Raw genomic sequence first — 56,329 nt, 5'->3', positions numbered from 1 at the left:
CCGCCTTCGCTCGTCATGATGACGTTCATGTCGGTGTCGCAGGCGGAATCTTCGGCGTAGTTCAGATCGAGGACCGGCTGGCCTTGATACAGCCCAACCGACACGGCGGCCACATGGGCGCGGATGGGCGAGGCTGCGAGCTTGCCGTCGGCAATCAGTTTCGACACGGCATCGTGCGCAGCGACGAACGCGCCGGTGATCGAGGCGCAACGCGTGCCGCCATCGGCCTGAATGACGTCGCAATCGATCTGGATGGTGCGCGGGCCGAATTTCTCGAGATCGAACACGGCGCGCAGCGAGCGGCCGATCAGGCGTTGAATCTCTTGCGTGCGGCCGCTTTGCTTGCCGCGTGCGGCTTCGCGGTCGCTACGGGTGTGCGTGGCGCGCGGCAGCATGCCGTATTCGGCAGTGAGCCAGCCTTGACCGGAATCGCGCAGGAAGCCCGGCACCTTTTCTTCGACGCTGGCGGTGCAGATAACCTTGGTTTCGCCGCACTCGACGAGAACCGAACCTTCGGCGTAACGGGTGTACTGGCGGGTGATGCGCACGGGGCGCAGTGCGTTGTGCGCACGGCCGTCCGGGCGGGTGATTTGCGTCATGGATGAGTGTCCTGCGAGGGTGGATTGATGCGGCAATACCCGAATGGTATCGCTAAATGTGATGCGCTTGGCGCCAGCGGGTCACGCGGCCCGAGTCCGCAGGCAGGCACTAAGGATGATGCAGCGAGGCATCGGGCGTTGCACGGCGCGGCGATTCCCCAGCCCTTCGGCCGGAAAATGCGATAATCGCGTTTCATCCATGCATGCAAAACCGGTTGCTGCATCCGACCCGCTGACAAAGTGTCATGGGCATGTGGTACCGGTCACCCCGATGAAAGACAACAATATCTACAGTATGACCGGCTACGCCAGCGTCACGCGCGACATTGCGCATGCCGATGGAGCCGCAGGCGCGAGCGTGTCGGTCGAATTGCGCACGGTCAATTCGCGCTTCCTCGATCTGGCTTTCCGTATGCCGGAAGAGGCGCGCGCGTGCGAACCGACACTGCGCGAAGGCCTGACCGCCAAGCTCTCGCGCGGCAAGGTCGACATCCGCATTAACGTGCAGCGTCCCGAAAGCGGCGTGAACGGTGCGCTCAATATCGACGCCGTGCGCCAACTCGCCGACCTCGAACAACAAGTGCTCGCGCTGTTCCCCGATGCCGAACGTATGCGCACCGGCGAAATTCTGCGCTGGCCGGGCGTGCTCGGCGAAGAGTCGGTCACGGCCGAAGCCCTGCGCGATGCGGTTATCGACGCCGGACGTGCCGCCATCGGCGACCTCGTCGAAGTGCGTAAGCGCGAAGGTACCCAACTCAAGCAAAGCCTGATTGAGCGTATCGAGCGCATGGAGACGATCCTCACGGGCCTGCAACCGCTGGTGCCGGACCTGATCGCGCGTCATCAACAAAAGATCATCGACCGTCTGCACGAAGCGCTCGGCATCGTGGTTCCCGAAGGTGCCACGGCACCGAGTAAGGAAGAAATTTCGGAGCGTATTCGTCAAGAAGTGACGATGTACGGCGTGCGCATCGACGTGGCGGAAGAACTCACGCGCCTTGATGCTCACCTGAAGGAAACCCGCCACATTCTCGACAAGGGAGGCCTGGTGGGCAAACGGCTGGACTTCATGATGCAAGAGCTCAATCGCGAAGCGAATACGCTCGGCTCGAAGGCCGCCTCGAAAGAACTTGCCGATGCATCGATGGAGCTCAAGCTCTACATCGAGCAGATGCGCGAGCAAGTGCAGAATCTGGAGTAAGTCGCATGTCCCCGCAATCGCCCAACCCGCAAACCGTCTTGCATGCCGAGTATCCCGGCAACTTGTTCATGGTGGTCGCCCCCTCGGGCGCGGGTAAATCCACGCTCGTCAACGCGCTGCTCGCGCAAGACGACGAGATTCGCCTGTCGATCTCGAGCACCACGCGCCCGCCGCGTCCCGGTGAAGAAGACGGCGTGCAGTACCACTTTCTGACGGCGGAAGATTTCGTCGCACGTCGCAAGCAAGGGGAATTCCTCGAGAGCGCGGAAGTGCACGGCAACTACTACGGCACGTCGCGCGTGTGGATCGAAGAGCAGATGCGCGACGGTCACGACGTGTTGCTGGAAATCGACTGGCAGGGCGCGCAGCAGGTGCGCAAACGCTTTACGAATGCGGTCGGCATCTTCATCTTGCCGCCGTCGATCGCTGCGCTCGAAGAGCGTCTGAAGAAGCGCGGTCAGGACGAACCGAATGTCATCACGCGTCGCCTGTTGGCGGCGGGTGGCGAGATGGCCCATGCGCCGGAAGCCGACTTCATCATCATCAATGAAGACTTCCAACGCGCGCTGGCGGAGTTGCAATCGGTGGTCACGGCCACGCGTTTGGGCTTCACATCGCAGCGTGCGCGTCACGAATCACTGTTCATCGAACTCGGCATTCACTCGCCGCAAGACGACGAATAACCCGGCTACTGTATCGCTGCGCGCCAGTGCGCCTTCGCGTTTTACGCGAGCGTTCGCTGGCTGCGATAGAATACGCCCTATATTGAGAAGGAACCTCCTTATGGCCCGAATTACCGTTGAAGATTGCCTGAAACAAATCCCGAATCGCTTCGAGCTCGCACTCGCTGCAACCTACCGCGCCCGCCAACTGGCGCAAGGTCACACGCCGAAGCTCGAGAACAACAAGGACAAGCCGACCGTCGTCGCGCTGCGCGAAATCGCAGCGGGTCAGGTGGGCATCGAGATGCTCAAGAAAGTGCCGCTCTGATTCTCAGGAGACAGCACTGATGCGATGTGACGTTCCGGGCCGCTCGACGATGCAGGTACACGTATGAGTCACGCGAAATCACCGGCCACGTCCATCGCTGCGGATGAACCCAAAGCGGGGGAGCCCAAGCCCGAGCGCAAGAAGAAAAAGGGCGAAAGCGCCACGCGGCAGTACATCGACGCACTGCTCGAGCAGTCGTATCGGCACCTCTTCGGGCCGACCGCGACGCCCGAGCAGCCGCGTAAGCACGAAGTCGTTTCCATTGCCCGTCTGAAGGGCATGCTGGGGGAATACCTCAAGGAAAGCGAACTCGCGCAAATCAAAGAAGCCTTCCAGTTCAGCGACGAAGCCCACTTGGGCCAATATCGCCAGAGCGGACAGCCTTACATCACCCATCCCGTTGCCGTTGCCGAGATCTGTGCCGAGTGGAAGCTCGACGCACAGTCGATCATGGCTGCGCTGCTGCATGACGTGATGGAAGACCAGGGCGTGACGAAGGCCGAACTCGCTGAGCGGTTCGGTCCCAAAGTCGCCGAACTGGTCGACGGTTTGTCGAAACTCGACAAGATGGAGTTTCGCAGCCGCGAGGAAGCGCAGGCCGAGAGCTTTCGCAAGATGCTGCTCGCCATGGCGCGCGACGTGCGCGTCATCCTCGTCAAGCTCGCCGACCGGCTGCACAACATGCGCACGCTGGGCGTCACCTCGACCGAGAAGCGTCGACGTGTGGCGCGCGAAACGCTCGACATCTATGCGCCCATCGCCCACCGGCTGGGCCTAAACAATACCTATCGCGAACTTCAGGATCTGAGCTTCGCGAATTACCATCCGCGTCGTTACGCCGTGCTCGACAAGGCCGTGAAGGCCGCGCGCGGCAACCGGCGCGAGGTGGTGGGCAAGATTCTCGACGCGGTCGAGAAAGCCCTCAAGGAAGGCGGCGTGAGCGCCGACGTCTTTGGCCGTGAGAAGACGCTTTTCAGCATCTACAACAAGATGCAGGAAAAGCAGCTGTCGTTCTCGCAAGTGCTCGACGTCTATGGCTTCCGTATCGTCGTGGAATCGAATCCGCAGTGTTATCTCTCGCTCGGCGTGCTGCACGCGCTGTACAAGCCGGTGCCGGGCAAGTTCAAGGATTACATCGCGATTCCGAAGGTCAACGGCTATCAGTCGTTGCACACGACGCTCGTCGGCCCCTTCGGCACACCCATCGAATTCCAGATTCGTACCCGCCACATGCATGAAATTGCCGAGGCGGGCGTGGCGGCGCACTGGCTGTACAAGAACGGCGGCGCCGACATGAACGATGTGCAGAAGTACGCGCATCAATGGCTGCAATCGCTGCTCGACATCCAGAGCGAAACCGGCGATTCCACCGAATTCCTCGAACACGTCAAGATCGACTTGTTTCCCGATGCGGTCTACGTCTTCACGCCCAAGGCGCGCATCATGGCGCTGCCGCGCGGCGCGACGGCACTCGACTTTGCCTACACGGTGCACAGCGATCTGGGCAACCAGTGCGTCGCCGTCAAGATCAACAACGAACTGCTGCCGCTGCGCACGGAGTTGAAGAACGGCGACATCGTCGAAGTCATCACGGCACCTTATTCGAAGCCCAACCCCGCGTGGCTGGGCTTTGTGCGTACGGGCAAGGCGCGCTCGGCGATCCGTCATTACCTCAAGACGATGCGTTTCGCCGAGTCGGTGCAGCTTGGCGAACGTCTGGTCGAGCAAGCCTTGAAGGGCTACGGCCTCACGATGAGCGAGATTTCCCCGGAAATCTGGGAGAAGCTCGCGCAGTGGACCGGTAACAAAGATCGTCAGGACATCTTCGCGGACATCGGCCTCGGCCGTCGTGTCGCGGCGGTGATGGCTAAGCGCTTGGCCGTGCTCACGTCGGGCAAGGAAGGCGAGAACGACGATAGCCCGGATGATCCGGACGCCCCGCGCTCAGGCGAGGAGAACGTCGGCCCACCGGTGCTGATTACCGGCACCGAAGGCATGTCGGTGCAGTTCTCGGCGTGCTGCCGTCCGATTCCGGGCGACGCGATCATGGGCTATATCGGTATCGGTCTGGGCATGGCGATTCACACGACCGATTGCCCGGTCGCGCGCCGTATCCACCGCAAAGACCCGACACGCTGGATCGATGTGGCATGGGCACCGCTGCCGGGCCGTCTGTTCGACGTCGGCATCAAGGTGCTGGTGCATCACAACCGTGGTGTGTTCTCGCGTGTGGCGGCCGATATCACGGCGTCGGACGCCAATATCGTGCACATCGGCATGGATGAAGTGGTGCCGGACGAATCGGCCACGCTGCGTTTCCTGATTCAAGTGAGCGACCGGGTGCACCTGGCCAACGTGATGCGCCGTATCCGCGTGAATCCTGATGTGATGCGGGTGGCCCGCGAACGTCCGAGCGAGCGGCATCAGGAAGAATTGCACGCCAATCACGCGATGCGCATTACGCGCGAACGCGGCCAGTACTGACGAAAAAACGCCGACGCATGCCCAGTGACACTGCGTCGGCGTTTCGTTGAATTCCCTTTGAAATGTCAGTCTGCGGTCATTCCGACGGCGGATAGCGCACGTCCAGAATTTCGATCTGTTCGAGGCCCGCTGGCGTGCGCAACGGCACGGTGTCGCCAACCTTGGCCTTGGTGATCGCGCGCGCCATCGGCGAAATCCAGCTGACGCGGCCGCGGTCGAGGTCAACCTCGTCGATGCCGACGATCATGATGGTGTGTTCATCGCCCTTGCCGTCGGCATAGGTGACTTCCGCGCCGAAGAACACCTGATCGACGTTCTCCTGCCGACGGGTGTCGACGACTTCGGCGTTGTCCAGACGCTTTGTAAGAAAGCGAATGCGGCGGTCGATTTCGCGCAGGCGGCGCTTGCCGTAGATGTAGTCGCCATTCTCCGAGCGGTCGCCATTCGAGGCAGCCCACGACACGATCTTCACGACTTCGGGACGTTGATTGTCGATCAGGTCCAGCAACTCGTCTTTCAGCCGCTGATAGCCCGCCGGCGTTATGTAATTCTTCGCGCCCGCCGGAATGGCGGGCGCGCCAGCTTCGAGATCGTCATCGTCGTCGCCGTTGTCTTCTTTGACGAATGCTTTGTTCATGAGCCTAAGCGCACCGTCGTGGCGCGCAATAAAAAGCGTTTCGGGATCCCTGCATTATAGGAGCCTTGCGGCGTGGCATTGCGAGCGATGCGTCATGACCCGGCCCGCAATGTCCTCTACAATCGGTCATCCTTCCCCCCAACACACCCGCAGGAGCATCGTGTCATGACCGAGTCCTCCAGTCCTTTCCTCGCCGTGCTCAAGCCGCACACGAGCGATATCGGCGCTTTCACCGTGCAACGCAGCTTGCCGAGCCTGCCGTTTAAAACGGTCGGGCCGTTCATCTTCTTCGATCACATGGGGCCTGCGACGCTCGCCCCCGGGCAGGGCATGGACGTGCGCCCGCACCCGCACATCGGGCTGGCGACCGTGACGTATCTGTTCGATGGCGAAATCGAGCACCGCGACAGCCTCGGCAGCGATCAGCGCATCACCCCGGGCGCGGTGAACTGGATGACCGCCGGGCGAGGCATCGTGCACTCCGAGCGCACCCCGCCTGATGTGCGCGAGCGCGGTGGCGACGTGCACGGCATCCAGACTTGGGTGGCGCTGCCGCAAGCCGACGAGGAGACCGAGCCGTCGTTCTCGCACCATGACGCCTCGTCGTTGCCCGATATCTTTGCGCCGGGCGTGCATATGCGACTGATTCTCGGCAAAGCATTTGGTGAAACGTCGCCGGTGAAGGTGTTTTCGCCGATCTTTTACCTTGCCGTCGATATGGAGCCGTGTGCGGCGTTCGTGTTGCCACCGGAGTACGAGCAACGTGCCGTCTACACGGTACAGGGCGAAGTGACGGTGAACGGCGAGTTGCTATCGGAGCAAACCATGGGCGTTCTCGCGCCCGGTAGCGACGTGAATATCGTGGCAGGCGACAAGCCCGCGCGGTTGATGCTGTTGGGTGGGGCACCGCTCGATGGCGACCGCTTCATCTTCTGGAACTTCGTGTCGTCGAGCCGCGAGCGTATCGAGCAGGCCAAGACCGCATGGATGGCGCAGGAGATGGGCCACGTGCCCGGTGAAACGGAATGGATTCCGATTCCTGAGCGTAAGCCTGCGGCGAAGTAAGTCAGTTGCCTGTTAAAAAGCCCGCTGTCGGAGCACTCCGCAGCGGGCTTTTTCGCTCAGCGGCGATTCGCTGCGCTAACTAAGCGCTCAACACGATCACCGAGCAGCGCCGCTCTTCGAGCAGACGATGCGAGACGGCGCCGAAATTCAGTCGATCGCCGAAACGCGGCTGCACGCCCAGCACGAGCAGGTTGTGCTTGCCGTGGTGAATCTGATGCAGCACCGCATCGTCGACCTTTCCGCCTGCGAGCAAGCGCGTGCGCAGCTTTACGCCGTTGCGCTCGGCTAGTGCGTGCAGATTCTCAAGCATGGCGGCTTCAGCCGCATCGGGACGCAGCGACCGTGGCCGCCACCGCTTGTGCATCATGCCCGGCGCGGTGCGCGCGGAAACATGCAGCGCCGTGACATGGGCGTTGGCAGCGCGTGCGAGGGTGATCGCCAGTTCAGCCGCGTGGCGGGAATAGTCCGTTCCTGAGACCGGTACGAGGATATCGAGCGGCGCGTCAGGCGTGCGGGCATGGTCGCCGTGGGCCAGCACGATGGCAATGGCGCCATCGAACGCTTTGGTGAGCGGCAGCACGCCGGTTGGCAAGGGCAACGGCGGGACGTCGGAGTCGGATTCTTCGCCGTCTGCATCGAAGCCCGCGATCACGAAGCCGTAGCCCTTACCGATTTCATCTGAGATGCGCGTCGCTTCGTGGCTCGTATCGGATTGCGCAGCCTGCTGGTCCCGCGCCGCATCGGACGGATCGCTCGCAACGAAATCGCCTTCTTGCGTGGCGTCGCTCACGCGCTTGTCGTCGTGCGCTTCGCCGACGGGTTCATGTTTGGGTGCGGTTTCGGCGTTACCTTCAGCATCGTCGACCGGGCCATGTGGCAATTCTGGTGTCTTTTGCGGAGCGTCGCCGGTCCGTTCGCGAAGCACCAACCGCTCGGCTTCGCGTCGCACCGCCGTGCGCGCCTTATCGTCATCGGCCTTTGCTTCGTTGTCGTCATCGACGCCCGGTGTCCCCGGTGCACGGGGCACGGCAAGCATGGCGGCCTTCAGCGCGATTGTGTAGGCATCTTGCGAGGCCGCTTCCTCGCTGTCGTCCGAATCGGTCGCGCCGGTCGACGCATCCGACTTACGGTTGCGATTCCCGTCCGGAGAGGGCGCCAGCACCGTCGTCAACGTGCCGCGCACACCCGCCGTCAGGCCCGCAATACGTGCAGCGAAGCGGCCATTGGCGCTACCGTCCACCGCCGCCAGAATGCGCTCGACATTCGGCAGGAAATCCTTCTCCTCAGCCGCTTCTTTCTCGAGCCGGGCCTTCTCCTCGGGCGATAGCGGAATGCGCACGAGCGCGCGCCGCAGCACGGGCGGCATGATCAGCGTGGTGATCAGCGCCATGATCACCACCATCGTGAACAAGTCCTTGCTCAGCACGCCGAGCGACAGCCCGATACTCGCCACGATGATCTCGGTCGACCCGCGCGCGTTCATGCCCGTGGCAAGCGCGAGCGCTTCCGCCGACGACATGCCACCCAGTCGTCCGCCCAAGAAGCACCCGCTGAATTTGCCGATGCTGGCGATCAGAATCAGCCCGGCGACGAGACCCAACATGCGCCAGTCGAACAGAATGGTCAGATCGACGGACAAGCCCGCCACGCCAAAGAACACCGGTGCGAAGAGCGCGACGATCAGGCCGCGCAGTTGCGCTTCGATCTGCTCGGTGAGGATGGGCGATTGTCCGATCATCACGCCCGCCATGAATGCGCCGAGCGCCGTGTGCACGCCAAGCTTGTCGGTCGCGAGCGCCAGCACGAAGGTGATGACGAGAATGGCGCTCAACACCGGCATCTCGCTCGTGAAGCGGTCGTTGGTCCAGCGAATGGCCACGGCCACCGCGCGCTTACCTACCGTGAAGCACAGCACGATGAAGAGCAGGGTGCCGCCGAGACTGAACGACAGGTGGCCGAGGTCGACCGTTCCGCTCGCACCCAGCCCGGCAATGGCCGCGATGATGATCCAGCCCGTGGTGTCGTCGAGAATGGCCGCCGCGAGGATAATCTGCCCGATGTTGCGGCGCAGATAGTCGACTTCCCGAATGACCATCGCCACCACTTTGACCGACGAGATGGAGAGCGCGGTGCCGATGAACAGCGACGTTACCAGCCGCGCCTCGGGGTGAGGCAGGAGGTTGTCGGGCAGATGCCAGCCGAGGGCGAAGCCGCACGCGAACGGAATGATCATGCCGCCTGCCGACGCGAAGATCGCCATGCGCTTCATGCGTCGCACCAGACCGAGGTCGGTTTCCAGCCCAGTCGATAGCAAAAGCAGCAGCACACCTAGCTCGGATACCGCGTCGAGCATCTTTTTCTGCGCTTCGTTATCGGGAAAGATGGCGTGCTGCCAAGCGGGCAGCAAGGCACCGAAGACCGACGGGCCGAGGAGTACGCCCGCGAGCAGTTGGCCCATCACAGCGGGCTGGCGCAGGCGCTGCATGACTTCGCCGAGCAGCCTGCCGACGAGCACCAACAAGAGGAGTTGCGTGAAGAAGATCGCCGTGCCGTGGCCTGCGTGCATGTGCCTCCCAGCGTGTCATGCGACGGCGCGCAGCGCTCAATGTGGCGCTCGTTGGCGATGACGGCCGGGACGGGAACCCGGCGCGCTCGCGCGCGTCCGTATCGATATGCCCAGTTTTGCGATTACCATGCGCTATGCCTGCATCAAGCAAGTCATGCTATTTCTGCCCATTCATGCGCATTCACGCATTAGGCAAAGCGGCCGTCAGTCATAGAAGTCAGTCATAGAAAATCGCACGAACCAACGGCCACCATTCACGCAATTTACCACGCTCTATAGGTCATATGATCGACACCAACCTCGCCAGTTTCGACGACGACGTGCTGGCCGTCTCGCATCAAGTGCCCGTGCTCGCCGATTTCTGGGCCCCGTGGTGCGGCCCCTGCAATGTGCTCGGGCCGTTGCTCGAAAAGCTCGAAGCCGAGGCACAGGGGCGCCTGCGGCTCGTGAAAATCAACGCCGACGAGAATCCCCAGCTTTGTGCCGATTACGGCGTGCGCAGCCTGCCCACGGTGGTCGCGTTCGTCGATGGAGAGCCGGTCGATCAGTTTGTCGGTGCGTTGCCCGAAGGCCAGTTGCGCGCGTTTATCGAACGCATCGTGCCGAACCCCGCCGAAATGGCGCGTCAGGTGGCCCGTCAGGCCATTGCCGAAGGCAATCCGTCGGTCGCGCGCGACGCGCTGCAAGCGGCATTGGCGCTCGACCCGGCACATGACGAAATTCGACTCGATCTGGTCGATGTGCTCATCGAAATGGACGATCTCGCAGGCGCACGCACGGAACTCGCCCTGATTTCACCCCGCACGGCGGCAGGCGGCAATGCGCGCATTGCTGCGCTGGAGACGCGCTTGGCAGCGGCCGAACAGGCAAGCCACTTGCCGCCGGCCGCGCAATTGCTGCCACGTGTGCAAGCCGAGCCGGATAATCTGCAAGCGCGACTGGATCTGGCGAATCGCTATCTGGCGGATCACGCGTACGAGCAGGCGCTTGAAACGTTGTTGGGCATCGTGCAGCGTGATCGCACGTTTGGCGACGACGTTGGCCGCAAATCGATGCTCGCCGTGTTCGACGCGCTCGGCGGCACCGACCCGGCGACAGTCGCCGCTTGGCGTCGCAAACTGAGCGCTGCGCTCAATTGATTTCCCGAGTTCATCTTCATACCCATCATTAGACCGATGACTGCACCTGAACTAATTACCTTCGCGCCCGAACAAGCGGGCGAAGCCGTGTTCGATCACCCCGCCGAGGCCCGCCGCGTGAGCGGCAATCCGCAGCGCGTCACGCGCCAGTTCTATACCGACGCGCTTGGCGAATTCGATTGCGGCGAGTGGACCTGTGAGCCGGGGGCTTGGCGCATCGCATTCGGCCCGCATCGGCAGGAGTTTTTCTCGGTGATCGAAGGGCGCATTCGGATCAGCGACGATCAAGGCAACGGCTCGGAGTTCGGCCCCGGCGATGCCTGCGTGATTCCGGCGGGCTTCGAGGGCGTGTTCGAAGTCATTGAGCCCGTGCGCAAGCACTTCGTGATGCTCGATCGCAAGGTCACGGTATGACGCGACTCATCTTCTTCTGCGGCCACGCCGGCGCTGGCAAGACCACACTGGCCAAGCGCCTGATTCGCCCGCTGATCGAGCGCAGCGGCGAGGCGTTCTGTCTGCTGGACAAAGACACGCTGTATGGCGCGTTCAGCGCATCGGTGATGGGCGCGCTGACGGGCAACCCGAATGACCGCGATAGCCCGCTGTATCTGCAAACGTTGCGCGAGCCGGAGTACTACGGGCTGTTGGAGACGGCGCGCGAGAATTTGCGGCTTGGCGTGAATGTGCTGGTGGTCGGGCCGCTCTCGCGCGAGTTGCGCGAGGGGTTGCTGTTCGATCGCGGCTGGCTGGAAGTGGATGACGACGTCGGCGTGCACGTCGTCTGGGTCGATCTCGATGAAGACAGCGCGAAAGCCCGCATCGTGAGCCGTGCCAACCCCAACGATGCTTACAAACTCGCGCACTGGGACGAGTATCGCGTGCGCCGCTTTCTGCCACCTGCCGCCGCTTTCCCCGGCCTGGTGCGCTTCGACAATACGGCGCCGACGGCTGACGACGACGAACGGTTGTTGCAGACACTGCTGGCGCAGACGCGCTAACGTCGATGGCGGGACAGGCGTAGGGGGCCGAGGGGAATAGTCCGAAAAGGCTGCACAGGCCGTAGGCGCTGGCCCGGCGCATTGCTAAGGTGCGACTTTCCCCGTCCCCTTATCGAGTGCGCCGCCATGACTCTCTTCTTTCGTTTCGTGCTTGCCGCCGGGTTGGGGCTAGCCAGCTTTGCCTCCCTCAATGCATACGCGTCGGGCACCTCCGATGCAGAACCCACCCTAACGGCCGTTTCCCCAACGCTGGAGCGCATTCGACAACGCGGGCGCATCGAACTCGGTTATCGGCAGTCCGCCGTCCCTTTCTCCTTCGTTGACCACAAAGACCAGCCGACAGGGCTGGCGTGGGCGCTTTGTCAAAAAATCGTCCCGGCAATCCAGCGAGAACTCGCCATGCCGCAGTTGGAGCGCGTACCGGTGCGGGTGATCGAGCAAATGCGGGCACCGCTCGTCAAAGGGGAGGCCATCGATATCGACTGTGCGCCGTCGACGCTAACGGCCGAGCGTGCCGAACAGGTGGCGTTCAGCGTGCCGTATTACGCCGCCCATGTGCGGCTGATGGTGCGGCGTGGCAGCGGTATCGGGTCGATCGATGCCATGCGGGGTCTGCGGCTCGTGGTGGTGCAGGGCACGACGGCCGAGCGTCTGGTGCGAGCGCGTCAGGCGCAGGTTGGGTTTCAGTTGCTGATGGCCCGCGACTACGACGAAGCGTTCCATCTGTTGCGTGACCGGCGCGTGCAGGCCATGGCGTTGGACGACGTTCTGCTTCAAGGTTTGCGCACCACGACCAAGCGGCCCGACGCCTTCCGCGTGGTCGGCCCGCCCCTATCGGACGCCCCCGAGTACTACGCACTCGTCTTGCGCCGTGACGATCCCGCTTTCAAGGCGCTCGTCGATGCCGCACTCATGGACATCTTCCGAAGCGGTGAAATGGCTCGCCTGCAAGGCCGCTGGTTCCAGAACCCGACACCGCCGCATGGGGTGAATCTGCACATGCTGCCGTCGCCCGAGGTTCAGGCGCTTTGGGAGGTCGGAGCGGAGGCCGGACGGCAGGAATGATGCCCGGCATAAGCTAATGACAAAACTGGCTTTGCTCCGAATGGCAGAAATCTGTAAATTGCTATCGTGCTGTTAATGCGATAGGAATTTGCTGTGAACCGTTTCACTGAATTGAATTGGAAAGTTGCCGCCCGCCGTGTGGCCCTGAGCCTGTCGGTGGGCGTTGCCGTTTTGGGCGCTATCTCGACCGCGCCGTCGGCCCTCGCCGCACCGGCCAAGGCCGCTAAGGCAGACGCTGCCGTCGTCGCATTGCCGAAGATCCACGGCGATCTGACGGGCACGCTCAAGAAAATCCACGACACGGGGCTCATCACGCTGGGTTACCGCGAAGCCGCGATCCCGTTTGCGTACGTGAACGACAAGGGCAAGCCGGTCGGTTACACCATGGACCTGTGCTACGCCGTGGTCGATGCGGTCAAGTCGGCGCTCAATATGCCGAACCTGAAAGTGCGCGAGATGTCGATCACGCCGCAGAACCGCATTCCGCTGGTGAAGAACGGTACGGTCGATCTGGATTGCGCGCCGAACACCATCACGCCGGAACGTGCGGAACAAGTGGGCTTCAGCAATCCGTACTACGTGTCGGAAGTGCGCCTGCTGGTCAACAAGAAGGACAACATTCGCGGTCTGGACGATCTGAAGGGCCAGAATCTCGTGGCTTCGGCGGGCTCGACCGGTGAGCGTTTGGCACGCATTCAAGCGGACAAGGGCGGTTTTCGCGTGATTCCGGCGCGTGACCATGGTGAATCGATGATGACGCTCGAAACCGGCCGCGCCAAGGCGTTTGCGCTCGACGACGTGCTGCTCGCTGGCCTGCGTGCCACGGCGCGCGAACCGGGCGACTTCGACATCGTCGGCGCGCCGCTCGAAACCGAACTCAACGCGTTGATGCTGCGTCGCGACGACCCGCAATTCAAGAAGTTCGTCGATACGACGCTGGCACACGTGTTTAGCTCGGGTGAGATTCGCGACATTCAGCGCAAGTGGTTCCAGCAGCCGATTCCGCCGCGTAACGTGAATCTGAACCTCGAGCCGAGCAAGGAAGTGATCGAGGTCTGGCGCGAAGGCTCGAAAGTGACCGAGTGACGCGTCATCGGGCGCGGGCAGCGCTACTCGTTGCGCCCGCCCGAAGCCTTTAAAACCCGTACCAACGCCCGCCGATAGCGATATCGGCGGGCGTTGTCGTTTACGCGTTGTTTACACCGGCTTTACCCCTTTTGTCCCCGTCTTTACGCGCCGATCCGTATCGTTCAGAACACGGCTGGCATACGCATGCGAAGGGCATGCGAGGGCGCGTCGCGCCCGTAGTGTGCTGGCTGCCACACGATAGGGAGTTGTCATGGATTGGTTATATCTCGGCGTGATGGCGGTGTTCACCGCTGCGACCGTCGGCTTTGTCGCATTTTGCGCGTCGGTAGGGGGGCAGCAATGACAGCCATGTACTGGCTGAGCGGCGGACTCACGCTCGCGCTGCTCGCTTATCTCGTCTACGCGCTCTTCAAGCCGGAGAATCTCGCATGACACTCAACGCCTGGATTCAGCTCGGCGTCTATCTCGTCGTGCTACTGGTGCTGGCGCGCCCGCTCGGCCGTTTCATGGCCGACGTGCTCGCTGGCGAATCGCGTGTGAACCGGTGGTTTGCCCCGGTCGAGCGCGGTCTTTATCGCCTGTGTGGCATCGATCCTGAAAAGGAAATGCACTGGCGCGCTTATGCGATTGCGCTGATCGGCTTCAATGCCTTGGGCGCGTTCGCCGTCTATGCACTGCAACGCTGGCAAGTCTGGCTGCCGCTCAACCCGCAGGCCTTCGGCGCGGTCACGCCCGATTCGTCGATGAACACGGCCGTGAGCTTCGTGGCCAACACGAACTGGCAGGGCTACTCGGGCGAGTCGACGATGAGCTATCTCACGCAGATGCTCGGCCTCGCGGTGCAGAACTTCCTGTCTGCCGCGACCGGTATCGCCGTGGTGGTGGCGCTCATTCGCGGCTTCGCCCGTCATACGGCGAAGACGATCGGCAACTTCTGGGTCGATATGACCCGCATCACGCTCTACATCCTTGTGCCGCTGTCGGTGCTGTTTGCCGCCGCGTTCATGAGTCAGGGTGTGATTCAGAACTTCGACGCCTACAAAGACGTCGCGACGGTGCAAGCGACGCACTACGACAACCCGGTGCTCGGCCCGGACGGTCAGCCGAAGATGGATGCGGCGGGCAAGCCCGTGACGCAACCGGCCGTGACGTCTACGCAGACGTTGCCGATGGGGCCGGTCGCCTCGCAAGAAGCGATCAAGATGCTCGGCACCAACGGTGGCGGCTTCTTCAACGCCAACTCGGCGCACCCGTACGAGAACCCGACGCCGCTGTCGAACTTCCTGCAAATTCTGGCGATCTTCCTGATCCCGGCGGCGCTGTGCCACACATTCGGACGCATGGTCGGTGACCGCCGTCAGGGCATCGCAATTCTCGCCGCCATGACGATTGCGTTCTCGATTGCGAGCATCGCCACCGTCTCGGCGGAACAAGCGGGGAACCCAGTGCTCACGCCGATCGGCGTCGACCAGCAGGTGAGCGCGGCGCAGTCGGGCGGCAACATGGAAGGCAAGGAAACGCGCTTTGGCATCGTCGCGTCGGGCATCTTCGCGACGGTCACGACCGCTGCGTCGTGCGGTGCGGTCAACGCCATGCACGACTCGCTCACGCCGCTGGGCGGCATGGTGCCGATGTTGCTGATGCAGTTGGGCGAAGTGGTCTTCGGCGGGGTGGGGTCTGGCCTGTACGGCATGCTCGTCTTCGCGATGCTTGCGGTGTTCGTGGCGGGGCTGATGATCGGCCGCACGCCGGAGTATCTGGGCAAGAAGATCGAAGCGTTCGAGATGAAGATGGTCGCTGTCGCCGTGCTCATGACGCCGATGCTGGTGCTGCTCGGTACCGCGGTCGCGGTGCTGCTTCCGGCGGGGCAGGCGGGGGTGGCGAATCCGGCGACACACGGGTTCTCCGAAATTCTCTACGCCTTTAGCTCGGCCGCGAACAACAACGGCAGCGCCTTCGCGGGACTCTCGGCCAACACGCCGTTCTACAACAACGCGCTGGCGATTGCGATGTGGTTCGGCCGCTTCTGGGTGATTGTGCCGGTGCTGGCGATTGCTGGCGGTCTGGCCGCGAAGAAGCGCATCGCCGCCACGTCGGGCACGTTGCCCACGCACGGCCCGCTCTTCGTCGTGCTGCTGCTCGGCACCGTGCTGCTGGTGGGCGCGCTCACCTATGTGCCGGCGCTCGCCCTTGGCCCCATCGCCGAACATCTGGCGATGATCGGCGCGCAATGAATATCGAAATGAGGCATTCGAGGCACTCATGAATCAATCCGCAGGTAATACCGCTACCCGGCCGGTCGCCGAGGGTCATACATCGGCAGTGAAGTCGATGTTCGACCCCACGATCGTGAAGCCGGCCATCGTCGACTCGTTCCGCAAACTTCACCCGCTCACGCAAGCGAAGAATCCGGTGATGTTCGTGGTCTACGTCGGCAGCATTCTCACCACGGTGCTCTTCGGCATGGCCCTCGCGGGTCACGCCGAAGCTAGCGCACCGTTCATCCTCGCGATCACGCTGTGGCTGTGGTTCACAGTGTTGTTCGCGAACTTCGCCGAAGCGCTGGCCGAAGGGCGCAGCAAAGCGCAGGCCGCCTCGCTGCGTCAGGCCAAGAAGAACGTGCCTGCCAAGCAACTGCGCGCAGCGGCTCGCGACGCCGAGTGCCTGGTCATCGACAGCGCGAGCTTGCGCCGTGGCGACTTCGTGCTGGTGGAAGCGGGCGATGTCGTGCCTGCCGACGGCGAAGTGGTCGAAGGCGTGGCGTCGGTCGATGAATCGGCCATCACGGGGGAATCGGCGCCGGTGATCCGCGAGTCGGGCGGCGACTTCTCGGCGGTCACGGGCGGCACGCGTGTGTTGTCCGACTGGATCGTCATGAAAGTGACGGTCAACCCCGGCGAGGCGTTTCTCGATCGCATGATCGCGATGGTGGAAGGCGCCAAGCGTCAGAAGACGCCGAATGAGATCGCGCTGACGATTCTGCTCGTTGCGCTCACGCTGGTGCTGCTGCTCGCCACCGCTACGCTGTTGCCGTACTCGATCTATAGCGTGCTGGTGACGCAAGCGGGTCATCCGGTCACGATCACCGTGCTCGTCGCACTGCTGGTGTGCCTGATTCCGACGACCATCGGCGGCTTGCTCTCGGCCATCGGTGTGGCTGGCATGAGCCGCATGATGCAGGCCAACGTGATTGCCACGTCCGGCCGTGCCGTGGAAGCGGCTGGCGACGTCGACGTGCTGCTGCTCGACAAGACCGGCACGATCACGCTCGGTAACCGTCAGGCGTCGCAGTTCGTGCCCGCCCCGGGCGTGGACGAACGCGCACTGGCCGACGCGGCACAACTCTCGTCGCTGGCCGACGAAACGCCGGAAGGCCGCAGCATTACCGTGCTCGCCAAACAACGCTTCAACTTGCGCGAGCGCGAGATGGCCGGGCTGCACGCGGTGTTCCTCCCGTTCTCGGCGCAGACGCGCATGAGCGGGGTGGATCTGGCCGACAAACAGATTCGCAAGGGCGCAGCCGAGGCCGTCAAACGTTATGTGGAATCGGCGGGTGGCGTGTGGCCCGCGGCGCTGGCAACGTCGGTCGACGAGATTTCGCGCCGCGGCAGCACGCCGCTGGTGGTGGCCGAGCAAGACGCACAAGGCACGCGTGCGTTGGGCGTGATCGAGTTGAAGGACGTGGTCAAGGGCGGCATCAAGGAACGCTTTGCCGAACTTCGTCAGATGGGCATTACGACGCTGATGGTCACCGGCGACAACCGTCTGACGGCAGCCGCCATCGCGGCGGAAGCCGGTGTCGACGACTTCCTCGCGGAAGCCACGCCGGAAGCCAAGCTCGCGACGATTCGCAAGTATCAGGCCGAAGGCAAGCTGGTGGCCATGACGGGCGACGGCACGAACGACGCTCCGGCGCTCGCACAGGCCGACGTGGCCGTGGCGATGAACTCGGGTACGCAGGCCGCGAAAGAGGCCGGCAACATGGTCGATCTGGACTCGAACCCGACCAAGCTCATCGAGATTGTCGAGATCGGCAAGCAGATGCTGATGACGCGCGGCAGCCTCACCACGTTCTCGATTGCGAACGACGTGGCGAAGTACTTCGCGATCATTCCGGCGGCATTCGCCACCACGTATCCGCAGCTCGACCAGTTGAACGTGATGCGTCTCGCCAGCCCGTCGTCGGCCATTCTGTCGGCGGTGATTTTCAACGCGCTGATCATCGTGGTGCTGATTCCGCTGGCGCTCAAGGGCGTGAAGTATCGCCCGCTCGGCGCGGCCACGCTGTTGCGCCGCAACCTCGTGATTTACGGGCTGGGCGGCATTCTGGTGCCGTTCGTGGGCATCAAGGCGATCGACATGATCATCGCCGCGATGGGCTGGGCTTGATCGGTTAGCGCGCTCGCCTCACATTGCAGAACTCAAAGGAATAGACGTCATGAAAACCCTGTTACGCCCGATGCTGAGCCTGTTTGTCGTGCTCTCGGTGATTACGGGTCTGGTGTATCCGCTGGTCGTGACCGGCGTAGGCCGGGTCGCGTTCTCACGCGAAGCCTCGGGCAGCCTGATCTACAAAGACGGCAAAGCGGTCGGCTCGTCGCTGATCGGACAGAACTTCGACGAACCGAAGTACTTCTGGGGCCGCCTGTCGGCCACGGCACCGATGCCGGACAACGGTCTGGCATCGGGTGGCTCGAACTACGGCCCGCTCAACCCGGCGCTTGCCGACGCCGTGAAGGCGCGTATTGCCGCGCTGCGCGAAGCTGACCCGACGGCAGTGCTGCCGGTGCCCGCCGATCTGGTGACGGCGTCTGCCAGCGGTCTCGATCCCGAGATCAGCCCCGCTGCGGCGGCCTATCAGATCACTCGCGTGGCGAAGGCCCGTGGGCTGACGCCGGAGGCCGTGCAGGCACTGGTTGCGCAGAACACGCAAGGCCGCCAATGGGGCATTTTCGGAGAGCCCCGGGTGAATGTTCTGAAGCTCAACCTGGCGTTGGATGGAATGGCGCCGGGCAGCGTCTGAAAGCGCGGAACGGCTGCCGGACGGACGGGCGAATCGCTGGTCTTGTCCGGCAGCGTGCGGTAGATTGGCGGCACGCCCTTGACGCGTGCCGTTTTTGCTTTGCCGAATGCACTGCAAGTGCCCAGAATTTGGCGCATTTCTTGGCGCATCTCTCGCCGACCGGCGAGAGGGCGCGCGTCTTCTTAGTGGACTGATCCGATGGCTGGCATGGAACGCCCCGACCCCGACGAATTGCTCGACAAACTGCAACGCGACGAAGCGCGCGAGCAGCGCGGTCGGCTGAAGATTTTCTTTGGCGCGTCGGCAGGTGTCGGCAAGACCTTTGCGATGCTGCAAGCCGCGCGCAAGCTGCGCGAGGAAGGCACCGACGTCGTGGTCGGCGTGCTGGAGACGCATGGCCGCGAAGAGACGGCGAAGATGCTCGAAGGGCTGGAAGTGCTGCCGCAAAAGTCGGTGGAGTATCGCGGGCGCGTGCTGCGCGAATTCGACCTCGACGGCATGCTCGCACGCAAACCAGCGGTGGCGCTGGTCGACGAACTGGCGCACGCCAACGTGCCGGGCGAACGGCATCTGAAGCGCTGGCAGGATGTGGAAGAGTTGCTGGCCGCTGGCATCGATGTGTACACCACGCTTAACGTGCAGCATCTGGAGCGGCTTAACGATGTGGTCGGACAGATCACGGGCATTCGTGTCTGGGAGACGTTGCCCGACCGGGTGTTCGATCTGGCGGACGAAGTCAAACTCGTCGACCTGCCGCCCGACGAACTGCTTGAACGCATGCGCGAAGGCAAGGTGTACATGCCCGCGCAGGCCGAGCGGGCGGTGCGCAATTTCTTCCGCAAGGGCAATTTGATTGCGTTGCGCGAATTGGCATTGCGCCGTACCGCCGACCGCGTGGATGCGCAGATGCGCGAGTACCGTGCGGATCAATCGATCAGCCATGTTTGGCAGGCCCGCGAGCGCTTGCTTGTGGCGATCGGGCCGGGACCTGAAGGAGGGGCACTCGTGCGAGCGGCCGCGCGGCTGGCGGCGAGTCTTCGCGCCGACTGGCTGGCCGTGCACGTGGAGACCCCCGCGATACTGCGGCAATCGCAAGTGCGTCGCGAAGGTACATACGCCACGCTCAAGCTGGCGCAAGAGCTGGGGGCGGAAACGCTCACGCTGGATGGTGCCGAAGCCGCGCCGACGTTGCTCGCGTATGCGCAGATGCGCAATGTGTCGAAGATCGTCGTCGGGGCGAGCGGGGCACGGCGATGGTGGACAGCGCGCACACCGTTGCACGAAGCCTTGGTTCGGCTCGCCCGAGGCGTCGACGTGGTGCTGATCGGTCCGGCAGCGGGCGATACGTCGGCAGACAAGCGAGTGGTGCGCGGCGACTGGCGCGATTGGTTCGATACCAACGCACCGGAACTCGGGCTGGTGGGCGGGCCGTGGCGTGGCTACGCGTGGGCGGTCGGGATTTGCGGCGTGATATCGCTCGCAGCGGCAGAACTGACGACGTTCCTCGATCTCGCCAACATCGCCATGCTTTATCTGCTGGGCGTGATCATTGCCGCGATGCGACTGGGGCGTGGCCCGGGCGTGTTGGCGTCATTCCTGTCGGTGGTGGCGTTCGACTTCTTCTTTGTGCCGCCGAAGATGTCGTTGTCGGTCTCGGATACGCAGTACCTGCTCACCTTTGCCGTGATGCTGACGGTGGCGCTCGTCATCAGTCATTTGACGACGAGCTTGCGCTTTCAGGCGCGGCTGGCGACATGGCGCGAGCGGCGCACGGGGGCGGTGTATGCCATGGCGCGCGAGTTGGCGGCGGCGCTCACCACACCGCAAATCATTGAGATCGGATCGCGTCACGTGCGCGAAGTCTTTCAGGCGCGCGTGGCCTTGTTGCTGCCCGACAGTCAGGGCGGCGTGCGACAACCGGTAGAGAACGTGCAGGCGGAGACGATGCCTGCGCATATCGATACGGATGTCGCGCAGTGGGTCTACGACCGTCAGCAAGCGGCCGGGCAGGGCACTGACACACTGCCAGCGTCGGACGCCTACTACCTGCCGTTGCGTGCGCCAATGCGCACGCGCGGCGTGCTGGTGGTCGCGCCGGATAATCCCGCGACGGGCGCCATTGCGACACCGGAGCAACTTCGCCTGCTCGATACCTTTGCGGCACAAATTGCATTGGCGCTCGAGCGCGTGCATTACGTCGAGATTGCGCAAGATGCGCTCGTGACAATGGAGTCCGAGCGGCTGCGTAACTCGCTGCTGTCGGCCATTTCGCATGACTTGCGCACGCCGCTGACGTCCATCGTCGGCTTTGCAAGCATGCTTAGTCGCAATGCGGAAACGCCGGGGCCATTGCGCACGGAACTCGTCGATGCGATTCATGAAGAAGCGCAACGCATGACGGGGTTGGTGACCAACTTGCTCGATATGGCCAAGTTGCAGGCGGGCGGTGTGCAACTCAACCGGCAGTGGCAGATGCTCGAAGAGGTAGTGGGCACGTCGCTGCGGGCGTCTCGGCGTGTGTTGGCCGGGCATGAGGTCAGCACGCGCATACCGGCCGACTTGCCGTTGCTGCGCTTTGACGCCGTCTTGCTGGAGCGTCTCTTTACCAACTTGCTGGAGAACGCGGCCAAATACTCGCCGTCGGGGTCGCACATCGAGATTGCCGCGCGAACGCTCGGCGACGAAGTGGAAGTGAGCGTAAGCGACGACGGGCCGGGGCTGCCCATCGGCATGGAAGGGCGCATTTTCGAGAAGTTCATGCGCGGAGAGAAAGAGTCGGCTAAGCCGGGTATCGGCTTGGGGCTCGCGATCTGCCGAGCCATCGTGGAAGCGCACGGCGGTAGAATCGAGGCCGCCAACGTGCCCGGCGGCCATGGCGCGCGTTTCAGCTTCACGCTGCCCGTCGAGACGCCACCTGCCGAGCCGGACGTGCCTGATTTGAACGAATCGTCGGGCGAGTTGGAAGCGGGTGCCGACATGCCCACTGAATTGCCCCACACCAAAGCCACACAAAGTCATGAGTGAACCGACTATCACCATCGTGGTGATTGAAGACGAACGCCAGATCCGCCGATTTCTGCGCACATCGCTGGAAGCCGAGGGCATGGTCGTGCACGAGGCGGAGGCAGGGCGGCAGGGGATGGTCGAGGCGGCGACGCGCAAGCCCGATTTGCTGATCGTGGATCTTGGATTGCCGGATATCGATGGCGTTGAAGTGATTCGCGAGGTGCGTAGCTGGACGGACATGCCGATCATCGTGCTGTCGGCGCGCAACGAAGAATCGGAGAAGGTGGTCGCACTCGACGTCGGCGCCGACGACTATCTGACGAAGCCGTTCGGGGTGTCGGAGTTGCTGGCGCGTATTCGCGCGCAGCTGCGTCGCCATCATCGCGGCGGCAACTCCGAGACGCTGGGCGAAGCCTTTGCTTTCGGCGATATCAGCATCGATCTGGCGCGCCGGAAGGTGACGCGTGGCGGCGAAGCCGTGCACCTGACACCGATCGAGTACCGTTTGCTCGTGACGCTGGTGCGTCATGCGGGGCGTGTGCTCACGCACCGGCAACTGCTCAAAGAGGTGTGGGGGCCGTCGCACGTCGAGAGCAACCACTACCTGCGCATCTACATGGGCCACCTGCGCCAGAAGCTCGAAGCCGACCCCGCGCAGCCGAAGCACATCCTCACCGAAACCGGTGTGGGGTATCGGCTGGAGGTGGAAATCCCATGACACCGATAGGGCGTCCTTTGATGGGGCGCTCGCTTTGATAAAATCGCCGGGTTCTTTCGTTCATGTCACCGCCCAATGCGGCGACGATCCGAATTTCATTCGGTTTCCGATGGAACCCGTAGTTGCCGGGACGACCCGGTGCACGGATTCATTTTTCCCGGGGACGACCCCGATACATCCATGCATCGGAGTCTTTCATGGCCTGGATCCTTCTCGTCTTTGCGGGATTGCTTGAAGTGGCTTGGGCCGTCGGTCTGAAGTACACGCAAGGCTTCTCGCGGCTCGTGCCGTCCATTTTCACCATTGCCTCGATGGTCGGCAGCGTGTGGCTGCTGGCGCTCGCCGTTCGTACGCTGCCCTTGGGGACGGCCTACGCCATCTGGACCGGCATCGGTGCCGTCGGCGCATTCATTCTCGGGATCATCCTGTTCGGTGAATCGGCCTCGGCAGCACGAATTGCCAGCGTCACACTGATTCTGGCGGGCCTCGTGGGGCTGAAGCTCACCACGGCGTCCTGAACCGGCGCCGAACCGACGTCAAACCTGTATCAACGCCCCCCAAAATGTCACCGGTGGTGCGTTGCCGCAACGCGCGGCATAATGGCGCCGTAACGGTGTGAAGGGCGTGAAGCTGGGGCGTTGGCAAGTTGGCTGATATGCACGCCGCTTTGCGTTCCGCTTTTAGCTCCGTTACCGCGCCAACAGTCTGAGGCGCGTGATCGTGCGACGCAGCCATCTCGGCGGCAGCGAGGGTCACCATGCTGGAATCGATTGCGCTTGGCGCAGGGCTGTCCTGGGGCAGCGGCCTGCGGTTATACCTGACGGTGTTCTGCGCAGGGCTGGCGGCACGTCTCGGGTGGTTGCATCTGCCGCCGACGCTGGCGGTGCTGGCCTCCACATGGGTCATCGCCGCGGCGGGCGTGCTCGCCGCTATTGAGTTCTTCGCCGACAAGATTCCCTTTGTCGACAGCGCCTGGGACGCGGTGCATACGTTCATCCGCATTCCGGCAGGCATTGTGTTGGGCGCGGCGGCACTCGGTCAGATGGACCCTACCGTCACCGTGCTGGCCGGGCTTGCCGGTGGTGCGCTCGCGGGCACGGCACATTTGGCCAAAGCGGGGAGCCGGGCGCTCATCAACACGTCGCCGGAACCTTTCTCCAATGTGGCGGCCTCAGCCGGCGAAGATGTCTCCACGGTGGGCGGTCTCGCGCTAGCGTTCTTCCTGCCGGCGGTCTTTCTCGTGATGTTGCTGGTTTTCGTCGTATTGGCGTGGTGGTGGCTGCCGCGTGTCTGGCGTGGCTGGCGCTCACTGCTGGCCCGGGTCAAAGGATTGAGGAACGATGGGGTTCACTGAAGTTGCCCGCCAGTCGTGGCGGATGTTCTTGCGCGACTGGCGTGCAGGCGAGCTGCATCTGCTGCTCGTGGCGCTGTTGCTGGCCGTTGGCGCACTCTCCAGTGTCGGTTTTCTCTCCGACCGCATGCAGGGCGGGCTTGAGCGCGATGCGCGCCAGATGCTCGCCGCCGATCTCGTCGTTCGCAGCGACGCTCCCTTATCTCCCGAATTCTCTCGTCAGGCGCACGCCGACGGTCTCGCGACTGCTGTCGTCGCCAACTTTCCCAGCATGGCCAGCGCCATCGGCGAAACCGGTCAGGCCGGGGCGAGCCGTCTGTCGTCGCTCAAGGCGGTCAGCGACGGATATCCGCTGCGCGGACGTGTCCGAACGGCAGCCGACGCCGGGGCAAACACCCCAGACGCGCCCGCTGCCGATATTCCGGCGCCAGGCACGGTCTGGGTCGACGCCGCGCTGCTCGACGCTTTGCACGTCAAACCTGGCGACAACATTCGCGTAGGCAACCGGTCGTTGCGTATTGCCGCCGTCATCACCCGTGAAATGGATCGCGGCTACGGTTTCGGCTCGCTCGCGCCGCGCGTCATGATGCGTTTCGACGAACTCCAGTCCACCGGGCTGGTGCAATTCGGTAGCCGCATCACCTATCGGTTGCTCGTCGCGGGGTCTGATGCGCAGGTGAAGCAATTCACCACGTGGGCTCGCCCGGCCGCCGAGCAAGCGCGCGGGGTCCATCTCGAATCGTTGGAAGAAGGTCAGCCACAGGTGCGCCAGACGCTCGACCGCGCCGAGCGCTTTCTCTCGCTCGTGGCGCTGCTGGCCGCCGTGCTGGCGGCAGTCGCCGTGGGCATTGCGGCACGCCGCTACAGCGAACGACATCTCGATGCGTGCGCCGTGATGCGCTGCTTAGGCGTGTCGCGTGGTTCGTTACGCGGCATGGTGAGACTCGAATTCATCGGCCTCGGATTGATTGGCGGGGCGCTCGGTGTGGCGCTCGGCTACGCCGCCCATTGGGCGTTGTTGGCCCAATTGGGCAATGTGATTCCGGCAGGGTTGCCCGCGCCCACATGGCGACCTGCGGCTTTCGGTTTCGCCAGTGCGCTGGTGATGCTGCTGGGTTTTGCGCTGCCCCCGTTGCTGCCGCTCTCGGAAGTGGCGCCGTTGCATGTGCTGCGCCGCGATGTCGTGGGCGGTGCGCGCCGTCAGGGCTGGCTGGCGTACGGCGCGAGTGCGTTGGCATTCGCCGCGTTGTTGCTCTTCGCCGCGCGCGACCTGCGCTTGGGGGCGATGGTCGCGGGTGGCTTCGTTGTCGGCGCGATCGTGTTCGCTGCGCTGGCATGGTTGGCGATTCGCGGGCTTGCCGCGTGGGCGCGCCGTAGCGGCCCGGTCGGTGGGGCGATGGGCGGCATCGGCTGGCGCTATGCGCTGGCGGGGCTGCGTCGCCGTGGTCTGGGGAGCGCGTTGCAGATTGTCGCGCTAGGTCTGGGACTGATGGCGTTGTTGCTGCTCGCGGTCACGCGTAACGACCTCGTCGCCGGATGGCGGCAGTCGAGCCCAGCCGACGCGCCAAATCGCTTCGTGATCGATATCCAGCCGGGGCAAGACGCGCCGGTGTTGGCGCAACTGCGTGCGGCCGGTTTGCCTGACGTGCAACTCTCGCCGATGATCCGCGCGCGGCTCACGGCGATCAACGATCAGCCGGTGACGGGCGAGCGCTATACGGAAGAGCGTGCGCGGCGGCTCGCCGAGCGTGAATTCAATCTCTCGTACACGTCGGCTTTGCCGGATGGCAATCGCGTGACAGCGGGGCAGTGGTACGGCGACACGACCACGCCGCAGATTTCGATGGAAGAGGGCATTGCGAAGACGCTCGGCCTGAAGCTCGGCGACACGCTGCGTTTCGAAGTCACCGGTCAGACGATCGATGCGCCGATTACCAGCTTGCGCAAGCTCGACTGGGGATCGATGCGTGTGAACTTCTTCGTCGTGATGCCGCCAGCGGCGTTGCGCGATTTTCCGATGACGTGGATCACGTCGTTCCACCTCGACGCCCCGCAGCAGGGCGTGGCCGATGCGCTGGTGCGGCAGTTCCCGAACGTGACGGTGATCGATACCGGCGCGTTGCTGGCGCAGATTCAACTGATTCTGTCGCAGGTTATCGACGCGGTGCAGGCACTGTTCTTGTTCACGCTCGCCGCTGGAGTGCTGGTGCTTTATGCGGCGCTTGCGGGTACACGCGACGAGCGCATGCGCGAGAGCGGCATCTTGCGTGCGTTGGGGGCATCGTCGCGACAACTTCGCGATGTGCATCTGGCGGAGTTGGTGACCGTCGGGGCATTGGCGGGACTGCTGGCCGCATTCGGTGCCGGGGCACTCGGCTGGGCGCTCGCGCATTACGTGTTCGAATTCGCGCTGACGTTCAACCCGTGGCTGCCGGTGCTGGGGATCGTGGCAGGGGTGCTGTGCGCGCTGATCGGCGGGTGGAGCGGTCTGCGCGCGGTATTGCGCCAGTCGGCGCTGCGCACGCTGCGCGAAGTTTAAGACGTATCGGCGCCTAGACTGCGGTGCCGTGAGTTGGCACGGTGGTGGGTGACGCGCTCCGGCGCGGCATCCTGCCGCGTGCGAGGGTTTCGGGCCTCGGGCACAATAGCGGCCATGACGACCGAAAACTCCTCCCAATCTTCCCCAACCTCCCAAGTCGCGGACGACGATGTGCAGGACACCCCTGCGCAGCCGACCGCGTTTTCGTTACTCGGCGGCGAAGCGCGCGTACGCGAACTCGTCGACCGTTTTTACGACTTGATGGATCTCGAATCGGAATTCGCCGGTATTCGCACCTTGCATCCCGAGTCGCTCGATGGCTCGCGCGATAAGTTTTTCTGGTTCCTGTGCGGCTGGCTCGGCGGGCCGAATCACTACATCGAGCGATTCGGGCATCCGATGCTGCGCGCTCGCCATCTGCCATTCCCCATTGCGACCAGCGAGCGCGACCAGTGGCTGCGTTGCATGGCGCTCGCTATGCAAGACATTGGCGTTGAAACGTCGCTTCAGGAACGGCTCATGCAGGCGTTCTACGGGACGGCGGACTGGATGCGCAACCGGGCTGACAAACAGAACTGACAAACAGAGCTGACAAACAGAGCTGACAAGTACACGCCTCACCGTACTGGTCTGAAAGCGCCGGATTGGCCCTGGTCATCGCTGGTAAAACCGCGCGACTATGTCCAATTCCAGAAGGAGACACCATGACAACCGAAGCGCTGTTCCGACAAGACGCCTATCTGCGCCAATGCGAGGCGCGCATCACCCATATCGACGAGAACGGCATCATGCTCGATCGCACCGTGTTCTATCCGCTCGGTGGCGGGCAGGCGGGCGACGCTGGGGCATTTGTGCTCGCCGACGGTTCGCGCCTGACCATTGCCGACACGCGTAAATCGAAGCACGAAGGCGCAACCCCCGACGACGCCGTGCATGTGCCAGCCGAAGGACAGGCCGAAGCGCTGGCAGGGCTATCGGTGGGCGATGTGGTGCAAGCCGAAATCGATTGGGAACGGCGTTTTCGCCATATGCGCTTTCACACCGCATCGCATTTGATGTGCGCCGTGCTGCCGCATCCGGTCGACGGTTGCAGCATCACGCCGGAATATGCGCGGCTCGATTTCGTGACCAACGACCCGATCGAGCGCGAAGCGGTCGAGGCGGGTTTGGCGGCGCTGGTGGCGGCGGCACGGCCGGTGAATATCGACAGCATCAGCGATGAAGAAATGGCGGCGCGTCCGGAATTGGTCCGCACCATGAGCGTGAAGCCGCCGATGGGGCTCGGGCGCGTACGTCTGGTGCGTATCGAAGGGATCGATCTCCAACCCTGTGGCGGCACCCATGTGGCGAATACGGCCGAAATCGGGGCACTGCGCGTGAGCAAGATCGAGAAGAAGACGTCGCGCACGCGTCGCGTAGTGCTCGCGTTTGCGTGACTCTGGCATCATGCGGATTTCCAATCCCATGATGTGAGGCCGCATGTCGATCACCCCCCCGGCAGCCAAGCTTTCCACTACCGACGCGCCATGGCAGGCGGTACTCGATTTTTGGTTCGGCACGCCCGATAGCGAAGTGTTCGGGCTAGCCCGGCCGGAGTGGTTCCGGAAGTCGGACGCCTTCGACGACGAGATTCGTACGCGCTTCGGCGTGGCGCATGCGCAGGCACTTGCGGGGGAACGCGACGACTGGGCGCACACGCCGCTTGGGGCGTGCGCATTGATCGTGATGCTCGACCAGTTCTCGCGAAATATGTACCGAGGCACGGCAGGCGCGTTTGCTGGCGACGCGCGCGCGCTGGCGGTAGCGCGTCAGTTGGTGGCAGCGGGCGAAGATCAGCGTCTGCCGACGGCCCAACACCGGGTGTTCGTTTATCTGCCGTTCGAACACGACGAGTCGCTTGAGAGTCAGCACACGTCGCTCGAGTTGTACGAGCAACTGGCCAAGTCGCATGGCATGGTCGATAACCTCGACTACGCGCGCCGCCATGCCGTGATCATCGAACGCTTCGGGCGCTATCCGCATCGAAACGCGGCGTTGGGGCGTGTGTCGACGCCAGAAGAAGTGGCGTTTCTTAAGGAGCCGGGCTCGTCGTTTTGAGCCGTGCTTTGCGCTGCAAATGCCAGCGGATCGCAAAGAAGCCGATGCCGTAGGCCAGCACTGCGCTCACGCAGGCGCTGGTCGCGAGGCCGGTGATCAGGTGCAGGGTGGCGGCACCGAAGTCGAAATTCGTCACCTGTGCCCACATCCCTTCGCTGGCGCGCGTTGCGGCGGCCACCGTCGCTTCAATCTCTTGTGCGGGCGACCATTCCAGCATCCAACGCCCCAACCGGTGCGCTCCCAAATAAACGAACGGCACGGTCAACGGGTTCGTAATGAAGGTGCCTGCTGCCGCGATGAACAAATTGCCGCGCAAGAGGGCCGCCGCGAGCAACGCCACGAGAATTTGCCCGACGGGGAACAGAATGCCGAAGAACACCCCGCACGCGAGTCCGATCGCCACACCACGCGGTGTCGCCATCCACAAACTGCGACGTAGCAGCAAGCCGGCATGCGGGCGCAGCCAGCGAGAGCGCAAGAGTCGCATCGGGCGAAGCATCTTTAACATCATGGGCAGGTTGCTCGTCGAGGAAGGGGCCAACCCGGGCGGGCGCGGGGCAACCGATGTCTGAGTTGCGTAGCCCGTAAGAGTTCAACGACGGCGGGAGCGGTGCAGAGCCGCGCGACTTTCGCCGCGCGGCGGGGCGTGAATGCCCAGAGATTTGCTTTAAAACGTGGGGAGACGTTTAGATTTGCGTGCGCTGATCGGCCCAGCGATTGACTTGCGACGGCTTGAAGTGACGCATCGTGTCGAGCAGCGTTTCAGGCGATGCTTCGACTTGCAACTGGTCGAGTTGTGCGCCCTTCAGGAACTGCTCCGTCACCATCGACTTGAGGAACACGAGCAGCGGGTCGTAATACGCTTCGACGTTGAGCAGGCCGATCGGCTTGGCGTGATAGCCAATCTGCAACCACGTGAATACTTCGAACAGTTCTTCGCAGGTGCCGATACCGCCGGGCATGGCGATGAACGCGTCCGACAAGTCGGCCATCATCTGCTTGCGCTGGTGCATGTTTTCAACCACATGCAGCTCCGTCAGGCCGGTATGCCCGACTTCCTTCTCCATCAACGCTTTCGGGATGATGCCCACGACCTGCCCGCCATGCGCGAGCACGGCATCGGCAATGATGCCCATCAGGCCAACCTTGCCGCCGCCGTACACGAGGCGAATACCGGCTTCGGCCATACGGCGGCCCAACTCGCGTGCCGCTTCGGCGTAGGCCGGACGCACGCCCGTCGCGGCGCCGCAATAAATACAAATGGATTTGACTTCCGAGGTCATGCCTTACTGAACTCCTTTGGCTGAGGATTCATGCGCCATCCTGTCGTACAACTCACGTGAGCGGCCCTTCAGATACGGGGCCATTTGCGAGAGGATGTGATAGCTCGCCTGATGCAGGCCCGCGCCGATCTCCTCCGGATCGTTGTACTTGCGCGGATTCATCACGAATTGATACGACAACCAGTACGTCGAGAGCACCACCATGTTGGTGGTGACCACTTCAATTTGTTCCGACGTGATTTCCATTTCGCCATCGGTGACGAGCATGTCGCACATCTCGCGCGCGAAGCGCTTCTTGTGGCCGACGATCTGTTTGAAATGCGTCTCAAGCGTGCGGTTGCGCGCCAGCAAATCGTTCAGGTCGCGGTACAGGAAGCGGAAACGCCAGAGAAACTCGGACATGTATTGCAGATACGTCCAGACTTCGTCGAGCGTCGGTTTGTGATCTTCGGGCAGCCGCAGTCGCCGTTCGATTTCCTGCTCGAACTGCGCAAAGATGCTGTTGATGATGTCGTCTTTATTGCGGAAGTGGTAGTACAGATTGCCGGGGCTGATCTTCATTTCCTCGGCAATCGTGGTGGTCGTAACGTTGGGTTCGCCGATTTCGTTGAAGAGTCGAAGTGACACCTCAAGAATTCGTTCGCGGGTTCGGCGTGGCTGCTTTGCTTCCATGTCTGTCGGCCCCGGTTAGCGGCAAGCTCGGCGAAGGATTTTCTCCGCTTGCGTTTATGAAGTGAGTATCACTGGGTACGGCGCCGATTATACCCGGCAGCGGGGCACTGCCAAGCATGGGAAGGTGCGCCGTGAGCGATCTCAGAAAAACGCGGAGCGAACGAGTTCGACGATGACAGGGCCGGCCAGCGACGCCCAGGTGAGCAGACACAGACCGAGGGCAACGAGGACGGCGGCGCTGCCGAAATCCTTGGCCCGTTTAGACAGTTCGTGCCGTTCCAGCGAAATGCGGTCGATGGCGGCTTCGATGCTCGAATTGACGAGCTCGATGATCAGCACGAGCAGGATCGAGCCGATGAGCAATACGCGCTCGACGGCCGTAACCGGCAGGAAGATCGCTGCCGGCAGCAAGATGGCGGCGAGCGCCAGCTCCTGACGGAAAGCGCTCTCTTCGAAAACGGCAAACTTGAAGCCGGACAGGGAGTACTTCAGGGCGCGCCATGCGCGCATGACGCCCCGGTTGCCCTTGTACGGATTCGGTTGTTTGTCGCGTGGCGGCGGATGGTCGATGAACAAGCGTCAGGTTCCTCGCCGCAACGGGCTCGAGAGGTGGATCAGAGCGCAGGCGCGAGCGATGACGACTCGGGCGTGCGCGGATGCAGGTGCGAAACAAACTCTTCTGAGGCAGCCTGCCACGAGAAACGTTCCGCCCATGCGCGGGCACTTTCGCGAGACACCTTGAGCGCATCGAGACACGCTTCACGCAGGTCTTCACGCAGCGCGCCGGCGTCGCCCTCGGGGCACCCATGCATCACGTCGATGGGGCCGGTGACCGGGTACGCTGCCACCGGCAGGCCGCAGGCCATCGCTTCGAGCAACACCAGGCCGAATGTGTCGGTGCGGCTCGGGAAGACGAAAACGTCCGCCGATGCGTACACCTTCGCCAGCTCAGGCTGCGACAGCATGCCGAGATAGTTCACATCCGGATAGCGCGAACGAAGCTCCGCCAATTGCGGCCCTTCACCCGCGACCCATTTCGAGCCCGGCAGGTCGATCTTCAGAAATGCCTCAATGTTTTTCTCCACAGCAACGCGTCCTACGTAGAGAAAGATCGGATGGGCTGAATTTAACACATGGGCTTCTTGTGGGCGGAAGATGTCGAGGTCGACGCCGCGCGTCCACAGCACCACGTTTTTGAAGCCATTGGCCTCGAGATCGCGCTTGACCACGGGCGTGGGTGCCATCACAGCACGCGAGGGCTTGTGGAACCAGCGCAGAAAGCGATAGGTCGTCGCCAGCGGCAGTCCGAAGCGCGCCTGCACGTACTCGGGAAAGCGCGTGTGGTACGCCGTGGTGAACGGGAAATCGTTGCGTGTGGCCCATTTGCGGGCGGCCATGCCCAGCGGGCCTTCTGTGGCGATGTGAAGGGCGTCGGGCGCAAATTCCTCGATGCGGCGCTTCACCTGTCCACCCACGAAGAAGGCGAGGCGAATTTCCGGATAAGTGGGGCACGGCAGGGTGCGGAATTCCTGCGGCGTGAGCAGCTCGACGCGATGGCCGGCGGCTTCGAGTTGAGCGCGCGTGTTCTTCAGCGTGCGGACCACACCGTTGATTTGCGGATCCCAGGCGTCGGTGACGATCATGATTTTCATCGGGCGCTCCTTCGCGCACATGGCGCGAGTCAAAGACGCGCGCAGACGGCGCGCGCGGGGTCAGGGCAGGCGCCCGGCGATGCTCGGCCGGGCGCGCACTGGCGTTTCACAACGGGGTCCTGCAATGGCGGCTCAAGCAGTCTTAAGCAGGCTCAAGTCGGCTCAAGCGCTCACCGGCGTGCTCTTGACGGTGGCACGCGCACTGCGCTTCTGCGTCCAGTAGATGATGCGAAGCTCGCCTTCGGTTGTCTCGACCAGCGCCGAGAGGCTCTCGACCCAGTCGCCGTCGTTGCAGTACAGAAGGCCGTCGATCTCGCGGATTTCCGGCTTGTGGATGTGACCGCAGACCACACCGTCGCAGCCGCGGCGGCGCGCTTCGTCGGCCATCACGTTCTCGAACGCCGAGATGAAATTCACCGCGTTCTTCACCTGATGCTTCAGGTACTGCGAGAGCGACCAGTACGGGAAGCCGAAGCGTGTACGCACGCGATTGAACCAGCGGTTGAGCAGCAGCGTGAGCGTGTAGAGCGAGTCGCCGAGATAGGCGAGCCACTTCGCATGCTGGATGACGCCATCGAATAGATCGCCGTGCGTGATCCAGAGGCGCTTGCCCGTGAGCGTGGTGTGAAACGCTTCGTCGCGCACTGCGATGTCGCCGAACGCGAGGCCGCAGAATTGGCGCGCGGCTTCGTCGTGATTGCCGGGCACGTAGATGACTTGCGTGCCCTTGCGCGCACGTCGCAGCATCTTTTGCACGACATCGTTGTGCGCCTGCGGCCAGTGCCAGCCCTTGCGCAGATGCCACCCGTCGATGATGTCGCCCACGAGATAGAGGTAGTCCGACTCGTGGTGACGTAGGAAGTCGAGCAGGTAGTCCGCCTGACAGCCTTGCGTGCCGAGGTGAATATCCGAGAGCCAGATCGTGCGGTAGCGCGTGATGCCTTCAGGCGGCGGATCGAGCGGATCGGGATTGTCGGGCGGCAGGTCGATCGTGGAGGGCGGGGCGGCGGGGGGCGTAGCGGGCGGGGTGGCGGGGCGTCCCGGCGGGGCGTCGGCGAAGCGACCGGCGCGAGCCGTGGGTGGGGAGAGCGGCACAAAGGTGGGTGTCGTCGTCATAGCGGCTCGCACGTCGCGTTGAACATGCGTGCATTACGCCGTGCCTTCGTGAAGGGACGATGACAGTCATCGACGTGTCGCGAATGTGTCTTGAAGCGTGGCGGCGATGCGACAAGCGCGGGCGAGCATTACGCCCCGTGACGCAAACCTTGTGCGACGCGTTCTAGCGTTTCCAACACGAGTGCGCGCGCTCGCGGATGCGTGCCGAGCGACACATGTCCGAGCCGGTCGAGCGCAATATTGCGCGCGCCCGGTAACACCGAAGTCCGCACGGGATACACGACGTTGTCGTGATACGTGTAGATCGATGTGATGCGCGAGCGCTCGGCGTCGCTTTCGCCATTGGCCAGCGTCACCAGCCATTCGCTGCCAAGGCCCATTTGCCGTACGTTATGTCCGATGCCATGGCGCGCATGCAGTGTGCCGAAATGCGGCGAGCCGAGCGTGATCGTGTGAATCACCGGCAGCGTTGGGAATCGACGCAGGCACGCGCGCGCGGCGATGCCGCCCATGCTGTGCCCGACCAGTACCACGGGCAAGCGCGTGCGCTCGGCGAGCGCGAGTGCCGCGTTGGCGATGGTCTCGGCGTAGTCGTCGATGTCGCCGAAAATCGGCCCGAGATTGATGGCGTCGTTGTGATAACCGGCGTCTGCCAAATGGCGCGAGAAGCGCAGCCAGAAGGCGCGATTACAGCCGTAGCCGTGCAATAGCAGAACGGCGACCGGTCTAGCCGGGCCGGTCGGCGACGCCGTGGGGGCGGTACTGCGCCACGGCTGGTAGACATCGAGCAGCAGAATCGACGCGGCGCATTCATACGCCCAGATGGCGATGTTCGTGCCGCCGCTCGTGCGGCGCTCGGGGGTTGGGTCGGCGTTTGCCGCCATGGTGAAACCTGCGGCGAGGCCCACGGCGTGTGAGACCGGCAGCCATAGCAGGGTCCACAGCAGCGTTGTCCATGGGCTGTGCCATGTCGCCCATGTGGCACCGGCGACCACCAGCGAGAGCAATACCTCGGCTGCGCCGAAGATGACGTGAGGACGCGATGCGCGATAGGTGCGAACTGCCCCGGTACCCTCGGATGGGCCCGTCGATGGGGCGTCGCGTGGCGGGCTCATTTGCCGAGCACGCTCACGAGGCGCGTGCCAGCAAGCCGGTCATGAACGAACTGATGGTCGGGCATCACGCGCATGGCGACGGCCCACAGCACCATCCAGCCGGTGAGCAGCGTGACGCTGTTCCAGCCGGTCAGGCCCAGTGCCCAGTCCAGCGCCATCGCGGGGAGTACCCACAGCCACGCGAGCACGTACCGGGCGAGGGCGCGGCCAAGGCCGAGGGGTTGGCCATGGGCGTCGACCACGCGGATCTTCCAGGTCTTCATGGCGAGCGTTTGGCCGCCGTGCGTCCAGAACCACACGAAATAGGCACCCAACACGAGGAACAGCCATGCTTGCATCGCATGGCGATACATCAAGCCGCTGTGTTGCTGGGTCAGGGCGCTGAACAGATAGCCCGCGAGAAAGAGCACGCCGAAGAGCAGCAGCGATTCATAGACCATCGACAGCAGACGGCGCCGCAACGTCGGTACGGCGTAGCTGCCGTCGGGCGAGGGCATGGTGCGGCCGGTTTGCGATGCGGCGGATGGAGTTGCGGGCGAAGTATCGCGGGTCGTAGCGGAATCGGTCATCGCAGCGTGGTCTGAGGTCTTATCGTCATGCGCGCGAGACGGAAGCCAGCGCGCCTGCCCTTGGCAATGCGTCGCCCATTATGCGGAAGATTGCCGCGATGGGCCAGCCGATCGACGGACGGCGGCAGGCAGAGGTCGCTGGCGTGATAGGCGTGGGGGCTCGCAGATGGCAGACCGGCATGCCGTGTTCGTGAATTCCAATGTCAGGCCGACACGCCGCGTTCATGAATTCAAATGCAAAACGGCCGCCCGGAGGCGGCCGTCTGGCAATGCGATGGCGGCGCTACGACAGCGCCACGCGTCAATTGTGGTGATACAGATCCGAATTGAAGACGGCGTCGCCACGGTCGTTGGCCGTGTTGCCATTTCCGTTGCCGTTGGCGGCGGCAGCGCTCGCGGCGGCACTGCCGGAAGCAGCCTGTGCGGCGCCCGTCTGCCCGGCGGTAGGTGCTGCTGCGGGTGCAGAGGCACTTCCCGGCGTCGACGAGGGTGCGGGTACCGGCAACGCACCATTCTTGCCCGTCGGGCCTGCGTCTTTGCGATGGACGGCCGCGTACGGATTCTTCACGCCCGTGCGGCCGGAAGGCGGCGCGCTTACCACGTTGGGACGGTTTGCCTGCTTCTTGTCGTCGGCGGCCAGACGCTTCTTCTGGTCTTCCGTGAGTTGCTGGTACTGCTGCCAGACCTGTGCCTTGCGATCCGGCGGCAGTGTCTTGGCGTTCTGATAGCTTTCGCGGGCCAGTTGGCGCTGCTCGGGCGTCAGGCGGACCCAGTCGGCCATGCGATCGTGCAGACGTTTGCGGCCTTCCGGCGACAAGGTGTCGAAGCGCTTGGCGATCTCGACCCACTTCTCGCGCTGACGATCGCTCATGCGATTCCAGTCTTGGGCGAGCGGCGAGAGCGCTTCACGTTGTGCGGGGGTGAGCTTGGCCCAATAACCGCCAGGCGAGGGCAGTGCCGCAGTCGGTGCGCTCGCCGTAGCACCCGAGAGACTGCCGACCGGTGCATTGGCCGCAGCGCCAGAGGCGGTGGCGGAAGCGCCCGAGGCACTGGTGCCGGCGATGACCGGCGGCGCGTCGGAGACGGGCTCGGGGGCTTGCGAGCGGCGCAGCGCTGCCGTGCCGGCGAGCGCGGCCACGATTAGCGCGGCGACCAGAAAAAGTACGTTGCGTCGCGTCACAGGGCGGTCTTGGAGGGTGGGACTACTGGGCACGCTTCAGATAGGCGTTGAAACCGTGATCGGCATAAGCCGAGAGCGGCAGTTCGTCGCTGAGCACTGCGGCGTCGATATCCGCAAGGTCCTGAATGTGTTGCTGATGTTCCCAGTAGGCGATGCCCGCCAGACCGATCACCAAGGCGGCGAGCGGCCAGAGCAGCCCCAGACGCCCCAGTTTGTCGAATGCGCGGCGCGGCCCGCCGACGTCCGGCGTACCGCTCACGGCACCGACGCCCGCGAGCACCAGCGCCGGCTGCACGACGGCGACCGGTTCCGGTTTCTTGCGCGCAAGCGCTTCCTGGCGTGCAGCGGCCAACCGGGCCGCAATATTCGGCGACGGCGTATCCGCTGCTTCGTCCAGCGCCAGTCGCACGCGATGTGCGAAGCGAATTTCCCTCGTTTCCAGATCGTGACTCATAACCTGATCCCTTTTGCCTTCAACGCTGCCGCCAGCGCGTGTGTGGCGCGTGAGCAGTGCGTCTTGACGCTGCCTTCCGAGCACCCCATCGTGGCGGCGGTCTCGGCAACGTCCATGTCTTCCCAGTAACGCATGAGGAAGGCTTCCCGTTGACGCGCGGGTAGTTTCTGTATCTCTGACTCAATAATGGTGAGGATTTCCGCCCGCGAAACCTGGTCCTCACTGCTCTCGGTCTGAATGGACCCATCCTGCGAGAGTAAGGTTTCGAGCGGATCGTAATCGTCGCGATCGTCGTCGCTGGCGCCGCCAAGATTCGAGAATAGCGTCACCCAGGTGTTGCGCACCTTTTGACGCCGGAAATAATCGTGAATCGTGTTTTGGAGAATGCGCGTGAAGAGCAGCGGCAGGTCGGCCGGCGGCTTGTCGCCGTATTTCTCGGCGAGGCGGATCATCGCATCCTGAACGATATCGAGGGCGGCCTCGTCGTCACGAACGGCATAGACGGCCTGCTTGAAGGCGCGCCGTTCGATGCCCGCGAGAAAATCCGCCAGTTCCTTGTCAGATGCCATCCGGTGGGGTGCACGCAGCGTTGCCCGCTGCGCCTTTGAAATGCCGTGTAAGCGTAAAGATTACGTAAAGATCGCGTAGTCGGAGCGGATGCTACCAAAAACGCGCGCCCATGTAACCGCTTTTCACCGTGTTTGCTCGATTGCGACAGGCGGGTTTGTCTTGGCTTCCTATCGTGGAAAGATTGTGCACCAGCATGGGGCGCTTTCGCGCACGGTGTGGGAATCTTGCGAAGCGGACTTCGCAATCATGCTGCAAATGCATAAACCTGCTTGACCATTTTGCTGCAAACCGGTAACGTTGCCAGTTCGCAATATCTGTGATTGTCTCAATATCGGCACGCTTAAAAGGTGTGTCCATCATTCAGACGCGCAGCTTGAGCCCGAACCACAAGTTCGCGGGGAGAGCACCCGATCAAAATTTTTGCCGAAACTTTGAAAGGTCGACAATGAACATGCCAAGCGCGGAATTCTCCGAGGCGGAAGCTACTCGCCATCAAAACACTTCCGAAGACATGATTGGCGCCGAGATTCTCGTGCGCTCGCTTCAGGAAGAAGGGGTCGAACATCTGTGGGGTTATCCCGGCGGTTCGGTTCTCTACATCTACGACGAACTCTACAAGCAGGACAAGATCCAGCACATCCTGGTTCGCCATGAGCAAGCTGCCGTGCATGCGGCCGACGCTTATTCGCGTTCCACCGACAAAGTCGGCGTGTGCCTCGTGACGTCTGGCCCCGGCGTGACCAATGCGGTCACCGGTATCGCCACGGCGTACATGGATTCGATCCCGCTCGTGATTATTACCGGGCAGGTGCCCACGGCCGCTATCGGTCTGGACGCCTTCCAGGAATGCGACACGGTCGGTATTACCCGTCCGTGCGTCAAGCACAACTTCCTCGTGAAGGACGTGCGCGATCTCGCCGCCACCATCAAGAAAGCCTTCTACATCGCCAAGACCGGCCGTCCCGGCCCGGTGCTGATCGATATTCCGAAGGACGTGTCCAAAGCGCGCGCCCGCTTCGAATATCCGAAGTCGGTGTCGCTGCGCTCGTACAACCCGGTCACGAAGGGCCACTCGGGTCAGATCCGCAAGGCGATGAGCCTGCTGCTCTCGGCCAAGCGTCCCTATATCTATACCGGCGGCGGCATCATCTTGGCCGATGCATCGAAGGAACTGAACCAGTTCTGCGACTTGCTCGGCTATCCGGTGACCAACACGCTCATGGGCCTGGGCGGGTATCGCGCGAGCGATCCCAAGTTCCTCGGCATGCTGGGCATGCACGGCACGTACGAAGCCAACATGGCCATGCAGCACTGCGACGTGCTCATCGCCATCGGTGCACGCTTTGACGACCGCGTGATCGGTAACCCGGAACACTTCTCCTCGACCGCCCGCAAGATCATTCACGTGGATATCGACCCGTCGTCGATTTCCAAGCGCGTGAAGGTCGACATTCCGATCGTCGGCGACGTGAAGGAAGTGTTGCGCGAAATGATCGAGAACCTGCAAACGGCCGAACACGGTCCGGACACCGCGGCGCTGGCCGATTGGTGGAAGCAGATCGAGGAATGGCGTTCGCGCGATTGCCTCGCGTTCGATCGCAAGAGCGAAATCATCAAGCCGCAGCACGTGGTGGAGACGTACTGGAAGCTCACCGATGGCGAAGCCTTCGTGTGCTCGGACGTCGGTCAGCACCAGATGTGGGCAGCGCAGTATTACCGCTTCAACAAGCCGCGCCGCTGGATCAACTCCGGTGGTCTGGGCACGATGGGCTTCGGCCTGCCGGCAGCCATGGGCGTGAAGATGGCGCATCCGGATGCTGAAGTCGCCTGTATTACCGGCGAAGGCTCGATCCAGATGTGCATTCAGGAGCTCTCGACGTGCCTGCAATACCGCACGCCGATCAAGATTCTGTCGTTGAACAACCGCTATCTGGGCATGGTTCGCCAGTGGCAGCAGATCGAATACAGCAAGCGTTACTCCAGTTCGTATATGGACGCGCTGCCTGACTTCGTGAAGCTCGCCGAGGCGTACGGTCATGTGGGCATGCGCATCGAGAAGTCGTCGGACGTCGAGCCGGCACTGCGCGAGGCGCTTGCGCTCAAGGATCGTACGGTATTCATGGATTTCCAAACGGATCCCACCGAGAACGTCTGGCCGATGGTCCAGGCGGGCAAGGGCATCAGCGAGATGCTGCTTGGTTCGGAAGATCTGTAACAAGGCGCGGTGCGCCGCAGTGCAACTGGCTAACTGAGGCCGAGGCACGGGCGCGGCGAACCCACAAAATTGGACAATCCGGGATACACCATGAGGCACATTATTTCTGTTTTGCTCGAGAACGAGCCGGGCGCGCTGTCGCGCGTGGTCGGGCTGTTCTCCGCACGTGGCTACAATATCGAGACCTTGACCGTCGCGCCGACCGAAGATCGTTCGCTCTCGCGCATGACGGTGGTCACGACGGGCTCTGACGATGTCATCGAACAGATCACGAAACACCTGAACCGGCTGATCGAAGTGGTGAAGGTGGTCGATCTGACCGAAGGCGCGCATATCGAACGTGAGCTGATGCTCATCAAGGTGCGTGCGGTCGGTAAGGAGCGCGAGGAGATGAAGCGGATGTCGGATATTTTCCGCGGCCGCATCATTGACGTTACTGAAAAGACCTACACGATCGAACTCACGGGCAACTCGTCGAAACTCGACGCGTTCATCGAAGGGCTCGATCGCACGGCGATTCTCGAGACGGTGCGTACCGGCGGCTCGGGCATCGGTCGCGGTGAGCGCATCCTGAAGGTTTGAGCGGTAACGCCAACACGGTAAGCGGATTTCGATCCATTCTGATTTCAGTTAATTTTTAGCAATACGGGACAATTTCAAAATGAAAGTTTTCTACGACAAAGACGCCGACCTCTCCCTCATCAAGGGCAAGCAAGTCACGATCATCGGTTACGGCTCGCAAGGCCATGCCCACGCACAGAACCTGAAGGACAGCGGCGTGAACGTGACGGTCGGTCTGCGCAAGAACGGCGCTTCGTGGAATAAGGCGGTCAACGCCGGCCTGAACACGCAAGAAGTGGCAGAAGCCGTGAAGTCGGCTGACATCGTCATGATGCTGCTGCCGGACGAGCAAATCGGCGACGTGTACAAGAACGAAGTGCACGAAAACATCAAGCAAGGCGCTGCCCTGGCTTTCGCCCACGGCTTCAACGTTCACTACGGCTGCGTGATCCCGCGCGCTGACCTGGACGTCATCATGATCGCCCCGAAGGCCCCGGGCCACACGGTGCGCTCGACGTACTCGGCCGGTGGCGGCGTGCCGCACCTGATCGCCGTGGCGCAAGACAAGTCGGGCGCCGCTCGCGACATCGCCTTGTCGTACGCTGCTGCCAACGGCGGCGGCCGTGCCGGCATCATCGAAACGAACTTCCGTGAAGAAACGGAAACCGACCTGTTCGGCGAACAAGCCGTGCTGTGCGGCGGTACCGTCGAGCTGATCAAGGCCGGTTTCGAAACGCTGGTGGAAGCCGGCTACGCGCCGGAAATGGCTTACTTCGAGTGCCTGCACGAACTCAAGCTGATCGTCGACCTGATCTATGAAGGCGGCATCGCCAACATGAACTACTCGATCTCGAACAACGCCGAATACGGCGAGTACGTCACCGGCCCGCGCGTCGTGACCGAAGAGACGAAGAAGGCCATGAAGCAGTGCCTGACCGACATCCAGACCGGCGAATACGCCAAGTCGTTCATTCTGGAAAACAAGGCCGGCGCCCCGACCCTGATCTCGCGCCGCCGTATCACGGCCGAGCACCAGATCGAGCAAGTTGGCGGCAAGCTGCGCGCAATGATGCCGTGGATCGCCAAGAACAAGCTGGTCGACCAGTCGAAGAACTAAGCACGACGTCAGTCGCCGCAGTTCAAAGCAGTACTAGCCGTCCGCCCCGCCGTGGCTTTCGCCGCGGTTCGGCGGGCGGCTTTTTTTGTGACGCCGGCATGTCAGATGGCGAAAAAGTGTCGTCACGGCGCGCGCATTGCTACAATGCCGCCACGCCACGGTTTGGCCCGAAGCAGGCCGACCCGCTCACTCAACCGTTTTCCCAAGGACGCGAGTCAATCGCATGAATTATCCTCACCCGATCATCGCCCGCGAGGGCTGGCCCTTCCTGGGCATTGCCGTCGCCGTCGCGCTTGTCGTGCACTTTCTGGCAGGCGTGTTGTGGGCCGCGCCGTTCTGGGTGATCGCCCTGTTCGTGCTGCAATTCTTCCGCGATCCGCCGCGTCAGGTGCCGCAACAGGCAGGCGCCGTGCTCTCGCCGGCCGACGGCCGCATCGTCGCCATCGAAACCACGCAGGACCCCTATGCAGGCCGTGAAGCGCTCAAGATCAGCGTTTTCATGAACGTTTTCAATGTTCACTCGAATCGTGCCCCTGTTGACGGCACGGTGACCAAGGTGGAATATTTCCCGGGTCGTTTCTTCAACGCCGATCTCGACAAAGCATCGCTGGAGAACGAGCGCAATGCGCTGGTGATCGACGTGGGCGGTCAGATCGTCACGAGCGTGCAGGTCGCGGGCCTCATCGCGCGCCGTATTCTGTGCTACGTGAAGCCGGGCGAGACGCTCACGCGCGGTCAGCGTTATGGCTTCATCCGTTTCGGTTCGCGTGTCGACGTGTACCTGCCGCTGGGCTCGCGTCCGCGCGTGACCATCGGCGAAAAGGTGTCGGCGACCACGACGATCCTCGCCGATCTGTAATCGGCACGGCTTGACCCAAGTCAGGCCGCGCGCGGTGGCGCCAAGCAACGTTGTGCATGAAAGTTGCCAAATGTTGTGCGTCACGGTGCCGCGGTCTGCAACTGCTTTCGCTTCTTGCGTTCCAATAGCGGTGATCCGTCGCGGGCTCGGCCCGCAGCACCACGCATCGTCAAGGAGGTTCAGATGCCGGAAAACCATCGCGGCCGCTTGCGCAACAATGTCCGACACCTTTCACCGTTCGGCCGTCACAAAAACGCTTCCGCAGACCCATCGATGAACGAAGAACACGAACACGCCGCCGAAGACGAGCTGCCGGTTCGCCCGCGCAGCCGCGGTATTTACCTGCTGCCCAACGCCTTTACGACGGCGGCGCTGTTCTGTGGCTTCTTTGCCATCGTGCAGGCCATGAACGACCGCTTCGAGCAGGCGGCCATCGCCATTTTCTTCGCCATGGTGCTCGACGGCATGGACGGGCGCGTCGCCCGCATGACCAATACGCAGAGCGCGTTTGGCGAGCAATACGATTCGCTTTCCGACATGACGTCGTTCGGCGTGGCGCCGGCGCTGGTCATGTACGAGTGGATTCTTCACGAAATCGGCAAGTGGGGCTGGCTTGCGGCGTTTGTTTATGTGGCAGGCGCGGCGTTGCGTCTGGCGCGCTTCAATACGAACATCGGCGTGGTCGACAAGCGATTCTTCCAAGGGCTGGCCAGCCCGGCGGCGGCGGCGCTCATTGCCGGGTTCGTCTGGATCACGATCGACAACAAGCTGCCGGTGAACGTGTTTTGGATGCCTTGGGTGGCTTTCGGGCTGACGATCTACGCCGGGATGTCGATGGTCTCGAACGCGCCGTTCTACAGCGGCAAAGCGCTCGATGTGCGTCAGCGCGTGTCGTTCGGCGTGGTGCTGCTGTTCATGGTCGGCTTCATTCTCGTGTCGTCCGACCCGCCGCTGGTGCTTTTCGGCATGTTCTGCCTGTACAGCATTTCGGGCTACGTGCTGTGGGCAATTCGCTTCGTGAAAGGCCGTCGGCAACGGATTTTCGGCGAAGTGGACGAGTAATCAGGTCAACACAAGGGGCGTCTCGGTACGCCCCTTGTCACATCCACCTGTCAGTGTTGTCAGGTGACCCTGTGCCGCGATGCTGTAGTCTTGCGGTTGCAGGCTCCGAAGTACCCCCCCGTCGGCGCGGGTGTGCCGTGGTGAAGCAGGCCGGTCCCGGCGCCGTTTCCGTTGTTCTACGTGACGAAGGAGAAATCATGGGCATTCTGGACTTCGTGAAAGAAGCCGGTCAGGCGTTGTTGGGCAGCAAGGCAGAAGCCGCTGAACCGCCGCCGCCGGGCCCCGATGCGGACGCCGCGAACCGTACGGCCGCCGAGGCCATCGAGAACTACATCAAAACGCAGAATCTGGACGCGACCGGGCTGACCGTGACGTTCGACGGCGCGTCGCGCACGGTGACAGTGTTCGGCGTGGCGCCGGATCAGGCGACCAAGGAAAAGATTCTGCTGTGCTGCGGCAACGTGAAGGGCGTGGCGCAGGTCGACGACAAGATGTCCGTGTCGACGGCCTCGGCCGAGGCGACCTATCACACGGTGAAGTCGGGTGACACGCTGTCGGCCATTGCGAAGGAGGTTTATGGCAATGCCAATAAGTACAACGCCATCTTCGAAGCCAACCAGCCGATGCTCACCAGCCCGGACAAAATCTACCCGGGGCAGGTGCTGCGCATTCCACCGGCTTGATGTGCCGACGTGCCTGGTGCTGAAGGGTCGGGTTGAGCGGCATTAGCGGCGCTGAGCGCACAAACGCGGGGCGAATCTCTCTGATTCGTCCCGCGTTTTTCTTTGCATGCGGCCGATTACTTTGGATGGGTGGCCCTCACGCGATACCCGAACCGGGAGAGGATGCCCGCTTCCCCGGTGGCCATATCGATCGTATTCAGAACGTCTTGCGGTGTTTCCGCGTGTTGAAACCCGAGCAATTTCGCGCGCCCCCAGGGGTTGAGCAACAACGTGGTCTCACGACGCTCGAACACGGTATTGGCAAAATCCGCTTCCGACAGGAACGCCTGCTTGTCCTCGCTGATCATGCCTTTGAAGGCCGATATGTGTTTGGTATAGAGGACTGCCACATGGCCGCTGTCACTGTCTGTGAACGTGATCATGGACAATCGTTTGCGCGAGACTCCTTCGTCAAGCAGATATTGAAACAGTATCTCGGAGTTTTCTTGGCAGTAGGCTTCCGAGCCCCGGTGTGCTTCGTAGTAGTTGGTCGTGATCCTGGCGGCGCTTTCCTGACGGCTTTCGAGGCTTGAGGTGCGCCCGGAGGATTCGAGTTCTTCGACGATGCTGTTGCGCGCCTCGAAAATCGAATAGTCGGTCATATGTCGTCGATCGGGCCGATTGCTGCGGAGCAGGGACAGTTTGCCGAGGTTGCGAAACGCCCGTCTTATTCTGCCGGCCAGCTGCGGTCTGGCCGCCAGCAACGGAAAGGACGACGTGACGATTCGGAACCCATCCATGCTGTCCTTCGGCATCAGTTCGCTGGCGGGCGGTGCCAGCCTGTTCGACGCCGTCCTGCCCGATGCAGGCCCGTCCGACGCGGGCTCGTTTGACGCTCGCCTGTCCGATGGCGGGGGAGCCGCCCGCATTTGCTTGCTCGTGGCGCCGCCGCCGCCATTGAGGCTCAATTTGGGGTACGCCCGCCACTGTGCCGTTGCCGGTTCGAATTGCACCGGCACGTCGTGCAGCCCGCCGCGGGTATAGACGGACCATCCGTTCCGAGCGCTGCGATGCACCTGGTAATAGCCGCCGTCGCCTTTTATCCATGTTTTCCCGCCATGGTGAATCAGCCCCTCGGCGTTGGGTGCTGGCAGCGATTCGGTGGGTGTCGCGACATGCTCGCGGAGCCAATGCTCATCGATGATCGGGCGCGTTTCGGTGGGCAACGCACCTTGCCGCAGGTCCGGCGGCACGGGCGGCTCGGGCACCGACGCTGGTTCGCGCAGGGGTGCAAGATCGGCCGACGCCTCGACGCGCGACGGCCTGCCAATGGCTCGCAAATCAAGGGCGAGTAGCGCTGCGTTGGTCTGCTCGGCCGTGAATGGCTTTCCGTCCAGCATGTCGGCCAACGACGCCATCCCGCCCGCCAAATTGCGCGAGAGCATGATGCGCGGATGTAACGATGTCGCGACGTCGACCCACTGTCCGGCGATGTCCGCCATTTTCTTCTGTCGCGAAGGCAGGCCCTTCCCGTGGGCGGCAAAATGCAAATCGTCGGCAACTTCCGCGAGCGAGGCGAATGGGCGGCGGCTGCTACCCAGGATTCGCAATACCTTCGATGCGGAATAGTTTCGGTTGATGCTCACGTTGCCGCCGATCCACTCGACTCGCACGTCGTCTCGTGAGAGAGGAGAGGCTGGCGCGTCAATCGGCGGGTTCATCGCTGGCGGCACGCGTCTTTTACTGACGTTGTGCGGTTTGTTACCTCGCGCCGCGGCACTGGGCTGAGTACGCGGCAGGGGCTTGGCCTTGGTCTCGATCAATGCCCGCTGCGGGCCAGCACCCTGAAATGCGCTCGCCAGCCCTGGTTGCGGTGCGATGGGTGCGAGTAACGCGCCATTTCCCACAGGCGCATGAATGGAATGGGGCGGCGCGCTTGCCATCAACGACGTGGTATTGCCCATGCAGAGTCCTCTCGGTTGGCGCCCCGTGCGCCGCTATCCGAATTCCGCCCGGAAAGGGGGAGCCAGGCGCTGTCGTGGCGGGGCGAGCCATGCTCTCCGAACCCTTGGCAGCGGGCTACAACGTTTGTGTCGACGCCTACGGTTTTCGAGCCGGAATTACGCGGCTTCCGGTGCCCCCCGCGTCGTTGCGAAATCACCCGATTGCGACTATATTGGCGCACATGATTTCAGGCGCCGCCCGGGCTTTGGGCCTCCCTTCCGCACCGCTTTCGCCACGCCGCTCGCGCCACCTGCTGATTGCCGGGCCGACAACGGTTGTGCGCGTCGCGCGCTAAACCCCTTCGGTCGTTGCCCCCGAGCGCAGGCTTTCCAAAGCGGATACCCAAAGCAAGGCTTCCCAAGCCGACCCGGTAAGTGACTCGGCCCACGGGCAAGCCGCAACAAGACACCAAGAACAAACCGAACTCTACGAGATCCCCACAGGAGAAAGTCATGGCTGACAAGTTGATCATTTTCGATACGACCTTGCGCGACGGCGAACAGTCGCCTGGCGCATCGATGACGCGCGACGAGAAGATTCGTATCGCCCGTCAACTGGAGCGTCTGCGCGTGGACGTCATCGAAGCGGGCTTCGCCGCCAGCTCGAATGGCGACTTCGAGTCGATCAAAGCCATCGCGGGCATCGTCAAGGACAGCACGGTGTGCTCGCTGGCCCGCGCCAACGACCGCGATATTGCCCGCGCCGCCGAGGCGCTCAAGGGGGCTAACTCTTCGCGTATCCACACGTTCATCGCCACTTCGCCGCTGCACATGGAGAAGAAGCTGCGCATGACGCCGGATCAGGTGTTCGAGCAGGCGAAGCTGGCCGTGCGCTTTGCGCGTCAGTTCACCGACAACATCGAGTTCTCGCCGGAAGACGGCAGCCGCTCGGATCTGGACTTCCTGTGCCGAGTGCTCGAAGCCGTGATCGACGAAGGCGCGACGACGATCAACGTGGCCGATACGGTCGGCTACGGTGTGCCGGAACTCTACGGTCAGCTGGTGCGTACGTTGCGCGAGCGAGTGCCGAACTCGGACAAGGCTGTCTGGTCGGTGCACTGCCATAACGACTTGGGCATGGCCGTGGCGAACTCGCTGGCGGGTGTGCAGTTGGGCGGTGCGCGTCAGATCGAGTGCACGATCAACGGTCTGGGCGAGCGCGCGGGCAATACATCGCTCGAAGAAGTGGTGATGGCGCTCAAGACGCGCAAAGACTACTTCGGGCTGGAACTGGGCATCGACACGACGCAAATCGTGCCGGCCTCGAAGCTGGTGTCGCAAATTACCGGTTTCAACGTGCAGCCGAACAAGGCCGTCGTCGGCGCGAACGCCTTTGCGCACGCGTCGGGCATTCACCAGGATGGCGTGTTGAAGGCCCGCGACACCTACGAGATCATGCGCGCGGAAGACGTGGGCTGGACCGCGAACAAGATCGTGCTGGGCAAGCTGTCGGGCCGCAATGCGTTCAAGCAACGCTTGCAAGAGCTGGGCATCGAGATGGAATCGGAGCAGGACGTGAATGCGGCGTTCGCCCGCTTCAAGGAACTGGCCGATCAGAAGTCGGAAATCTTCGACGAAGACATTCTGGCGATCGTCTCGAACGAAGCGGCCGCTGAAGGTGGCGAGCACTTCTATCTGGTGTCGATGGCGCAGCACTCGGAGACGGGCGAGCGCCCGAGCGCACGTGTGGTGTTCACCGCGCAGGGCAAGGAATTGGTGGGCGAAGCCGAGGGCAACGGCCCGGTCGACGCGGTGCTCAATGCCATCGAGTCGCAAGTGCAAAGCGGTGCCGAGCAACTGCTGTACTCGGTCAACGCCATTACGACGGGCACGCAGTCGCAGGGTGAAGTGACCGTGCGTCTGTCGAAGACCGGCCGTATCGTGAACGGCGTGGGCACCGATCCGGATATCGTTGCCGCGTCGGCCAAGGCGTACCTCTCGGCGCTCAACAAGCTGTATTCGAAGGCCGAGAAGCTCAATCCGCAATTGACGCCGTAAGGCCGCCGGGTAGCGGGCGGGCTGGCAGGCAGACGCGGCATTCGCTGCCGACATGTCGACCGGCTGCCGCGTTCTGGCATCGCAAAGCCGCCGCTTTCATCTCGAAGGTGGCGGCTTTGTCGTTTCTGGCGGCGCAATTGCGGCTTGACTCGTCCCTTGGGGCCGGGCTGAACATGACGTCATCCCACAGATGAAGGAGCGATAAATGGCGTCTTCCGATCGAAATCTCACGGCGTCCGAGGCGGCGCAGCAACTTGGCGTGTCGGGTAAGGCGCTGCGTCTGTATGAGCTGCACGGGTTGTTGGCGCCGGGGCGCACCGCTGCCGGTTATCGGCAATACGGCGTACAGGACATGGCGAGAGCCGGGGAAGTGGTGGCTCTGCGTGCGCTGGGTCTGAGCCTTGCACAAGTCAAGTCGGTGCTGGACGGCAATCGCGACGCACTGGCGCAGGCGCTTGAGTCGCACGAAGCGGTGCTCTTGCGTGATACCGCAACCCGCATGCAGCAGATCGCTCGCGTGCGCGCCCTGCGTGCAGAGCTTCGTGAAGGGCGAATGCCCGCGACGGGGGCTCTGACGCAGTTGTTGCGGAATGAACCTCGCCATGCCTCCGATTCAGCCTCGTTGAATGTCGGCTTTGCCCTGCCGTGGCCGTGGGGCGGCGAGTGGTTCGAATTGAAAGACGTGCGTCCGCTTAATTTCCTGACTGGGCCGTTGGGCAGCGGTAAGACGCGATTGGCGATGCAATTGGCCGAGTCGATACCGGGGGCCGTGTTCGTTGGACTCGGCCGCGCAACGCAGGCCTCGGCATCGCCGCCACCCGTTGCGGCAGACGCCGCCCGTATTGCGCGGGCCACGGCGTGGATTGTGGAGGAGGGGGGGCAAGCGAGTCCCGATCTGTACGCGCTGCTCATGGCGCTGGAAGTTGACGGCACTTACGAAACAGGCGCGGTGAGCCGGGAGGGCGGGGCGGGTGGTGTGAATGGCGCGAGCAGTGCGAGTAACGCGCATGTGGCCCCCGTCGTGGTTGTCGACATGGTCGAGCAGGGCTTGGACCAGGCGACGCAGGAAGCACTGATTCGTTTCCTGCGCCATCGCGCTGCACGTTCGTCGCAGCGACTCATCCTCATGACGCGCTCCGTGCACATCCTCGATCTGAGCGCCGTCGGTCCGGACGAGACGCTGATCCTCTGCCCGGCGAATCACGAACCCCCTTTCTGCGTTGCCCCGTATCCCGGCGCGCGCGGGTACGAGGCGCTCGCTTCGTGCCTGGCGTCGAGCGACGTGCGGGCGCGCACGCAGGGCATGATCGCGTGGCGGGCCCCTGCGGCGTGAGCGAGCGACGGCAGGGTTAGCGGAACGTGAGGTTTGGCGTCTTGTGCCCGGCGGCCCAAGCTCGCGACGCAGCGAGCAGTGCAACGCCAAGCAGCACAGTGTCTTTGACCAAGAATCCAAAGGCGCTGCCACCGGCGTTCGGTGTCGTCACGATGAACGATACGGTGACGACCAACGCCAGCGCAACGCCAAGACTGCCAGCCAAGCTGACACGCCAGTCTCTTCGCCAAAGCATGGCAAGCGCCGAAACGATCTCGATGGTGCCGACCAGATTCGACACGCCTTGCACGCTGAGCACGTGATACAGCCAGCCGAGCAGCGGGCTGTTGCTGACTAATGGATAAATGGCCTGAGCTTCAACGCTCGTGAACTTGTAGGCGCCGTATCCCAGAAAGACGCCAGCGACGCTGTATATCGCGAGCGCACCTGCGGCGCGTTCGAGCCGGGCAGGCGTGAATAAAACAGTTTGGGTATGCACGCAGACTTCTCCTGTGCAGAGGAATCGGATGCGGCAACCGCCAACGCCGGTTGCCGCCAACGACGCAAGGGGCCATGCGGCAAGCAGGGCGTCACGATGCGTGACACCCCGACGCCGCTTAGCTGCCCCGATACACGCGATTCAGAAAGCCTGCGTCCAAGTCTCGAAACTTCGGTCGATCCATTTCCATGGCGGCCATGTTCTGCTTTGCGGGCATGGCATTCGCGCCAGTGCTGGCGGCGCTGGTGCGCGACGCGTTGTTCAGCGCGTCCATCAGGTTCGCCGGGTAACGTGTGTTGTCCTGTGCGGACGAATAGCCAGCGTCGTGGAGTTGCTTGAGTTCCGCTTTGACCTCCGCGCGGGTGAGCGCCGAGTGGCTCGAAGCGACAGCAGTGTTGGCGGCAATCATGCCAATGGCTGCGAAGGAAGTGGCGAGGGCAAGTTTGCGGATTTTCATGGTGTCTCTCCGGTTGATGAAAGGGAGCACCGCGCAGCGCATTCACTGGCGATGGCACCGTTTAGTCGGACCAGCGAGCCGGATATGACAGATCGCGCGAAAAAATTTCAAAGATCGCTGTTGGTGTTGCCGTCGTTGCTGTCGATGGCGCGCCCGCTGACGATGCGCGCTATCGAGCGTAGTGCGTGAACCTGTTGCCGATAGGCGCGGCAACCATCGCACGCGCTCAGGTGCAGGCGCAGTCGGACCGATTCGACAAGGGTCAGGCGGCGCTCGAGGGCATCGGAGATCGTTCGCGTCATGGTGCGGCACTTACCCAGTGGCATCGGCGCTCTCCAAGCCTTTGGTCGACAGACACGTGCGCAAGCGCAGGCGGGCGCGGTACAGCAACACGCTGCAATGATTCGCGTTGAGCTCGAGTTCGCCGCAGATTTCTGCCATCTCCATGTCGAGCAATTCGCGCATGGCGAACACGCGCCCGATGGCCTCGGGAAGTTCGTTCAGACACCAATCGAACATCGTCCAAAACTGCTGCCGGGCAACGATGGCTTCGGGGCGCGGCCACGGCTTCGGGCGGGCGTGTTCGGCCCAGTGGCCGTTGTCCCCAAAGAGCTCGCGGTCGAACACCGATTCGCCGTTAGCGTCTGCACCATCGGGGGTTTCGAGCGACGATGCGTTGACCGTGCGTCGGCGCGCGCGCATGGTGTCGATCAACTTGTTGCGCAAGATAGCGAAGACCCACGTCTTGTGCTGCGCGCGGCCAGCGAATTCGTGCGACTGCGCGTATGCCGCCACGAGCGAGTCCTGCACCGCGTCTTCGGCGAGGTGGTCGTCGCGCAGTTGCAACTTGGCAAAGCGCAAGAGGTCGTGGCGGAGTTGGGAGAGGTATGTCTGATCGAGTGCCTGATCGAGTTCGAGGGGGCGGGTAATGAAGCGTCTCCTTTGGTCAGAACATGTTGTTGTCGCGCTTCTCGTGCAGCGGGTCGGGGCTGATTTGCGTGGTCTTCACGACGCCATCCGGGTCGAAGTAGAAGTTCATCATCGAGAACCACACGTCGTCCTGCTTGAAGCGGTAAGTCCAGACTTCGCGCTTCATCAACGGGAAGGCCGACGTTTCGACCGGCTCGCCGAAGTGATGCAGCACGTCGGTCTTGGTCCACTTGTCGACTTCGACTTTGTTGAACTCTTGTGTGGACAAGACTTGCGTGGCCTTGAGCATCCGGCCCTGCGCGTCGAAGTCCACGGCCACCGTCTCTTCGCCGAATGGCTTGGTGGGATAGAGCCAGCGCGTCACACCCGGGGCGAGCGGGTAGACCTCTTTGGGCTTGCCAAGCTGCATTTGAACGTCGGCCTGCGATGTGCTCGGCGGCAACGTCTGCCAGGGCGCGGTGTAGCAGGCGGCGAGCGACAGGGTGAGGGCACCGGTCACGAGCACTCTGGAAATCGGGATCATGGATAGCCTCGTATTCACGCGGAAATACCGCACAGCGGCACGACATAAGCATACCGCCGTGTGACGCATCGTGGGGTGACTCGGCTTGCCGGGGCCGGACCGGGCAGTTATGATTCGCGCCGAGAGAGTTACTGGGGCCTCGATGAAATTTCACGTCTTGCTGGCGCGCGTATTGCCGCGTTCATTGTCGCGCTCGTGGTCGCGTTCACTGCCGCGCTGGATCGCGCTTGGTCTGCTGGCCGCCACCGGTCTTGCGCAGGCCGCACCGCCGATTCGCCTGGCGCTCATCGAAGGGATGAGCGGGCCGTTCGGGAATGCGGGCGCTATGGTCGAGCGCAATTTGCGCTTCGCGATCGAGCGCGTGAACGCCCGTGGCGGCGTGAAATTGCGTGATGGCGCGCACCCGTTGGAACTCACCGTTTTTGATAGCAAAGGGGCGGTCGAAGACAGCCTGGTGCAACTCAAAGCGGCCGGCGATTTGGGAATTCCCTTTGTCTTGCAGGGCAATAGCTCGGCCGTGGCATCGGCATTGATCGACGCGATCAACAAGCGCAACGCCCGTGAGCCGGGTCAGCGCATGCTGTTCTTCAATTACTCGGCGGTGGATACCGCGCTCACCAACGAGCAGTGCAGCTTCTGGCATTTCGCCTTCGACGCCAATGCCGCCATGCGTATGCAGGCGCTGACCGAGGCGATCAAGGAAGACCCGAGCATTCAGAAGGTCTATTTGCTCAATCAGGACTACAGCTTTGGCCGACAGGTCGCTGGGCTGGCGCGCCAGATGATCGGCGTGAAGCGTCCCGACGTGCAGATCGTGGGCGAGCAGTTCAGCCCGGTGGGCCGCGTGAAGGATTTCACACCGTATCTCGCGCGCATTCGTGCTGCCGGGGCCGATACGGTCGTGACGGGGAGCTGGGGCAACGACCTCACGCTGCTGGTGAAGGCCGCCCGCGAGCAGGGCATGGAACTCAAGTTCTATACGTTTTACGGCAACGCGCTGGGCGCACCGGCCGCGCTGGGCGACGCTGGGGTGGGGCGCGTTTATGCCGTGGCTGAGTGGCACCCGAATGTGGGCGGTGAGGCGTCGGATGCGTTCTATAAGGCCTTCCGCGCCCGGTATCCGGAAGCGCGCGACGACTATCCGCTGCTGCGCATGAGCGTGATGATCGACATGATTGCGTCGGCGCTCGAGCAGGCTGGCACGACCGACGTGACGACGGTGGGCCGCGCGCTGGAAAATCGCCGTATTCGCGAGGCACCGGCCGATGCGTGGATGCGCCCGAACGATCACCAGATGATCGAGCCGTTGTATGTGTCGGTGATGCGTCGCGCGGGTGAGCCGGGCGTGAAGTTCGATAACGAGGGCTCGGGCTACGGCTTCAAGACGGTGATGGAGCTTCCGGCCAATAAGGTGGCGCTGCCGAGTACCTGCCGGATGGCTCGCCAGCGTTGATTGCGGTGGATTGAGGGCGTACGGGCGGGGTTGGATTGGTGCGATTTTCGAGACAATCGGCAGATTTTGGGCGGATTGTACGGGGCGTTTTCAGGGTTTTGACCCCGAAATCGGGGTCTCAGGCCCGCCTGATGGGGCGCAGCATGGAAAATTGTGGCGGCCCGATGGCAATTCCCGTATAATCGCGCACTTGCAGTTTTTGTTTGTGCGCGGCGATGTCGCGCATGTTTTTGTAAGTTCACGGCACGGCCATTCTTCCGTGACCGCGTGTATATCCAAGGAAAGCAAATGTCGAACGCAGATATCAAGAAGTCGGACGTCGTGGCGCAATTCGCCCGCACGGCCAATGACACCGGGTCCCCCGAAGTGCAAGTTGCGCTGCTCACCACGCGCATCAACGAACTGACCCCGCACTTCAAGGCCCACATGAAGGATCACCACAGCCGCCGCGGTCTGCTGCGCATGGTGAGCCGTCGCCGCAAGCTGCTCGATTACCTCAAGGGCAAGGATGCGGACCGCTACCGCGCCCTGATCGAGAAGCTGGGCCTGCGTAAGTAAGCGATTACGATTACGACGAGATGCCTGTATCAGCGTGCTGATGCAGGCATTTTGTTTTTGGGCGACGCCTGAAGAGCCTCATTTCGATGCTTTTCCGGCCGCCAAGCCCGGTCCTCGCACCGGGTTCCCGAGTTACGGGGCCTCGTCGGCAAGCAGGGCTTGTGTCATTCCAGGGTCGCATCAGAGAGCTGCACGGCAACGCGCCGAGCAACGCTGGAATGGCATAACACTCCCCCCTGTGCGGCGTCGGGACCACCCCGGCAGCGATATCGCGCCGCTGCTGCATTCGCGCGATTCGATAAAGGAGTGCAAATGTTCAATAAAGTGTCCAAGGAATTCCAGTGGGGCCAAAATAAGGTTCGCATGGAGACGGGTGAGATCGCCCGTCAAGCGTCGGGCGCTGTGCTCGTCGACATGGACGACACCGTTGTGCTGGCTACGGTTGTGGGCGCAAAGAACGCCAAGCCGGGTCAAGACTTCTTCCCGCTGACCGTCGATTACCTCGAAAAAACCTACGCCGCCGGCAAGATCCCGGGTGGCTTCTTCAAGCGCGAAGGCCGTCCGTCGGAAAACGAAACGCTGACGTCGCGCCTGATCGATCGTCCGATTCGCCCGCTGTTCCCGGAAGGCTTCTACAACGAAGTGCAAGTGGTCGTGCAAGTCGTTTCGCTGAACCCGGAAGTGCCGGCTGACATTCCGGCCCTGATCGGTGCTTCGGCTGCGCTGGCCATCTCGGGTCTGCCGTTCAACGGCCCGGTCGGTGCTGCCCGCGTTGCCTACGTCGACAGCCAATACGTGCTGAACCCGTCGCGTGAACAAATCGCCAAGTCGCAACTGGATCTGGTTGTCGCCGGTACGGAACAAGCCGTGCTGATGGTGGAATCGGAAGCCAAGGAACTGCCGGAAGACGTGATGCTGGGCGCAGTGGTGTTCGGTCACGAACAACTGCAAACGGCTATCAACGCCATTCATGACCTCGTGCGCGATGGCGGCAAGGCTGAGTGGGACTGGACGCCGGCTGGCAAGAACGAAGCGCTGATCGCACAAGTGACCGAGCTGGCCGACGCTTCGCTGCGCGCCGCTTACCAAACGCGTGAAAAGCAAGCCCGTACGCAACAACTGCGTGCCGTGAGCAGCGACGTGATCGCTAAGCTGGGTGAAGCCGCTGCCGCTAAGGGCGAAGCTGCCCCGGACGCGATCGAAGTCGGCAACATCCTGTTCGATCTGGAAGCCAAGATCGTGCGTAGCCAGATTCTGGCTGGCGAGCCGCGTATCGACGGCCGCGACACGCGCACCGTGCGTCCGATCTCGATTCGCACCGGCGTGCTGCCGCGTGCGCACGGTTCGGCCCTGTTCACGCGTGGCGAAACGCAGGCACTCGTGGTGGCTACGCTGGGCACCAAGAGCGACGAGCAGATCATCGACGCGCTGCAAGGCGAGTACCGTGATCGCTTCATGCTGCACTACAACTTCCCGCCGTTCTCGACGGGCGAAACGGGTCGCGTGGGTTCGCCCAAGCGTCGCGAAATCGGTCACGGCCGTCTGGCCAAGCGTGCCCTGGTGGCTTGCCTGCCGGGCGCAGACGATTTCGGCTACACCGTGCGTGTAGTGTCGGAAATTACCGAGTCGAACGGTTCGTCGTCGATGGCTTCGGTGTGCGGCGGTAGCCTCGCCATGATGGACGCTGGTGTGCCGCTGACCTCGCCGGTCGCCGGTATCGCCATGGGCCTGATCCTCGAAGGCAACAAGTTTGCCGTGTTGACCGACATTCTCGGCGACGAAGATCACCTGGGCGACATGGACTTCAAGGTGGCAGGTACGTCGAACGGCGTGACCGCACTCCAGATGGACATCAAGATTCAGGGCATCACGAAGGAAATCATGCAAGTGGCGCTGGCGCAAGCCAAGGAAGGCCGTCTGCATATTCTGGAAAAGATGACGGAAGCCCAATCGGGCGTGCGTACGGAGCTGTCGGAATTCGCACCGCGCATGGTCACCATCAAGATCAATCCGGAAAAGATCCGCGACGTGATCGGTAAGGGTGGTTCGGTGATTCGCGCGCTGACCGAAGAAACGGGCACGAGCATCGACATCTCGGACGACGGCGTGGTCACCATCGCCAGCCCGAGCGCTGAAGGCATTGCCGAAGCGAAGCGTCGTATCGAACTGATCACCGTCGAAGTCGAAGTGGGTCAGGTCTACGACGGCACCGTGCTCAAGCTGCTCGAGTTCGGCGCGATCGTCTCGGTGCTGCCGGGCAAGGATGGTCTGCTGCACATCTCGGAAATCCTGAATGAGCGCATCAACAACATCAACGACTACCTGAAGGAAGGCCAGTCGGTGCGTGTGAAGGTGATTCAGCAGGATGACAAGGGCCGTCTGCGTCTGTCGCACAAGGCACTGACCGAAGAAGAGCGCGTTGGCGCTGCGGCAGTGACCAAGCACGAAGGCTAAGTTAGCGGTGCTTTCGGCGGCGTGCGTGCACGCTGCCGCGCTGAAAAGGAAAACGGCGACTCGATTGAGTCGCCGTTTTTCATTTTTCGCACGGATCGGCGAAATAATGCGGAAAAAATGCGAGAGGGGTATTTACAGGAAATGGGTTTGTCATTAGAATCTCATTTCTCTGTTCGGGGGGTATAGCTCAGCTGGGAGAGCGCTTGCATGGCATGCAAGAGGTCAGCGGTTCGATCCCGCTTACCTCCACCACGGATTCCGAAGCTTGATTTTCAGGCGCGTCGAATGAGCAAGATTCTTGCAAAAACGATGCAAAAAACTTGAAAATAAAGCTTCACAAGCGAAGAAATGTTGTTTAGAATAGCGTTCTTCGCGAAATGCAGTAAAGCGAAACAGACAAAGTTTTGACGATTTTGTCCCCTTCGTCTAGAGGCCTAGGACATCACCCTTTCACGGTGAGTACAGGGGTTCGAATCCCCTAGGGGACG

General features: G+C 62.6%; 52 protein-coding genes, 2 tRNA genes and 1 pseudogene (1 of these 55 cut by a window edge). 35 read left to right on the top strand and 20 right to left on the bottom strand.

Translation table 11 applies throughout. The annotated features are described in order from the left end of the window. Window positions 1-599 carry the 5' portion of a ribonuclease PH gene (gene rph, locus PPN31114_RS19540; protein WP_150681204.1) on the bottom strand. The gene continues 130 nt to the left of window position 1, outside the view, so only the first 599 of its 729 coding nucleotides appear in the window; it begins with the start codon at window positions 597-599; the stop codon falls past the left edge of the window. Window positions 600-870: 271 nt separating this feature from the next. Between rph and PPN31114_RS19535 the strand changes: the two genes are divergently transcribed. The 4 genes from PPN31114_RS19535 to PPN31114_RS19520 all read left to right on the top strand — a co-directional run bounded on the left by PPN31114_RS19535 (window position 871) and on the right by PPN31114_RS19520 (window position 5,274). Next, window positions 871-1,800: a YicC/YloC family endoribonuclease gene (locus PPN31114_RS19535; protein ID WP_174988257.1), complete on the top strand. Its 930-nt coding sequence runs from the start codon at window positions 871-873 to the stop codon at window positions 1,798-1,800. A gap of 5 nt (window positions 1,801-1,805) precedes the next feature. After that, the gene (gene gmk / locus PPN31114_RS19530; protein ID WP_150681203.1) at window positions 1,806-2,483 is read left to right on the top strand and encodes a guanylate kinase; all 678 of its coding nucleotides are present in this window, start codon (window positions 1,806-1,808) and stop codon (window positions 2,481-2,483) included. Window positions 2,484-2,583: 100 nt separating this feature from the next. Then, complete coding sequence (gene rpoZ / locus PPN31114_RS19525) at window positions 2,584-2,790, top strand: DNA-directed RNA polymerase subunit omega (RefSeq protein WP_039397582.1); 207 nt, start codon at window positions 2,584-2,586, stop codon at window positions 2,788-2,790. Window positions 2,791-2,853: 63 nt separating this feature from the next. After that, a complete protein-coding gene (locus PPN31114_RS19520) occupies window positions 2,854-5,274 on the top strand; it encodes a RelA/SpoT family protein (RefSeq protein ID WP_150681202.1) in 2,421 nt (806 codons plus the stop codon). 76 nt (window positions 5,275-5,350) lie between these two features. On the opposite strand, the gene greB is transcribed toward PPN31114_RS19520, so the two are convergent. Then, window positions 5,351-5,911 (bottom strand): transcription elongation factor GreB, encoded by a 561-nt coding sequence (gene greB, locus PPN31114_RS19515; RefSeq protein WP_150681201.1) that lies wholly within the window; start codon window positions 5,909-5,911, stop codon window positions 5,351-5,353. A 165-nt stretch (window positions 5,912-6,076) separates the two neighbouring features. Between greB and PPN31114_RS19510 the strand changes: the two genes are divergently transcribed. After that, the gene (locus tag PPN31114_RS19510) at window positions 6,077-6,976 is read left to right on the top strand and encodes a pirin family protein (RefSeq protein ID WP_150681200.1); all 900 of its coding nucleotides are present in this window, start codon (window positions 6,077-6,079) and stop codon (window positions 6,974-6,976) included. Window positions 6,977-7,055: 79 nt separating this feature from the next. Here the strand turns inward: PPN31114_RS19510 and PPN31114_RS19505 are convergent, their stop codons facing one another. Continuing rightward, entirely contained in the window at window positions 7,056-9,542 is a 2,487-nt protein-coding gene (locus PPN31114_RS19505) for a cation:proton antiporter domain-containing protein (RefSeq protein WP_150681199.1), read from the bottom strand. A 287-nt stretch (window positions 9,543-9,829) separates the two neighbouring features. Between PPN31114_RS19505 and trxA the strand changes: the two genes are divergently transcribed. From trxA to PPN31114_RS19420, 17 genes are all read left to right on the top strand, one after another. After that, the gene (trxA, locus tag PPN31114_RS19500) at window positions 9,830-10,681 is read left to right on the top strand and encodes a thioredoxin (protein ID WP_150681716.1); all 852 of its coding nucleotides are present in this window, start codon (window positions 9,830-9,832) and stop codon (window positions 10,679-10,681) included. Window positions 10,682-10,717: 36 nt separating this feature from the next. Continuing rightward, window positions 10,718-11,095 (top strand): cupin domain-containing protein, encoded by a 378-nt coding sequence (locus PPN31114_RS19495; RefSeq protein WP_150681198.1) that lies wholly within the window; start codon window positions 10,718-10,720, stop codon window positions 11,093-11,095. Continuing rightward, window positions 11,092-11,679 carry a P-loop nucleotide/nucleoside kinase family protein gene (locus PPN31114_RS19490; protein WP_150681197.1) on the top strand — a complete coding sequence of 196 codons (588 nt, stop codon included), beginning with the start codon at window positions 11,092-11,094 and terminating at the stop codon, window positions 11,677-11,679. Before PPN31114_RS19495 ends, PPN31114_RS19490 begins: the two co-directional genes overlap by 4 nt. A 126-nt stretch (window positions 11,680-11,805) precedes the next feature. Continuing rightward, window positions 11,806-12,744: an amino acid ABC transporter substrate-binding protein gene (locus PPN31114_RS19485; protein ID WP_150681196.1), complete on the top strand. Its 939-nt coding sequence runs from the start codon at window positions 11,806-11,808 to the stop codon at window positions 12,742-12,744. Window positions 12,745-12,837: 93 nt separating this feature from the next. Next, complete coding sequence (locus tag PPN31114_RS19480; protein ID WP_246182653.1) at window positions 12,838-13,830, top strand: transporter substrate-binding domain-containing protein; 993 nt, start codon at window positions 12,838-12,840, stop codon at window positions 13,828-13,830. A 342-nt stretch (window positions 13,831-14,172) separates the two neighbouring features. Beyond that, window positions 14,173-14,265 (top strand): K(+)-transporting ATPase subunit F, encoded by a 93-nt coding sequence (kdpF, locus tag PPN31114_RS19475; RefSeq protein WP_150681195.1) that lies wholly within the window; start codon window positions 14,173-14,175, stop codon window positions 14,263-14,265. Then, the gene (kdpA, locus tag PPN31114_RS19470) at window positions 14,262-16,067 is read left to right on the top strand and encodes a potassium-transporting ATPase subunit KdpA (protein WP_150681194.1); all 1,806 of its coding nucleotides are present in this window, start codon (window positions 14,262-14,264) and stop codon (window positions 16,065-16,067) included. Before kdpF ends, kdpA begins: the two co-directional genes overlap by 4 nt. Before the next feature lie 28 nt (window positions 16,068-16,095). Beyond that, a complete protein-coding gene (gene kdpB / locus PPN31114_RS19465) occupies window positions 16,096-18,222 on the top strand; it encodes a potassium-transporting ATPase subunit KdpB (RefSeq protein WP_150681193.1) in 2,127 nt (708 codons plus the stop codon). Between the two features lie 49 nt (window positions 18,223-18,271). Next, on the top strand, window positions 18,272-18,856 hold the full coding sequence (kdpC, locus tag PPN31114_RS19460; RefSeq protein ID WP_150681192.1) for a potassium-transporting ATPase subunit KdpC: 585 nt from the start codon (window positions 18,272-18,274) through the stop codon (window positions 18,854-18,856). Window positions 18,857-19,063: 207 nt separating this feature from the next. Next, entirely contained in the window at window positions 19,064-21,880 is a 2,817-nt protein-coding gene (locus tag PPN31114_RS19455) for a sensor histidine kinase (protein ID WP_150681714.1), read from the top strand. Next, the gene (gene kdpE, locus PPN31114_RS19450; RefSeq protein ID WP_150681191.1) at window positions 21,873-22,580 is read left to right on the top strand and encodes a two-component system response regulator KdpE; all 708 of its coding nucleotides are present in this window, start codon (window positions 21,873-21,875) and stop codon (window positions 22,578-22,580) included. The genes PPN31114_RS19455 and kdpE overlap by 8 nt, the downstream gene beginning before the upstream one ends. Window positions 22,581-22,777: 197 nt before the next feature. Beyond that, complete coding sequence (sugE, locus tag PPN31114_RS19445) at window positions 22,778-23,098, top strand: quaternary ammonium compound efflux SMR transporter SugE (RefSeq protein WP_150681190.1); 321 nt, start codon at window positions 22,778-22,780, stop codon at window positions 23,096-23,098. A 239-nt stretch (window positions 23,099-23,337) separates the two neighbouring features. Continuing rightward, on the top strand, window positions 23,338-23,934 hold the full coding sequence (locus tag PPN31114_RS19440) for a DUF4126 domain-containing protein (RefSeq protein ID WP_150681189.1): 597 nt from the start codon (window positions 23,338-23,340) through the stop codon (window positions 23,932-23,934). Further along, a complete protein-coding gene (locus PPN31114_RS19435) occupies window positions 23,921-26,470 on the top strand; it encodes an ABC transporter permease (protein WP_246182652.1) in 2,550 nt (849 codons plus the stop codon). The genes PPN31114_RS19440 and PPN31114_RS19435 overlap by 14 nt, the downstream gene beginning before the upstream one ends. Before the next feature lie 114 nt (window positions 26,471-26,584). Then, window positions 26,585-27,049: a group II truncated hemoglobin gene (locus PPN31114_RS19430; RefSeq protein WP_150681188.1), complete on the top strand. Its 465-nt coding sequence runs from the start codon at window positions 26,585-26,587 to the stop codon at window positions 27,047-27,049. Window positions 27,050-27,174: 125 nt separating this feature from the next. Beyond that, the gene (locus tag PPN31114_RS19425; RefSeq protein WP_150681187.1) at window positions 27,175-27,906 is read left to right on the top strand and encodes an alanyl-tRNA editing protein; all 732 of its coding nucleotides are present in this window, start codon (window positions 27,175-27,177) and stop codon (window positions 27,904-27,906) included. Between the two features lie 43 nt (window positions 27,907-27,949). Next, entirely contained in the window at window positions 27,950-28,567 is a 618-nt protein-coding gene (locus PPN31114_RS19420; RefSeq protein WP_150681186.1) for a DUF924 family protein, read from the top strand. Here the strand turns inward: PPN31114_RS19420 and PPN31114_RS19415 are convergent. The 11 genes and pseudogenes from PPN31114_RS19415 to PPN31114_RS19365 form a co-directional block, all read right to left on the bottom strand. Continuing rightward, window positions 28,542-29,054: a DUF2062 domain-containing protein gene (locus PPN31114_RS19415; protein WP_281351020.1), complete on the bottom strand. Its 513-nt coding sequence runs from the start codon at window positions 29,052-29,054 to the stop codon at window positions 28,542-28,544. The genes PPN31114_RS19420 and PPN31114_RS19415 overlap by 26 nt on opposite strands. 199 nt (window positions 29,055-29,253) lie before the next feature. After that, window positions 29,254-29,850 carry an LOG family protein gene (locus PPN31114_RS19410; RefSeq protein WP_150681184.1) on the bottom strand — a complete coding sequence of 199 codons (597 nt, stop codon included), beginning with the start codon at window positions 29,848-29,850 and terminating at the stop codon, window positions 29,254-29,256. A 3-nt stretch (window positions 29,851-29,853) separates the two neighbouring features. Beyond that, window positions 29,854-30,522, bottom strand: a complete 669-nt coding sequence (locus tag PPN31114_RS19405) for a TetR/AcrR family transcriptional regulator (RefSeq protein WP_150681183.1) — start codon at window positions 30,520-30,522, stop codon at window positions 29,854-29,856. A 141-nt stretch (window positions 30,523-30,663) separates the two neighbouring features. Next, the gene (locus tag PPN31114_RS19400) at window positions 30,664-31,098 is read right to left on the bottom strand and encodes a diacylglycerol kinase (protein ID WP_150681182.1); all 435 of its coding nucleotides are present in this window, start codon (window positions 31,096-31,098) and stop codon (window positions 30,664-30,666) included. A gap of 38 nt (window positions 31,099-31,136) precedes the next feature. Beyond that, window positions 31,137-32,174: a glycosyltransferase family 4 protein gene (locus PPN31114_RS19395; protein WP_150681181.1), complete on the bottom strand. Its 1,038-nt coding sequence runs from the start codon at window positions 32,172-32,174 to the stop codon at window positions 31,137-31,139. 162 nt (window positions 32,175-32,336) lie between these two features. Continuing rightward, window positions 32,337-33,197: pseudogene (locus tag PPN31114_RS19390) on the bottom strand (UDP-2,3-diacylglucosamine diphosphatase); the annotation flags it as partial. Between the two features lie 221 nt (window positions 33,198-33,418). Further along, on the bottom strand, window positions 33,419-34,405 hold the full coding sequence (locus tag PPN31114_RS19385) for an esterase/lipase family protein (protein ID WP_150681180.1): 987 nt from the start codon (window positions 34,403-34,405) through the stop codon (window positions 33,419-33,421). Then, window positions 34,402-34,974, bottom strand: coding sequence for an RDD family protein (locus tag PPN31114_RS19380; protein ID WP_150681179.1), 573 nt, complete (start codon window positions 34,972-34,974; stop codon window positions 34,402-34,404). Before PPN31114_RS19380 ends, PPN31114_RS19385 begins: the two co-directional genes overlap by 4 nt. Window positions 34,975-35,275: 301 nt before the next feature. Then, a complete protein-coding gene (locus PPN31114_RS19375; RefSeq protein WP_150681178.1) occupies window positions 35,276-36,154 on the bottom strand; it encodes a DUF3106 domain-containing protein in 879 nt (292 codons plus the stop codon). Window positions 36,155-36,176: 22 nt separating this feature from the next. Continuing rightward, on the bottom strand, window positions 36,177-36,608 hold the full coding sequence (locus PPN31114_RS19370) for a DUF3619 family protein (RefSeq protein WP_150681177.1): 432 nt from the start codon (window positions 36,606-36,608) through the stop codon (window positions 36,177-36,179). Further along, the gene (locus PPN31114_RS19365; protein ID WP_150681176.1) at window positions 36,605-37,177 is read right to left on the bottom strand and encodes an RNA polymerase sigma factor; all 573 of its coding nucleotides are present in this window, start codon (window positions 37,175-37,177) and stop codon (window positions 36,605-36,607) included. Before PPN31114_RS19365 ends, PPN31114_RS19370 begins: the two co-directional genes overlap by 4 nt. A 446-nt stretch (window positions 37,178-37,623) precedes the next feature. On the opposite strand from PPN31114_RS19365, the gene PPN31114_RS19360 reads away from it, so the two are divergent. The 6 genes from PPN31114_RS19360 (at window position 37,624) to lysM (ending at window position 43,675) form a co-directional block, all read left to right on the top strand. Continuing rightward, window positions 37,624-39,393: an acetolactate synthase 3 catalytic subunit gene (locus PPN31114_RS19360; protein WP_150681175.1), complete on the top strand. Its 1,770-nt coding sequence runs from the start codon at window positions 37,624-37,626 to the stop codon at window positions 39,391-39,393. Between the two features lie 90 nt (window positions 39,394-39,483). Further along, on the top strand, window positions 39,484-39,975 hold the full coding sequence (gene ilvN / locus PPN31114_RS19355) for an acetolactate synthase small subunit (RefSeq protein ID WP_023595471.1): 492 nt from the start codon (window positions 39,484-39,486) through the stop codon (window positions 39,973-39,975). A gap of 79 nt (window positions 39,976-40,054) precedes the next feature. Beyond that, window positions 40,055-41,071 (top strand): ketol-acid reductoisomerase, encoded by a 1,017-nt coding sequence (gene ilvC / locus PPN31114_RS19350; RefSeq protein WP_150681174.1) that lies wholly within the window; start codon window positions 40,055-40,057, stop codon window positions 41,069-41,071. Window positions 41,072-41,294: 223 nt separating this feature from the next. Next, window positions 41,295-41,930, top strand: a complete 636-nt coding sequence (locus tag PPN31114_RS19345; protein WP_150681173.1) for a phosphatidylserine decarboxylase — start codon at window positions 41,295-41,297, stop codon at window positions 41,928-41,930. A gap of 183 nt (window positions 41,931-42,113) precedes the next feature. Continuing rightward, window positions 42,114-42,992 carry a CDP-alcohol phosphatidyltransferase family protein gene (locus tag PPN31114_RS19340; RefSeq protein ID WP_150681172.1) on the top strand — a complete coding sequence of 293 codons (879 nt, stop codon included), beginning with the start codon at window positions 42,114-42,116 and terminating at the stop codon, window positions 42,990-42,992. 197 nt (window positions 42,993-43,189) lie between these two features. Continuing rightward, the gene (lysM, locus tag PPN31114_RS19335; RefSeq protein ID WP_150681171.1) at window positions 43,190-43,675 is read left to right on the top strand and encodes a peptidoglycan-binding protein LysM; all 486 of its coding nucleotides are present in this window, start codon (window positions 43,190-43,192) and stop codon (window positions 43,673-43,675) included. Window positions 43,676-43,791: 116 nt separating this feature from the next. Here lysM and PPN31114_RS19330 read toward each other — a convergent pair whose 3' ends face one another. Further along, complete coding sequence (locus PPN31114_RS19330) at window positions 43,792-45,618, bottom strand: hypothetical protein (RefSeq protein ID WP_150681170.1); 1,827 nt, start codon at window positions 45,616-45,618, stop codon at window positions 43,792-43,794. A 492-nt stretch (window positions 45,619-46,110) separates the two neighbouring features. Here PPN31114_RS19330 and PPN31114_RS19325 point away from each other — a divergent pair, with 492 nt between their 5' ends. Together PPN31114_RS19325 and PPN31114_RS19320 are read left to right on the top strand one after the other, a co-directional pair. Continuing rightward, window positions 46,111-47,655, top strand: coding sequence for a 2-isopropylmalate synthase (locus tag PPN31114_RS19325; protein WP_150681169.1), 1,545 nt, complete (start codon window positions 46,111-46,113; stop codon window positions 47,653-47,655). Between the two features lie 205 nt (window positions 47,656-47,860). After that, a complete protein-coding gene (locus PPN31114_RS19320) occupies window positions 47,861-48,988 on the top strand; it encodes a MerR family transcriptional regulator (protein WP_150681168.1) in 1,128 nt (375 codons plus the stop codon). Window positions 48,989-49,004: 16 nt separating this feature from the next. On the opposite strand, the gene PPN31114_RS19315 is transcribed toward PPN31114_RS19320, so the two are convergent. The 5 genes from PPN31114_RS19315 to PPN31114_RS19295 all read right to left on the bottom strand — a co-directional run bounded on the left by PPN31114_RS19315 (window position 49,005) and on the right by PPN31114_RS19295 (window position 51,376). Beyond that, the gene (locus PPN31114_RS19315; RefSeq protein WP_174988251.1) at window positions 49,005-49,466 is read right to left on the bottom strand and encodes a DUF417 family protein; all 462 of its coding nucleotides are present in this window, start codon (window positions 49,464-49,466) and stop codon (window positions 49,005-49,007) included. Between the two features lie 118 nt (window positions 49,467-49,584). Further along, on the bottom strand, window positions 49,585-49,923 hold the full coding sequence (locus PPN31114_RS19310; RefSeq protein ID WP_174988248.1) for a DUF4148 domain-containing protein: 339 nt from the start codon (window positions 49,921-49,923) through the stop codon (window positions 49,585-49,587). A gap of 107 nt (window positions 49,924-50,030) precedes the next feature. Next, window positions 50,031-50,249: a zf-HC2 domain-containing protein gene (locus tag PPN31114_RS19305; protein ID WP_150681165.1), complete on the bottom strand. Its 219-nt coding sequence runs from the start codon at window positions 50,247-50,249 to the stop codon at window positions 50,031-50,033. Next, a complete protein-coding gene (locus tag PPN31114_RS19300; protein WP_150681164.1) occupies window positions 50,236-50,853 on the bottom strand; it encodes a sigma-70 family RNA polymerase sigma factor in 618 nt (205 codons plus the stop codon). The genes PPN31114_RS19305 and PPN31114_RS19300 overlap by 14 nt, the downstream gene beginning before the upstream one ends. A 16-nt stretch (window positions 50,854-50,869) precedes the next feature. Further along, on the bottom strand, window positions 50,870-51,376 hold the full coding sequence (locus tag PPN31114_RS19295; protein ID WP_150681163.1) for a hypothetical protein: 507 nt from the start codon (window positions 51,374-51,376) through the stop codon (window positions 50,870-50,872). Between the two features lie 142 nt (window positions 51,377-51,518). Between PPN31114_RS19295 and PPN31114_RS19290 the strand changes: the two genes are divergently transcribed. From PPN31114_RS19290 to PPN31114_RS19270, 5 genes are all read left to right on the top strand, one after another. Beyond that, window positions 51,519-52,829, top strand: a complete 1,311-nt coding sequence (locus tag PPN31114_RS19290) for a branched-chain amino acid ABC transporter substrate-binding protein (RefSeq protein ID WP_246182651.1) — start codon at window positions 51,519-51,521, stop codon at window positions 52,827-52,829. Window positions 52,830-53,117: 288 nt separating this feature from the next. Further along, window positions 53,118-53,387 carry a 30S ribosomal protein S15 gene (gene rpsO / locus PPN31114_RS19285; protein WP_023595479.1) on the top strand — a complete coding sequence of 90 codons (270 nt, stop codon included), beginning with the start codon at window positions 53,118-53,120 and terminating at the stop codon, window positions 53,385-53,387. A gap of 306 nt (window positions 53,388-53,693) precedes the next feature. Next, complete coding sequence (pnp, locus tag PPN31114_RS19280) at window positions 53,694-55,841, top strand: polyribonucleotide nucleotidyltransferase (protein WP_150681162.1); 2,148 nt, start codon at window positions 53,694-53,696, stop codon at window positions 55,839-55,841. Between the two features lie 176 nt (window positions 55,842-56,017). Beyond that, window positions 56,018-56,093, top strand: a tRNA-Ala gene (locus tag PPN31114_RS19275). Between the two features lie 163 nt (window positions 56,094-56,256). After that, window positions 56,257-56,329: transfer RNA gene (locus PPN31114_RS19270), tRNA-Glu, on the top strand.

This window comes from Pandoraea pneumonica (assembly GCF_902459645.1).
Lineage (GTDB): Bacteria > Pseudomonadota > Gammaproteobacteria > Burkholderiales > Burkholderiaceae > Pandoraea > Pandoraea pneumonica.
This window is presented reverse-complemented; position numbering and strand designations above follow the sequence as displayed.

Excerpts from the sequence above, each read along its gene's own strand:
- PPN31114_RS19535 (WP_174988257.1), top strand. The coding sequence starts at position 871 with ATGAAAGACAACAATATCTACAGTATGACCGGCTACGCCAGCGTCACG.
- gmk (WP_150681203.1), top strand. The coding sequence starts at position 1,806 with ATGTCCCCGCAATCGCCCAACCCGCAAACCGTCTTGCATGCCGAGTAT.
- rpoZ (WP_039397582.1), top strand. The coding sequence starts at position 2,584 with ATGGCCCGAATTACCGTTGAAGATTGCCTGAAACAAATCCCGAATCGC.
- PPN31114_RS19520 (WP_150681202.1), top strand. The coding sequence starts at position 2,854 with ATGAGTCACGCGAAATCACCGGCCACGTCCATCGCTGCGGATGAACCC.
- greB (WP_150681201.1), bottom strand. The coding sequence starts at position 5,911 with ATGAACAAAGCATTCGTCAAAGAAGACAACGGCGACGACGATGACGAT.
- PPN31114_RS19510 (WP_150681200.1), top strand. The coding sequence starts at position 6,077 with ATGACCGAGTCCTCCAGTCCTTTCCTCGCCGTGCTCAAGCCGCACACG.
- PPN31114_RS19505 (WP_150681199.1), bottom strand. The coding sequence starts at position 9,542 with ATGCACGCAGGCCACGGCACGGCGATCTTCTTCACGCAACTCCTCTTG.
- PPN31114_RS19495 (WP_150681198.1), top strand. The coding sequence starts at position 10,718 with ATGACTGCACCTGAACTAATTACCTTCGCGCCCGAACAAGCGGGCGAA.
- PPN31114_RS19490 (WP_150681197.1), top strand. The coding sequence starts at position 11,092 with ATGACGCGACTCATCTTCTTCTGCGGCCACGCCGGCGCTGGCAAGACC.
- PPN31114_RS19485 (WP_150681196.1), top strand. The coding sequence starts at position 11,806 with ATGACTCTCTTCTTTCGTTTCGTGCTTGCCGCCGGGTTGGGGCTAGCC.
- kdpF (WP_150681195.1), top strand. The coding sequence starts at position 14,173 with ATGACAGCCATGTACTGGCTGAGCGGCGGACTCACGCTCGCGCTGCTC.
- kdpA (WP_150681194.1), top strand. The coding sequence starts at position 14,262 with ATGACACTCAACGCCTGGATTCAGCTCGGCGTCTATCTCGTCGTGCTA.
- kdpB (WP_150681193.1), top strand. The coding sequence starts at position 16,096 with ATGAATCAATCCGCAGGTAATACCGCTACCCGGCCGGTCGCCGAGGGT.
- kdpC (WP_150681192.1), top strand. The coding sequence starts at position 18,272 with ATGAAAACCCTGTTACGCCCGATGCTGAGCCTGTTTGTCGTGCTCTCG.
- PPN31114_RS19455 (WP_150681714.1), top strand. The coding sequence starts at position 19,064 with ATGGAACGCCCCGACCCCGACGAATTGCTCGACAAACTGCAACGCGAC.
- kdpE (WP_150681191.1), top strand. The coding sequence starts at position 21,873 with ATGAGTGAACCGACTATCACCATCGTGGTGATTGAAGACGAACGCCAG.
- sugE (WP_150681190.1), top strand. The coding sequence starts at position 22,778 with ATGGCCTGGATCCTTCTCGTCTTTGCGGGATTGCTTGAAGTGGCTTGG.
- PPN31114_RS19440 (WP_150681189.1), top strand. The coding sequence starts at position 23,338 with ATGCTGGAATCGATTGCGCTTGGCGCAGGGCTGTCCTGGGGCAGCGGC.
- PPN31114_RS19435 (WP_246182652.1), top strand. The coding sequence starts at position 23,921 with ATGGGGTTCACTGAAGTTGCCCGCCAGTCGTGGCGGATGTTCTTGCGC.
- PPN31114_RS19430 (WP_150681188.1), top strand. The coding sequence starts at position 26,585 with ATGACGACCGAAAACTCCTCCCAATCTTCCCCAACCTCCCAAGTCGCG.
- PPN31114_RS19425 (WP_150681187.1), top strand. The coding sequence starts at position 27,175 with ATGACAACCGAAGCGCTGTTCCGACAAGACGCCTATCTGCGCCAATGC.
- PPN31114_RS19420 (WP_150681186.1), top strand. The coding sequence starts at position 27,950 with ATGTCGATCACCCCCCCGGCAGCCAAGCTTTCCACTACCGACGCGCCA.
- PPN31114_RS19415 (WP_281351020.1), bottom strand. The coding sequence starts at position 29,054 with ATGCGACTCTTGCGCTCTCGCTGGCTGCGCCCGCATGCCGGCTTGCTG.
- PPN31114_RS19410 (WP_150681184.1), bottom strand. The coding sequence starts at position 29,850 with ATGACCTCGGAAGTCAAATCCATTTGTATTTATTGCGGCGCCGCGACG.
- PPN31114_RS19405 (WP_150681183.1), bottom strand. The coding sequence starts at position 30,522 with ATGGAAGCAAAGCAGCCACGCCGAACCCGCGAACGAATTCTTGAGGTG.
- PPN31114_RS19395 (WP_150681181.1), bottom strand. The coding sequence starts at position 32,174 with ATGAAAATCATGATCGTCACCGACGCCTGGGATCCGCAAATCAACGGT.
- PPN31114_RS19385 (WP_150681180.1), bottom strand. The coding sequence starts at position 34,405 with ATGAGCCCGCCACGCGACGCCCCATCGACGGGCCCATCCGAGGGTACC.
- PPN31114_RS19380 (WP_150681179.1), bottom strand. The coding sequence starts at position 34,974 with ATGACCGATTCCGCTACGACCCGCGATACTTCGCCCGCAACTCCATCC.
- PPN31114_RS19370 (WP_150681177.1), bottom strand. The coding sequence starts at position 36,608 with ATGAGTCACGATCTGGAAACGAGGGAAATTCGCTTCGCACATCGCGTG.
- PPN31114_RS19365 (WP_150681176.1), bottom strand. The coding sequence starts at position 37,177 with ATGGCATCTGACAAGGAACTGGCGGATTTTCTCGCGGGCATCGAACGG.
- PPN31114_RS19360 (WP_150681175.1), top strand. The coding sequence starts at position 37,624 with ATGAACATGCCAAGCGCGGAATTCTCCGAGGCGGAAGCTACTCGCCAT.
- ilvN (WP_023595471.1), top strand. The coding sequence starts at position 39,484 with ATGAGGCACATTATTTCTGTTTTGCTCGAGAACGAGCCGGGCGCGCTG.
- ilvC (WP_150681174.1), top strand. The coding sequence starts at position 40,055 with ATGAAAGTTTTCTACGACAAAGACGCCGACCTCTCCCTCATCAAGGGC.
- PPN31114_RS19345 (WP_150681173.1), top strand. The coding sequence starts at position 41,295 with ATGAATTATCCTCACCCGATCATCGCCCGCGAGGGCTGGCCCTTCCTG.
- PPN31114_RS19340 (WP_150681172.1), top strand. The coding sequence starts at position 42,114 with ATGCCGGAAAACCATCGCGGCCGCTTGCGCAACAATGTCCGACACCTT.
- lysM (WP_150681171.1), top strand. The coding sequence starts at position 43,190 with ATGGGCATTCTGGACTTCGTGAAAGAAGCCGGTCAGGCGTTGTTGGGC.
- PPN31114_RS19330 (WP_150681170.1), bottom strand. The coding sequence starts at position 45,618 with ATGGGCAATACCACGTCGTTGATGGCAAGCGCGCCGCCCCATTCCATT.
- PPN31114_RS19325 (WP_150681169.1), top strand. The coding sequence starts at position 46,111 with ATGGCTGACAAGTTGATCATTTTCGATACGACCTTGCGCGACGGCGAA.
- PPN31114_RS19320 (WP_150681168.1), top strand. The coding sequence starts at position 47,861 with ATGGCGTCTTCCGATCGAAATCTCACGGCGTCCGAGGCGGCGCAGCAA.
- PPN31114_RS19310 (WP_174988248.1), bottom strand. The coding sequence starts at position 49,923 with ATGAAAATCCGCAAACTTGCCCTCGCCACTTCCTTCGCAGCCATTGGC.
- PPN31114_RS19305 (WP_150681165.1), bottom strand. The coding sequence starts at position 50,249 with ATGCCACTGGGTAAGTGCCGCACCATGACGCGAACGATCTCCGATGCC.
- PPN31114_RS19295 (WP_150681163.1), bottom strand. The coding sequence starts at position 51,376 with ATGATCCCGATTTCCAGAGTGCTCGTGACCGGTGCCCTCACCCTGTCG.
- PPN31114_RS19290 (WP_246182651.1), top strand. The coding sequence starts at position 51,519 with ATGAAATTTCACGTCTTGCTGGCGCGCGTATTGCCGCGTTCATTGTCG.
- rpsO (WP_023595479.1), top strand. The coding sequence starts at position 53,118 with ATGTCGAACGCAGATATCAAGAAGTCGGACGTCGTGGCGCAATTCGCC.